49 protein-coding genes and 1 pseudogene (2 of these 50 cut by a window edge) are annotated in these 57671 nt (G+C 71.8%); 31 read left to right on the forward strand and 19 right to left on the reverse strand.

The window, feature by feature from the left end; all coding sequences use genetic code 11:
- Window positions 1-1132 carry the 5' portion of a bifunctional pyridoxamine 5'-phosphate oxidase family protein/GNAT family N-acetyltransferase gene (locus ACPCK6_RS02520; protein ID WP_318332996.1) on the reverse strand. 116 nt of this gene lie to the left of the window's left edge, so the window shows 1132 of its 1248 coding nt (coding positions 1-1132); it begins with the start codon at window positions 1130-1132; the stop codon falls past the left edge of the window.
- A 38-nt stretch (window positions 1133-1170) separates the two neighbouring features.
- Between ACPCK6_RS02520 and ACPCK6_RS02525 the strand changes: the two genes are divergently transcribed.
- Window positions 1171-2508 (forward strand): aminotransferase class I/II-fold pyridoxal phosphate-dependent enzyme, encoded by a 1338-nt coding sequence (locus ACPCK6_RS02525; protein WP_423480218.1) that lies wholly within the window; start codon window positions 1171-1173, stop codon window positions 2506-2508.
- An 80-nt stretch (window positions 2509-2588) separates the two neighbouring features.
- The gene (locus ACPCK6_RS02530) at window positions 2589-3287 is read left to right on the forward strand and encodes a UdgX family uracil-DNA binding protein (protein WP_423480219.1); all 699 of its coding nucleotides are present in this window, start codon (window positions 2589-2591) and stop codon (window positions 3285-3287) included.
- Window position 3288: 1 nt separating this feature from the next.
- On the opposite strand, the gene ACPCK6_RS02535 is transcribed toward ACPCK6_RS02530, so the two are convergent.
- On the reverse strand, window positions 3289-3945 hold the full coding sequence (locus ACPCK6_RS02535) for a 4a-hydroxytetrahydrobiopterin dehydratase (protein WP_423480220.1): 657 nt from the start codon (window positions 3943-3945) through the stop codon (window positions 3289-3291).
- A gap of 83 nt (window positions 3946-4028) precedes the next feature.
- Here ACPCK6_RS02535 and ACPCK6_RS02540 point away from each other — a divergent pair, with 83 nt between their 5' ends.
- The 8 genes and pseudogenes from ACPCK6_RS02540 to rny all read left to right on the forward strand — a co-directional run bounded on the left by ACPCK6_RS02540 (window position 4029) and on the right by rny (window position 12661).
- Window positions 4029-4553, forward strand: a complete 525-nt coding sequence (locus tag ACPCK6_RS02540) for a hypothetical protein (protein WP_423480221.1) — start codon at window positions 4029-4031, stop codon at window positions 4551-4553.
- A gap of 20 nt (window positions 4554-4573) precedes the next feature.
- A complete protein-coding gene (locus ACPCK6_RS02545; RefSeq protein ID WP_396883580.1) occupies window positions 4574-5716 on the forward strand; it encodes an acyl-CoA dehydrogenase family protein in 1143 nt (380 codons plus the stop codon).
- A 69-nt stretch (window positions 5717-5785) separates the two neighbouring features.
- Window positions 5786-7098 (forward strand): annotated as a pseudogene (locus ACPCK6_RS02550) (MFS transporter).
- Complete coding sequence (locus ACPCK6_RS02555) at window positions 7089-7289, forward strand: DUF3046 domain-containing protein (protein ID WP_091190932.1); 201 nt, start codon at window positions 7089-7091, stop codon at window positions 7287-7289. The pseudogene ACPCK6_RS02550 and the gene ACPCK6_RS02555 overlap by 10 nt, the downstream one beginning before the upstream one ends.
- A 185-nt stretch (window positions 7290-7474) precedes the next feature.
- Window positions 7475-8524, forward strand: a complete 1050-nt coding sequence (recA, locus tag ACPCK6_RS02560) for a recombinase RecA (RefSeq protein WP_013284729.1) — start codon at window positions 7475-7477, stop codon at window positions 8522-8524.
- An 11-nt stretch (window positions 8525-8535) separates the two neighbouring features.
- Complete coding sequence (locus tag ACPCK6_RS02565) at window positions 8536-9228, forward strand: regulatory protein RecX (protein WP_423480222.1); 693 nt, start codon at window positions 8536-8538, stop codon at window positions 9226-9228.
- Window positions 9229-9277: 49 nt separating this feature from the next.
- Window positions 9278-9982 (forward strand): 3-keto-5-aminohexanoate cleavage protein, encoded by a 705-nt coding sequence (locus tag ACPCK6_RS02570; protein WP_423480223.1) that lies wholly within the window; start codon window positions 9278-9280, stop codon window positions 9980-9982.
- A 912-nt stretch (window positions 9983-10894) separates the two neighbouring features.
- Window positions 10895-12661, forward strand: a complete 1767-nt coding sequence (gene rny, locus ACPCK6_RS02575) for a ribonuclease Y (protein WP_282313438.1) — start codon at window positions 10895-10897, stop codon at window positions 12659-12661.
- 56 nt (window positions 12662-12717) lie between these two features.
- Here rny and ACPCK6_RS02580 read toward each other — a convergent pair whose 3' ends face one another.
- Genes ACPCK6_RS02580 through ACPCK6_RS02595 form a run of 4 tightly spaced genes read right to left on the reverse strand, consistent with a single transcriptional unit; the run spans window position 12718 to window position 16113 of the window.
- On the reverse strand, window positions 12718-13686 hold the full coding sequence (locus tag ACPCK6_RS02580; protein WP_396883577.1) for an amino acid ABC transporter permease: 969 nt from the start codon (window positions 13684-13686) through the stop codon (window positions 12718-12720).
- Entirely contained in the window at window positions 13683-14390 is a 708-nt protein-coding gene (locus ACPCK6_RS02585) for an amino acid ABC transporter permease (protein WP_396883576.1), read from the reverse strand. The genes ACPCK6_RS02580 and ACPCK6_RS02585 overlap by 4 nt, the downstream gene beginning before the upstream one ends.
- 36 nt (window positions 14391-14426) lie before the next feature.
- Complete coding sequence (locus ACPCK6_RS02590; protein ID WP_423480224.1) at window positions 14427-15305, reverse strand: glutamate ABC transporter substrate-binding protein; 879 nt, start codon at window positions 15303-15305, stop codon at window positions 14427-14429.
- Between the two features lie 52 nt (window positions 15306-15357).
- Complete coding sequence (locus ACPCK6_RS02595; protein WP_030504151.1) at window positions 15358-16113, reverse strand: amino acid ABC transporter ATP-binding protein; 756 nt, start codon at window positions 16111-16113, stop codon at window positions 15358-15360.
- A gap of 199 nt (window positions 16114-16312) precedes the next feature.
- Between ACPCK6_RS02595 and selD the strand changes: the two genes are divergently transcribed.
- Together selD and ACPCK6_RS02605 are read left to right on the forward strand one after the other, a co-directional pair.
- Entirely contained in the window at window positions 16313-17302 is a 990-nt protein-coding gene (gene selD, locus ACPCK6_RS02600) for a selenide, water dikinase SelD (RefSeq protein WP_423480225.1), read from the forward strand.
- 213 nt (window positions 17303-17515) lie between these two features.
- Window positions 17516-17995, forward strand: coding sequence for a hypothetical protein (locus ACPCK6_RS02605; protein WP_135238912.1), 480 nt, complete (start codon window positions 17516-17518; stop codon window positions 17993-17995).
- A 78-nt stretch (window positions 17996-18073) separates the two neighbouring features.
- Here ACPCK6_RS02605 and ACPCK6_RS02610 read toward each other — a convergent pair whose 3' ends face one another.
- Entirely contained in the window at window positions 18074-18301 is a 228-nt protein-coding gene (locus ACPCK6_RS02610; RefSeq protein WP_396883574.1) for a DUF2277 family protein, read from the reverse strand.
- A 52-nt stretch (window positions 18302-18353) separates the two neighbouring features.
- Between ACPCK6_RS02610 and miaB the strand changes: the two genes are divergently transcribed.
- On the forward strand, window positions 18354-19853 hold the full coding sequence (gene miaB / locus ACPCK6_RS02615; protein WP_396883573.1) for a tRNA (N6-isopentenyl adenosine(37)-C2)-methylthiotransferase MiaB: 1500 nt from the start codon (window positions 18354-18356) through the stop codon (window positions 19851-19853).
- A 90-nt stretch (window positions 19854-19943) separates the two neighbouring features.
- On the opposite strand, the gene ACPCK6_RS02620 is transcribed toward miaB, so the two are convergent.
- Entirely contained in the window at window positions 19944-21566 is a 1623-nt protein-coding gene (locus tag ACPCK6_RS02620) for a cellulase family glycosylhydrolase (RefSeq protein ID WP_396883572.1), read from the reverse strand.
- 331 nt (window positions 21567-21897) lie between these two features.
- The gene (locus ACPCK6_RS02625; protein ID WP_318333024.1) at window positions 21898-23106 is read right to left on the reverse strand and encodes a DUF349 domain-containing protein; all 1209 of its coding nucleotides are present in this window, start codon (window positions 23104-23106) and stop codon (window positions 21898-21900) included.
- Window positions 23107-23311: 205 nt separating this feature from the next.
- Here ACPCK6_RS02625 and ACPCK6_RS02630 point away from each other — a divergent pair, with 205 nt between their 5' ends.
- Genes ACPCK6_RS02630 through dapF form a run of 3 tightly spaced genes read left to right on the forward strand, consistent with a single transcriptional unit; the run spans window position 23312 to window position 25786 of the window.
- Window positions 23312-24031 carry a class III extradiol ring-cleavage dioxygenase family protein gene (locus ACPCK6_RS02630; protein ID WP_423480226.1) on the forward strand — a complete coding sequence of 240 codons (720 nt, stop codon included), beginning with the start codon at window positions 23312-23314 and terminating at the stop codon, window positions 24029-24031.
- Complete coding sequence (gene miaA / locus ACPCK6_RS02635) at window positions 23914-24933, forward strand: tRNA (adenosine(37)-N6)-dimethylallyltransferase MiaA (RefSeq protein WP_423480227.1); 1020 nt, start codon at window positions 23914-23916, stop codon at window positions 24931-24933. Before ACPCK6_RS02630 ends, miaA begins: the two co-directional genes overlap by 118 nt.
- 7 nt (window positions 24934-24940) lie before the next feature.
- Window positions 24941-25786, forward strand: coding sequence for a diaminopimelate epimerase (gene dapF, locus ACPCK6_RS02640; RefSeq protein WP_396883569.1), 846 nt, complete (start codon window positions 24941-24943; stop codon window positions 25784-25786).
- Window positions 25787-26221: 435 nt separating this feature from the next.
- Here the strand turns inward: dapF and ACPCK6_RS02645 are convergent, their stop codons facing one another.
- The gene (locus tag ACPCK6_RS02645) at window positions 26222-27694 is read right to left on the reverse strand and encodes an NAD-dependent malic enzyme (protein WP_262013573.1); all 1473 of its coding nucleotides are present in this window, start codon (window positions 27692-27694) and stop codon (window positions 26222-26224) included.
- Window positions 27695-27889: 195 nt separating this feature from the next.
- Here ACPCK6_RS02645 and hflX point away from each other — a divergent pair, with 195 nt between their 5' ends.
- Both hflX and ACPCK6_RS02655 read left to right on the forward strand, forming a co-directional pair.
- Window positions 27890-29353 (forward strand): GTPase HflX, encoded by a 1464-nt coding sequence (gene hflX / locus ACPCK6_RS02650; protein ID WP_402811512.1) that lies wholly within the window; start codon window positions 27890-27892, stop codon window positions 29351-29353.
- Between the two features lie 50 nt (window positions 29354-29403).
- Entirely contained in the window at window positions 29404-31158 is a 1755-nt protein-coding gene (locus tag ACPCK6_RS02655) for a hypothetical protein (protein WP_423480228.1), read from the forward strand.
- A gap of 55 nt (window positions 31159-31213) precedes the next feature.
- On the opposite strand, the gene lexA is transcribed toward ACPCK6_RS02655, so the two are convergent.
- Window positions 31214-31996 (reverse strand): transcriptional repressor LexA, encoded by a 783-nt coding sequence (gene lexA, locus ACPCK6_RS02660; RefSeq protein WP_128137231.1) that lies wholly within the window; start codon window positions 31994-31996, stop codon window positions 31214-31216.
- Between the two features lie 489 nt (window positions 31997-32485).
- On the opposite strand from lexA, the gene nrdR reads away from it, so the two are divergent.
- The 4 genes from nrdR to ACPCK6_RS02680 all read left to right on the forward strand — a co-directional run bounded on the left by nrdR (window position 32486) and on the right by ACPCK6_RS02680 (window position 40869).
- Window positions 32486-32986, forward strand: coding sequence for a transcriptional regulator NrdR (nrdR, locus tag ACPCK6_RS02665; RefSeq protein ID WP_013284751.1), 501 nt, complete (start codon window positions 32486-32488; stop codon window positions 32984-32986).
- 38 nt (window positions 32987-33024) lie between these two features.
- Window positions 33025-35919 carry a vitamin B12-dependent ribonucleotide reductase gene (locus tag ACPCK6_RS02670; protein ID WP_423480229.1) on the forward strand — a complete coding sequence of 965 codons (2895 nt, stop codon included), beginning with the start codon at window positions 33025-33027 and terminating at the stop codon, window positions 35917-35919.
- Window positions 35920-36370: 451 nt separating this feature from the next.
- Window positions 36371-37249, forward strand: a complete 879-nt coding sequence (locus tag ACPCK6_RS02675; protein ID WP_423480230.1) for an S-4TM family putative pore-forming effector — start codon at window positions 36371-36373, stop codon at window positions 37247-37249.
- A complete protein-coding gene (locus ACPCK6_RS02680; protein WP_423480231.1) occupies window positions 37246-40869 on the forward strand; it encodes an ATP-binding protein in 3624 nt (1207 codons plus the stop codon). The genes ACPCK6_RS02675 and ACPCK6_RS02680 overlap by 4 nt, the downstream gene beginning before the upstream one ends.
- 19 nt (window positions 40870-40888) lie before the next feature.
- On the opposite strand, the gene ACPCK6_RS02685 is transcribed toward ACPCK6_RS02680, so the two are convergent.
- Window positions 40889-41512, reverse strand: coding sequence for a DNA-binding response regulator (locus tag ACPCK6_RS02685; protein WP_423480232.1), 624 nt, complete (start codon window positions 41510-41512; stop codon window positions 40889-40891).
- 564 nt (window positions 41513-42076) lie between these two features.
- Here ACPCK6_RS02685 and ACPCK6_RS02690 point away from each other — a divergent pair.
- From ACPCK6_RS02690 to ACPCK6_RS02705, 4 genes are all read left to right on the forward strand, one after another.
- Entirely contained in the window at window positions 42077-43012 is a 936-nt protein-coding gene (locus ACPCK6_RS02690; RefSeq protein ID WP_423480233.1) for a DUF2332 domain-containing protein, read from the forward strand.
- A gap of 197 nt (window positions 43013-43209) precedes the next feature.
- Complete coding sequence (locus tag ACPCK6_RS02695; RefSeq protein WP_423480234.1) at window positions 43210-44652, forward strand: alpha/beta hydrolase; 1443 nt, start codon at window positions 43210-43212, stop codon at window positions 44650-44652.
- A gap of 29 nt (window positions 44653-44681) precedes the next feature.
- On the forward strand, window positions 44682-44915 hold the full coding sequence (locus tag ACPCK6_RS02700; protein WP_269696345.1) for a DUF5522 domain-containing protein: 234 nt from the start codon (window positions 44682-44684) through the stop codon (window positions 44913-44915).
- Window positions 44916-45002: 87 nt separating this feature from the next.
- Window positions 45003-45551: a hypothetical protein gene (locus tag ACPCK6_RS02705; RefSeq protein WP_135238924.1), complete on the forward strand. Its 549-nt coding sequence runs from the start codon at window positions 45003-45005 to the stop codon at window positions 45549-45551.
- A gap of 24 nt (window positions 45552-45575) precedes the next feature.
- On the opposite strand, the gene ACPCK6_RS02710 is transcribed toward ACPCK6_RS02705, so the two are convergent.
- Window positions 45576-46262 (reverse strand): iron-dependent transcriptional repressor DtxR, encoded by a 687-nt coding sequence (locus ACPCK6_RS02710; RefSeq protein ID WP_135238925.1) that lies wholly within the window; start codon window positions 46260-46262, stop codon window positions 45576-45578.
- Between the two features lie 97 nt (window positions 46263-46359).
- Between ACPCK6_RS02710 and ACPCK6_RS02715 the strand changes: the two genes are divergently transcribed.
- From ACPCK6_RS02715 to ACPCK6_RS02725, 3 genes are read left to right on the forward strand one after another with little or no spacing between them, the layout of a single operon-like run.
- Window positions 46360-47217 carry a sulfurtransferase gene (locus tag ACPCK6_RS02715; protein ID WP_423480235.1) on the forward strand — a complete coding sequence of 286 codons (858 nt, stop codon included), beginning with the start codon at window positions 46360-46362 and terminating at the stop codon, window positions 47215-47217.
- A gap of 47 nt (window positions 47218-47264) precedes the next feature.
- Window positions 47265-48446 carry an acetoin utilization protein AcuC gene (locus ACPCK6_RS02720; protein ID WP_423480236.1) on the forward strand — a complete coding sequence of 394 codons (1182 nt, stop codon included), beginning with the start codon at window positions 47265-47267 and terminating at the stop codon, window positions 48444-48446.
- 25 nt (window positions 48447-48471) lie between these two features.
- Window positions 48472-51027 carry a bifunctional acetate--CoA ligase family protein/GNAT family N-acetyltransferase gene (locus ACPCK6_RS02725; protein ID WP_423480237.1) on the forward strand — a complete coding sequence of 852 codons (2556 nt, stop codon included), beginning with the start codon at window positions 48472-48474 and terminating at the stop codon, window positions 51025-51027.
- Between the two features lie 110 nt (window positions 51028-51137).
- On the opposite strand, the gene ACPCK6_RS02730 is transcribed toward ACPCK6_RS02725, so the two are convergent.
- The 4 genes from ACPCK6_RS02730 to sigB form a co-directional block, all read right to left on the reverse strand.
- Window positions 51138-51545 (reverse strand): VOC family protein, encoded by a 408-nt coding sequence (locus ACPCK6_RS02730; protein ID WP_423480238.1) that lies wholly within the window; start codon window positions 51543-51545, stop codon window positions 51138-51140.
- Window positions 51542-52033, reverse strand: a complete 492-nt coding sequence (locus tag ACPCK6_RS02735) for an SRPBCC family protein (protein WP_423480239.1) — start codon at window positions 52031-52033, stop codon at window positions 51542-51544. The genes ACPCK6_RS02730 and ACPCK6_RS02735 overlap by 4 nt, the downstream gene beginning before the upstream one ends.
- The gene (locus ACPCK6_RS02740) at window positions 52030-52365 is read right to left on the reverse strand and encodes an ArsR/SmtB family transcription factor (protein ID WP_396883560.1); all 336 of its coding nucleotides are present in this window, start codon (window positions 52363-52365) and stop codon (window positions 52030-52032) included. Before ACPCK6_RS02740 ends, ACPCK6_RS02735 begins: the two co-directional genes overlap by 4 nt.
- Before the next feature lie 109 nt (window positions 52366-52474).
- Complete coding sequence (gene sigB, locus ACPCK6_RS02745; RefSeq protein ID WP_396883559.1) at window positions 52475-53461, reverse strand: RNA polymerase sigma factor SigB; 987 nt, start codon at window positions 53459-53461, stop codon at window positions 52475-52477.
- A gap of 220 nt (window positions 53462-53681) precedes the next feature.
- Here sigB and ACPCK6_RS02750 point away from each other — a divergent pair, with 220 nt between their 5' ends.
- Window positions 53682-54470: a sporulation protein gene (locus ACPCK6_RS02750; protein WP_318336303.1), complete on the forward strand. Its 789-nt coding sequence runs from the start codon at window positions 53682-53684 to the stop codon at window positions 54468-54470.
- Here the strand turns inward: ACPCK6_RS02750 and dtd are convergent.
- Both dtd and ACPCK6_RS02760 read right to left on the reverse strand, forming a co-directional pair.
- Entirely contained in the window at window positions 54467-54889 is a 423-nt protein-coding gene (gene dtd / locus ACPCK6_RS02755; protein WP_423480240.1) for a D-aminoacyl-tRNA deacylase, read from the reverse strand. The genes ACPCK6_RS02750 and dtd overlap by 4 nt on opposite strands.
- Window positions 54889-56373: a DUF7782 domain-containing protein gene (locus ACPCK6_RS02760; RefSeq protein ID WP_396883558.1), complete on the reverse strand. Its 1485-nt coding sequence runs from the start codon at window positions 56371-56373 to the stop codon at window positions 54889-54891. Before ACPCK6_RS02760 ends, dtd begins: the two co-directional genes overlap by 1 nt.
- 180 nt (window positions 56374-56553) lie before the next feature.
- Between ACPCK6_RS02760 and ACPCK6_RS02765 the strand changes: the two genes are divergently transcribed.
- Window positions 56554-57671: the 5' portion of a S8 family peptidase gene (locus ACPCK6_RS02765; RefSeq protein WP_396883557.1), read on the forward strand. The gene runs 103 nt beyond the window's last position; only the first 1118 of its 1221 coding nucleotides appear in the window; it begins with the start codon at window positions 56554-56556; its stop codon lies beyond the right edge, outside the window.

Here is a 57671-nt window from a genome sequence, read left to right on the forward strand (position 1 = left end):
GTTGCTTGTGCTGTCGCAGCACGCCCTCCCGGCTCGCGCCGAGCCGTTCGATCGCGCGCTGCGAGCGGTCGTTGCGGATGTCGGTGTGCCAGACCACGCGGACCGCGTCGAGGTCGTCGAAGGCCCGGCCCAGCAGGAGCAGCTTCGCCTCGGTGTTCACGCCGGTACGCCACCAGGGGCGGCCCAGCCAGGTGTAGCCGATCGCCAGTGACCGGCGGACCGGGTCGATCTCGTAGAAGGAGGTCGTGCCGATCACCGCGCCGGTGACGGCACAGCGCTGGGTCCAGCACACCTGCTCGCCGCGTTCCTGCGCGTCCAGGTAGGCGGCGACCACCCGGCGCATCTCGGCGGCGTCGGCCGGCTGCGTACCGCCCAGGTGCCGCCACACCTCCGGATCGGCGGTGGCGGCGTACAGCTCGTCGGCGTGGGCGAGGTCGAGCGGCTCCAGCACGACGTGCTCGCCGCGCAGCAGCGCCGGTTCGTGCCACGGCGAGCGGGCCGAGCGCAGGTACGCCGGCACCGGCGCGCTCACGCCGGGTGCGGGTTCGGGGCGGCCCGGCGTGAGCCGCAGCGGCACCACACCGGCCCAGTACGGCAGCGCCTCGTCGGCCGGCTCGTCGTTGACGCCGCCGGTGCGCATCCGTACCGACACCTCGCGCAGGGGCAGCGCCAGCACGGCGGTCTCGGCCAGCTCGCGCCGGTTCGGCGGGCGGCTGTCGGCGGACCGGCCGGCGGCGACCTTCTCCACCAGCGCGGTCAGCACCGCCGCCTTCTCGCCGGCGTCGTCGACCAGGTGGGCGGTGCCGTGCGCCACCACCGACCGGTAGTTGGCGCTGTGGTGGAACTGGGAGCGGGCGTAGATCAGCCCGTCGAGGTGGGTGACGGCGACGCAGACCCTCAGCCCGGCCTCGCCCCGGGCGGCGAGCAGCGGCCGGCTGCCGGTGGACCCGTGCAGGTAGAGCGTGTCGCCGATGCGCACGTGCAGGGTCGGCAGGATGCGCGGCTCGCCGTCCACTGTGAACGACAGCGCGCAGTGGTACGCCTCGTCCAGCAGCGCGTGGGCGGTGGCCCGGTCGTAGTGCATCCGGTCGCGGGTGCGGGTGGCGGTGGTGCGTTCGGTCGGGGCGTACACGTGACATCCCACCTTTGTTCTAGTACAATCTTCGAACTGTGGCAGCACAATATCAGGTCACCGGCTCGACCTCCGCCGCGATTTCGGCAAGCGTCGAATCCGGCATCCGCACCGGCGATCTCGCCCCCGGCGACGCCCTGCCCGCCGTCCGCGCGCTCGCCGCCGAGCTGGACGTCAGCCCGGCCACCGTCGCGAAGGCGTACCAGGAACTGCGGCAACGCGGCCTGGTCGCGACCGCCGGCCGGCACGGCACCCGGGTCCGCCCCCGCCCGCCGGTCGCCGGTCGCCGTGCCGCGCTGCTGCCCCCGCCGCTGCCCGGCGGCCGCGACCTCTCCGCCGGCCAGCCCGACCCCCGGCTGCTGCCCCCGCTCGGCCCGCACCTGGCCGCGCTCGCCGCCGAGATCGGACCTCCCGGCGGCTACGCGACCGACGCCGTGCTGCCCGACCTGGCCGCCCTGGCCCGCGACCGGCTCGCCGCCGACGGCGTGCCGACCGGCGCGCTCACCGTCACCGGCGGTGCGCTCGACGGCATCGAACGGTTGCTCGCCGCCCACCTGCGCCCCGGCGACGCGGTGGCGGTGGAGGATCCGGGCTGGGCCAACCTGCTCGACCTGATCGCCGCGCTCGGGCTGCGTACCGTCGGGGTGCCGGTGGACGACGAGGGCCCCACCGTCGGCGGGGTCCGGGCGGCGCTCACCGCCGGGGTCCGGGCGCTCGTGGTGACCAGCCGGGCGCAGAACCCGACCGGCGCGGCCGTCTCCGCCGACCGGGCCGCCGCGCTGCGGACGCTGCTCGCCGGCCGGGCCGACCTGCTGCTGATCGAGGACGACCACGCCGCCGAGCTGGCCCGCGTACCAGTGCATCCGCTCGCCGGGGCGACAGCGGCGTGGGCCTTCGTCCGGTCGGTGAGCAAGCCCTACGGGCCCGACCTGCGGCTCGCGGTGCTGACCGGCGACGAGGCCACAGTGGCCCGGGTGGCCGGGCGGGCCCGGGTCGGCGCCGGCTGGGTCTCCACGGTGCTGCAACGCCTGGTCGTGTCGCTCTGGCGCGACCCGGCCACCGCCGAGCTGGTCCGGCGCGCGGCGGACAGCTACGACAGGCGGCGCGACGGGCTGGTGGCCGCGCTCGCCGCGCGCGGGGTGGCGGCGCACGGGCGTACCGGGATCAACGTCTGGGTGCCGGTGCCCGACGAGACGGTGGCGATCACGACACTGCGCGACGCCGGGTGGTCGCTCGCCCCCGGCGGCCTGTACCGGATCGCTGCCGCCCCCGCCGTGCGCGTCTCGGTGAGCGCGCTGGACGAGGCCGACGTCCCCGCGCTCGCCGACGCCCTCACCGGTGGAAGGAAGGGCCCCCTCTTAACGCATTCGGTATAGGAAGGGCCCCTTCTTAACACCTCCGGACAGCGCGGCGGGCCGCTCGCGTGCGCGCCGCCCGACGGGGTAGAACGATCGGCATGGCCGAGACCGAGAGCGCACCCGGCGCACAGGAGTTCATCCCGCCGTCGGCGGACACCATCGACGAGCTGCGCGCCGCAGCGGGCGACTGCCGGGGCTGTGAGCTGTACCGGGACGCCACCCAGACCGTCTTCGGCCGCGGCGACGAGCACGCGCGCGTGGTCTTCGTCGGCGAGCAGCCGGGCGACATCGAGGATCAGAAGGGGCTGCCGTTCGTCGGGCCGGCCGGGCGGCTGTTGCGCAAGGCCGTCGACGACGCGGCACTCGACCCCGCCCAGATCTACCTGACGAACGCCGTGAAGCACTTCCGCTTCGAGCTGCGCGGTAAGCGGCGCATCCACCAGACCCCGGACCGCGTGCACGTCACCGCCTGCCGGCCGTGGCTGGTCGCCGAGTTCGCCCGGCTGCGCCCGGAGATCGTGGTGGTGCTCGGCGCCACCGCCGCCAAGGCGCTGCTCGGCCCGAGCTTCCGGGTGACGAAGCAGCGCGGCGAGCTGCTGCCCTGGCCCGCCGCCGCCCAGCACCCGGAGGACTTCGAACGGGTGCCGGTCGACCGGACGGGCGCCATGGCCGACGCCCCGGCGGCCCGGCTGCTCGCCACCATCCACCCGTCGGCGGTGCTGCGTGCCGACAACCAGGACGTCGCGTACGAGGGCCTGGTCGCCGACCTGAAGGTGGCCGCCAAGGCGCTGCGCTGAGTCAGGCGCGCTGCTGCCAGGTGCACAGGCACACGCGGTTGCCGTCCGGGTCGGCGAGCACCCAGAAGCTCGGCGCCTCCGCGTCACTGACGAGCGTCCCACCGGCCGCCAGCGCGGCGGCGATGCGCGCCTCCACCTCGGCCGGGTCGACCCACACGTCCGGATGCCACCGCTGCCGTGGCTCGTCCCGGCCGGAGCGCTGGAACCAGACGGTCGGCAGCACGCCGTCCGGGTCGCGTACCTCGTCGTCGTCCGGGCCGCGGCCGTCCGGCGCCTGCCAGGCCAGGACCGCCCGCCAGAACGGCAGCACCACGGCGTGCTCGGGGGTGTCCAGCGCGAGTTCCAGGCGGGCCAGCCCGGCCGCCGACAGGGTCAGCCCGGCGTCCGCGGCCAGCGCCGCGATCGTCCGGGCCAGCCGCAGGTCACGCCCTGTCACGCCACCCGCGTCGTGCGACCACAGCCGCACGTCCACGTGGGTGTAGCGCAGGTCCAGATCCGGATGATGATCGACCCGCTCGGCCTCCGCGCCGACCGCGGCCACCAGCGCCAGTCCGGCCGCGAAATCGGGGGTACGGATGCGCGTCTGCAACGCCCCCAGCAGGTACGTCCACCCGTCCAGCCCGGCCTCGGCCACCTGTTTCCCCGTGAGTGTGCTCATCCGGCCATCCTGGCGTGCCTCCCGCCGGCCCGCCACCATCCACAGGGGATTGCGGGGCGGTGCGCGCGGGTACGGCCCCCGGCATGGCGAATCCCCGAGGGTCACTGCTCCGGTTGGGTGCTCCGGGCCCCTACGTGGTGCACACACTGATCTTCGGAATCGCCTCGGTGCCGGTCCGGCTCTGGTTGGACCGGGACGGCTCTCTGCCCGCTGTGGTGCTCGAGTCCGGCCTCAACGCGGTGATCTGGGGACTCCTCTTCGTCTTCCTGCTGGGGCGGTTCGGAAAGCCGCGTCGCGTCGAGGCGGAGCGGGTCGCCGCCTGGGCGGTCACCGAGACCGCGCTGCGCCGGGGCGAGCCGCCCGCCGACGAGGCGGGGCGCGCGGCGGTGGCGGACAACCTCGCCGCGGTACGCCGGGGAGCGCTGTTCGGAGCGGTCGGCGGCGTGGTGCTGCTCGGCCCGCTGATCGTGCTCGCGATCCGCGCCGGGTGGGAGTTCGCCGCCGCCGGGTTCGGGATCATCCTGGTCGCGATCCTGGCCGAGGCCGTTCGTACCGGCCGCCGGGAGCGGCGGCTGCGAGCGGCGCTCACCCCTGTCCAGGGCGGGTGAGCGGTGCCAGACTTGCCGGCATGGAGCAGCATCTCTACGAGCCCGTCCACGACGAGTTCCGTGACCTGTGCCGCCGGTTCCTGACCCGGGAGGCGGTGCCGCACCACGAGCGCTGGGAGGCCGACGGGATCGTCGACCGGGAGGTCTGGCGGGCGGCCGGCGCGGCCGGGCTGCTCGGCCCGGACGTGGATCCCGAGTACGGCGGCGGCGGGCAGCGCGACTTCCGGTTCAACGCGGTGCTGGACGAGGAGATCGTCGCTGCCGGGTGCACCGGTCTGGGGTTCGGGCTGCACAACGACGTGGTCGCGCCGTACCTGACCGAGCTGACCACCGGCGACCAGCGCAAGCGGTGGCTGCCGGGCTTCTGCTCCGGCGACCTGGTCACCGCCATCGCGATGAGCGAGCCGGGCGCGGGCAGCGACCTGGCCGGCATCCGCACCACTGCGGTCCGCGACGGCGACAGCCTGGTCCTCAACGGGCAGAAGACGTTCATCACCAACGGTGAGATGGCCGACCTGGTGGTCGTGGTGGCCAAGACCGCACCGGACCAGGGCGCGCACGGGGTGAGCCTGGTCGTGGTGGAGAGCGGCACGCCGGGCTTCAGCCGGGGCCGCCGCCTGGCGAAGGTCGGCCTGAAGGCCAACGACACCGCCGAGTTGTTCTTCGACGACTGCCGGGTGCCGGCGGAGAACCTGATCGGCACCGAGAACCACGGCTTCTACCACCTGATGGCCAACCTGCCCCGGGAGCGGCTGAGCATCGCCGTCGCGGCGGTGGCGGCCTGCGAGAAGCTGCTCGCGCTGACCATCGAGTACGCCCGCTCCCGCGAGGCGTTCGGGCGGCCGATCGGCCGGTTCCAGCACAACCGGTTCCTGCTGGCCGAGCTGGACACCGAGGTCACCATCGCGCGCACGTTCGTCAACCACTGCGTCGCCGAGTTCAACGCGGGCCGCCTCTCGGTGACCGACGCGGCGAAGGCCAAGTGGTGGACCACCGAGTTGCAGACCAAGGTCGCCGACCGGTGCGTCCAGTTGCACGGCGGCTACGGCTTCATGGCGGAGTACCCGGTGGCGAAGGCGTGGCTGGACAGCCGGGTGCAGACCATCTACGGCGGCACCACCGAGATCATGAAGGAGATCATCGGCCGGGGCCTCGGCCTGTAGCGAAACCGGGTGCCGGCCGGACGGGCCGGTGCGGGAGGATGGGGCACCCGTCCCCACCAGGAGCGCCGCATGTCCACCGACCTGACCGCGCCGGCCCCGCCCCGGCCCGACGTCGCCGGCATCCAGCGGCGTACCGTCCGGCTGCTCTTCCTCACCCAGATCATCGGCGGCATCGGCGTCACCATCGGCATCTCGGTCGGCGCGCTGCTCGCCGCCCGGGTCGCCGGCACGGCCCTGGCCGGGCTGGCGCAGAGCGCCGGGGTGGTCGGGGCCGCGCTGCTCGCCATCCCGGTCACCCGGCTGATGACCGCGCGGGGCCGGCGGCCGGGGCTGGTCCTCGCGTACGCGGTCGGCGCGGTCGGCGGCGTGCTGGTGGTGGTCGCCACCGTGACGCGCCTGGTGCCGTTGCTCTTCGTCGGCATGCTGCTGTTCGGCGGCGGCACGGCGGCCAACCTCCAGGCCCGCTACACGGCGGTGGACCTGGCCGAGCCGCAGCGCCGGGGACGGCAGCTCTCGCTGGTGGTCTGGGCCACCACCATCGGCGCGGTGGCCGCGCCGAACTTCGCCGCGCTCGCCGACGAGACCACCCGGGGCTGGGGCCTGCCGGCGCTGGCCGGCCCGTTCGCCTTCAGCGCCGTCGCGTTCACGCTCACCGCCGTCGTACTCCTGGTCCTGCTCCGGCCGGACCCGCTGCTCACCGCGCGCCGGCTGACGGCGGCCGAGCCGGTGCCGGGCGCCGCACCGGCTGTCGCCCGCCGCGGTGGCATGGCCGCCGCGTGGCGCACGGTACGCGGGCGGCCGGCCGCCCGCCTCGGCATCGCCGCTGTCGCGGTGGGGCACCTGGTGATGGTCGCGGTGATGTCGATGACCCCGGTGCACCTCGGCGAGTGGCACTCCGACGCGGACGTGCTACCAGTGGTCGGCCTGGTGCTGAGTCTGCACATCGCCGGCATGTACGCGCTGTCGCCGGTGGTGGGGTGGCTCACCGACCGGTTCGGCCGGCGGCCGGTGATCCTCGGTGGGGTGGCGCTGCTGCTCGCCGCGTGCGCGGTCTCCGGCACCTCGGGGCACAGCACACCGCTGCTGTCGGTGGGGCTGGCGCTGCTCGGGCTGGGCTGGTCGGGCACGATGGTGGCAGGCTCGACGTTGCTGTCGGAGTCGGTGCCCACCGCCGACCGGCCCGGCGTGCAGGGCCTGTCCGACCTGCTCATGGGGCTGGCCGGGGCGGGCGCGGCGGCGGCGAGCGGGTTCGTCATGCGGGCCGCGGGGTACCCGACGCTCACCCTGCTGTCGGCGATCGCCGTGGTGCCGCTGGTGGCGCTGGCACTGCGCCGTCCCGGCACGGCACCACTCGACGAGGAGGACTGAACACGTGCGGCTGACCGACTTCTGGACGCGGCTGGAGGAGGCGTTCGGGCCCGGCTACGCGGCCAGCATCGCCAGCGACCAGGTGCTGTCCCAGCTCGGCGGGCGGACCATCGAGCAGGCCCTCGCCGCCGGTGAGGAGACGCACGTGGTCTGGCGCGCCGTGGTCGCCGCCTACCCGGACCGGGTGCCCGCCCGGCTACGCTGAGCAGCCTTTTCGTCGATCCCGCGTGTCGCTTGCCCAGTCGTACACCTGTTCGGCTATTGTCCACAGCGGGGTGCTCGTCCACAGCTCACGGCCCGTCGGCTGGTTTTCTGTCGGACCCAGCGCCTAGCGTGTCCCGCGTGACGCGAAGCTCAGGAAAGACGCCGGCGAAGGCAGGGGTGGCAACGATGGCAGCAGGGCCTGACCGGGAGAAGGCGCTCGACCTTGCTCTCGCTCAGATCGACAAGCAGTTCGGCAAGGGTTCGGTGATGCGGCTGGGGGAGCGGCCCGTCGTGCAGACGGCTGTCATCCCGACCGGCTCCATCGCGCTCGACGTGGCGCTCGGCGTGGGCGGTCTGCCCCGCGGCCGGGTGGTCGAGATCTACGGTCCGGAGTCCAGCGGTAAGACCACCGTCGCGCTGCACGCGGTGGCGAACGCCCAGCGGGCCGGCGGCATCGCCGCGTTCATCGACGCGGAGCACGCGCTCGACCCGGAGTACGCGCGGGCCCTCGGCGTCGACACCGACGCCCTGCTGGTCTCCCAGCCGGACACCGGCGAGCAGGCGCTGGAGATCGCGGACATGCTGGTCCGCTCCGGCGCGATCGACATCATCGTGATCGACTCGGTGGCGGCCCTGGTGCCGCGCGCCGAGATCGAGGGCGAGATGGGCGACAGTCACGTCGGCCTCCAGGCCCGGCTGATGAGCCAGGCGCTGCGGAAGATCACCGGCGTGCTCAACAACACCGGCACCACCGCGATCTTCATCAACCAGCTCCGCGAGAAGATCGGCGTGATGTTCGGCAGCCCGGAGACCACCACCGGTGGCCGGGCGCTGAAGTTCTACGCCTCGGTCCGGCTCGACGTGCGCCGCATCGAGAGCCTCAAGGACGGCACCGACGTGGTCGGTAACCGCACCCGGGTCAAGGTCGTGAAGAACAAGGTCGCGGCGCCGTTCAAGCAGGCCGAGTTCGACATCATGTACGGCAAGGGCATCTCCCGCGAGGGCTCGCTGATCGACGTCGGCGTGGAGCAGGCGATCATCCGCAAGTCCGGCGCCTGGTACACCTACGACGGTGACCAGCTCGGCCAGGGCAAGGAGAAGGCCCGCGAGTTCCTCCGCGAGAACCCGGACGTGGCGGCCGAGATCGAGAAGAAGATCCTGGAGAAGCTCGGCGTCGGCACCGGTGGTGCGGGCGACGCCGCCGGTGGCCCGGAACTGCCGCCGGTCGACTTCTGATCCGCTGACCCGTGGCAGGACGACGCGCCCGTACGGGCCGGGGCTGGGATGCCGGCCCACCCCGTACGGGCGACGCCACAGGTACGCCCCGGCCTCGCCGGGGGCGCCGTGATCGCGCGGCGGAGCCCGATGCAGGGGAGGCTCCGGCTCCGCCGCGCGACGAGGCCGAGGTGGCCCGGGAGATCTGCCTGCGGCAGCTCGCGGTGCGCCCGCGCACCCGGGCCGAGCTGGCCGGCGCGCTGGCCCGGCGTGGCATCTCCGAGGAGGTCGCCGAGCAGGTCCTCGACCGGTACGACGAGGTCGGCATCGTCGACGACGCCGCCTTCGCCCGCGCCTGGGTGAGCAGCCGGCACAACGGCCGCGGGCTGGCCCGCCGGGCGCTCGCCAACGAGCTGCGCCAGCGCGGCGTCGACGGCGAGGTGGCCGGCGCGGCGCTGGACGGGCTGGACGAGGAGACCGAGGCGCAGACCGCTCGTGCCCTGGTGGACCGCAAGCTGCGCACCGCCAGGGGCGAGCCGGACGCGGTGTTCCGGCGCCTGGTCGGCATGTTGGCGCGCAAGGGCTACCCGGCCGGGGTGGCGATCCGGGCGGTGAAGGACGCGCTCGCCGCGCAGAGCGCCGAGGCGGCCGAGTTCGCCGAGCACATCGACGCCGACGCGATGGCCGACGCCGAGCACGACCTCGACTCCCGCCGGCTCGACTGACCGCCGGCGGCCGGTGTCGCGGCCGCCGTCCCGAGGGGAGGCGCACACCGTGCTGAAGGCGTGTCTCAACGGCACCCGGCGGCGGGACGAGCACCCCGCCGTCCCGCTCACAGCGGCCGAACTGGCCGCCGACGCGGTGCGTTGCGCGGCCGCCGGGGTGGCGGCGGTGCACGTGCACCCGCGCGACGACGCCGGAGCCGAGTCGCTCGACCCGGCGGTGATCGCCGCTGCGGTCACCGCCATCCGCGACGCCCGTCCCGGCCTGCCGGTCGGCGTGAGCACCGGCGCCTGGATCGTCCCCGACCCGGCCGCGCGGGTCGCCGCCGTCCGCGCCTGGACGGTGCTGCCCGACTTCGCCTCGGTCAACGCCCACGAACCCGGGGCCGCCGAGGTGGCCGCCGCCCTGCACGAGCGCGGCGTGCTGGTCGAGGCCGGCCTGTGGACGCCGGCGGCTGTCGACGCCTGGCGCCGCTGGTCCACGCCCACCGGGCGGATCCTCGTCGAGTGCATGGCCGAGCAGGTCGAGACGGCTCTCGCCGACGCGGCGTCGATCCTCGCCGCCCTGCCCGACGGGCGCCCGCCGGTGCTGCTGCACGGGGAGGGCCCGGCCACCTGGCCGGTGTACGCGGAGGCGGTCCGGCGGGGTCTGCACACCCGGATCGGCCTGGAGGACACGCTGCTGCTGCCCGACGGCACTCAGACCCCCGACAACGCCACCCTGGTAACCACAGCCCGCACCACCGCCGCCCGCTGACCCTCCCCGCCCGGCCCTCCGCCCAGGCCCGGTCCAGCCCGGTCCAGCCCGGTCCAGCCCGGTCCAGCCCGGTCCAGCCCGGTCCAGCCCGGTCCAGCCCGGTCCAGCCCGGTCGATCATGAAGTTGACGGCACTTCCCGTCCGTTTTGTCCAGGCCGACTTCATGATCACGCCCGTCAACCTCATGATCGTCCGGGTGGAGTTGGGTCGGGGTGCCCTCATGTGCCTGCGACGGTCCGGGTGGTCCGGCGCGGTGATCAAGGGGTTTGTGTCACCGGAGGGGGCAGTGGAGTGACGCCAACTCCTTGATCGTGGGGGCGAGTGGCGGGCGGCGTCGATGGGGGAGGGCGCCTGAGCAGGTCGGGAGTGCCGGGAAGTGGCGACGGAGGGCGGGGTTTGTCCTGGCCTGTCCGGCATCTGATCACCAGTGAGTGACGCCGTAACTTCTCTCCGTCCGGGTGGTTTGATCATGACTCCTTGACCGAACGGCCCCTCGCGACCTAGCCTCGCCATACAGGCTCACTTTGCCCGACCAGCGCAGGCTAAGCGCACAACATAGATCTCGTAACAGAACAGCATCACTTTGGCCAGCTACACCGGCCCTTGACGGAAGCTCCGGAACCTTTCGGAGCCTCCGACAACTGCAACCGGCCGCCAGCGGTGCCCCACGCGGGACACCGCCGACGGAAAGCTGCCCACAGCCAGCCGCTCCGGTCGGGCGTCCAGAGCCGCAGGCGCGTGTCCTTCGCGCGTGTCCTGCGGCGCCGACGTTCAGGGGGAGGCGGCCATGGCAGGGCGGCACAGGTTCACCGGCGGTCTGCCACACGGCCCCGACCCCGCATCGGCGGGCGACAGCCCGGCCACCGGGTATCGACGAGCCGGCGACGCCGGCCGGGCCGGCGGAGCGGCTCGATGAGCGCCTTCGACGTCGTCCTCCTCCTGGTCGTGCTGCTGCTGGTCGTGGTGGTGGTCGGCGCCGTGCTGTTCGGCGTGCGTACCCTCAAGCGGCTCAGCCTGGCACCCGCGCCGGAGGATCCGGCCTTCATCGCGGAGAAGGACCGGCAGGAACAGTCCCTCGCGGCGTTGCGGACGGCCGCCGACGAGGTGAACAGCACCATCGACGTGGCGAAGTCCGCGGCCGCGGCGGCGCGCGCCGAGGCTGCCGCCGCCAAGGCGGAGGCGAAGGCGGCCCGGGCCGAGGCGCGGCGGGTGCTCGACGACGCCCGCGCCGAGGCCGACACGGTGCTGGAGCGGGCACACAAGCAGGCCGAGGCGGACGCCGAGCAGTTGCGCGCCACCGCACGGCGCAGCGGCGAGCGGGAGGTGGCGGTGCTGGCCGCGACCACCCGGGAACAGGCGGCCGAGGTGGAACGCCGCGCCGCCCGGATGGACGAGCGGGAGCGGCTGCACACCGAGGAGGTGGAGCGGCTGGCCGAGCGGGAACGGCAGCTCACCGCCGCCACCGCGGCGCTCGCCGCCCGGGAGGCCGCCCTGACCGAACGCGAGCGGACGCTGACCGAGGTGGAGGAGCAGCGCCGCCGGGAGCTGGAGCGGGTGGCCGGCCTGACCGCCGACGCGGCCCGCGCCGAGCTTGTCGAGTCGATCGAGGGGCAGGCGAAGCGGGAGGCCGCGCTGCTGGTCCGGGAGATCGAGGCGGACGCGCGGGGCAGCGCCGAGCAGCGCGCCCGCAACATCGTCGTGGACGCCATCCAGCGGGTCGCCAGCGAGCAGACCGCGGAGAGCGTGGTCAGCGTGCTGCACCTGCCCGGCGACGAGATGAAGGGGCGCATCATCGGCCGCGAGGGGCGCAACATCCGCGCCTTCGAGTCGGTGACCGGCGTCAACCTGATCATCGACGACACGCCCGAGGCGGTGCTGCTGTCCTGCTTCGACCCGGTACGCCGCGAGGTCGGCCGGGTCACGCTGGAGAAGCTGGTCCTGGACGGCCGGATCCACCCGCACCGGATCGAGGAGGTCTACGACCTGGCCCGGCAGGAGGTCGAGGAGCTGTGCCTCCGGGCCGCCGAGGACGCGCTGGTCGAGGTCGGCATCACCGAGATCCACCCGGAGCTGGTCACCCTGCTGGGCCGGTTGCGCTACCGGACGTCGTACGGGCAGAACGTGCTCAAGCACCTGGTGGAGACCGCGCACATCGCCGGCGTCATGGCCGCGGAGCTGCGGCTGGACGTGCCGACGATCAAGCGGTGCGCGTTCCTGCACGACATCGGCAAGGCGCTCACCCACGAGGTCGAGGGCAGCCACGCGATCATCGGCGCGGACGTGGCCCGCAAGTACGGCGAGAGCGAGGACGTGGTGCACGCCATCGAGGCGCACCACAACGAGGTGCCGCCGCAGACCATCGAGGCGGTGCTGACCCAGGCGTCGGACGCCTGCTCGGGCGGGCGGCCGGGCGCGCGGCGGGAGAGCCTCGAGGCGTACGTCAAGCGGCTGGAGCGGATCGAGGAGATCGCGGCCGGCAAGCTGGGCGTGGAGAAGGTCTTCGCCATGCAGGCGGGCCGGGAGATCCGGGTGATGGTCAAGCCGGACGACGTGGACGACATCGGCGCGGCGGTGCTGGCCCGGGACGTGGCCAAGCAGATCGAGGAGGAGCTGACCTACCCGGGTCAGATCCGGGTGACCGTGGTGCGCGAGTCCCGGGTCACCGAGATCGCCCGCTAGACCGCAATACGAAAGGGCTGGCCGGTTCGTACCGGCCAGCCCTTTTCGTGTGCCGGTCAGACGCCGCCGGCACCCTCGGCCTGCGAGGTGAGCGCCGCCGGCGGCGTGGCCGGTGCCTGGGTGCCGGCGCTCTTACGGCCCTGGGAGAGCCGGCGCTGGACGTACTGGGCCAGCTTCGACAGCGAGTAGTTGATGGCGATGAACAGCACGGCGATCACCACGTACACCTGGATCGGGTTGCCCAGGACGCCGATGATCTGCTTGCCGATGTTGAGCGTCTCCTCGTAGCTGATGATGAAGCCCAGCGAGGTGTCCTTGAGTACCACCACGAGCTGGCTGATCAGCGCCGGCAGCATGATCCGGAAGGCCTGCGGCAGCAGGATCAGCCCGGTGGTCTGGAACGGGGAGAGCCCGATCGCCGAGGCGGCCTCGGCCTGCCCGCCGGGCAGGCCCTCCATGCCCGAGCGCAGGATCTCGGCGATGACCACGGAGTTGTAGATGGTCAGGCCGATGACGAGGTACCAGAGGTTGTCGAACGAGGCGCCGAACTCGGGGAAGCCGCGCGCCACGAAGAAGATGGTGATGACGACCGGCAGGCCGCGGAAGACCTCGACGCAGACCCGGGTCACGGCGGCCAGCACCCAGCTCAGCCCGCGCAGCAGATACGCCACCGGTGCGGCAGCCCCGGTGAAGCGCCGCCGGGTCAGGCTCTTGAGCTGGACCCGCAGGACGGCGAGCAGCGTGCCGACGACGAGCGACGAGACGATGGCCAGCGCGGCGGCGATCAGGGTGTTCTTGAGGCCGTACCCGATCCGGTCCCAGACGAGCGGGAAGTTCTCGTTCGAGGGGTCGACCAGCGGCCCCCACAGCTCCATCGAGAACTGGCCCTTGTCGGCCAGCGGCCGGTAGATGAACAGGTAGGCGCCGGCCAGCACCACCACGACGGCGATCAGGCTGCTGATGAGCGTGACGCGTCGCTGGCGCGGCCCGGGAACGTCGTAGAGGACGCTGGTCTGCTGGCTCATCGGGCCACCGCCTGTCGCTTCTCGATCCGGTCCAGCAGGGCGCCGAGCGGGACCGTCATGATCAGGTATCCGACGGAGATGCCGATCGCCACCGGGATGAAGGGGTAGCCGCCGGCGGAGGTGAGCTGGTCCGCGGTCTGCGAGAGGTCACCGACCACGCCGAAGAAGCCGACGAGCGCGGAGTTCTTGATCATCGCGATGATGACCGAGCCGAGCGGCACCACCGAGGCCTTCCAGGACTGCGGGAGCACGACGTGCCGCAGGTTCTGGCCGAAGGTGAGGCCCAGCGAGCGCGCCGCCTCGGCCTGCCCCGCCGGTACCGCGTTCACGCCGGAGCGCAGGGCCTCGCAGACGAACGCGGCGGTGTAGAGGACCAGCGCGATCAGGCCGAACCGGAAGTAGGGCAGGTCGGTGCCGAGTCGGCTGAAGATCGACTCCAGGCCCGGGATGCGCAGGAAGTCGGCGTTGGAGCCCAGCGCCGGCAGGCCGAAGGCGGCGAAGAACAGCACGACGGTCAGCGGCAGGTTACGGAAGATGTTCACGTACGTGGTGCCGACCGCGCGCAGCGGTGGCACCGGCGAGATCCTCAGCACCGCCACGACGGCGCCCAGGATCAGGGCGCCGATCGCGGCGAGAAAGCAGATCTGGAGGGTGAGCCAGAACCCGCCCGCGAAGACGTCGAACTTGTCGATGAGCACACTCACGGGTCGGTTTCCTCCCCACCCTCCGGATCCAGCGGATCAGTAGCGGTTGACGGCGGGCGGGTCGCCCAGGGTGGCGCCGAACTTGCCGGCGGTGTCGTCCCACGCCTTCTTCCAGCTGCCGTCCTGGAAGGCCTTGTCCAGGGTGTCGTTGATGAAGTTACGGAAGTCGGTGTCCTCCTTCTTGACACCGATGCCGTACGGCTCCTTGGTGAAGTTGTCGCCGGCCATCTTGAAGGACGCCTCATCCTTGGCGATGTAGCCGAGCAGGATGACGTTGTCGGTGGTGACGGCGTCGACCTGCTTGCCCTTCAGGGCGTCGCGGCACTTGTCGTAGGTGTCGAAGAGCACCAGCTGGGTGGCGACGTCCTTGACGTACTTCTTGATCTCCTCGGCCGGGGTGGAGCCGGTGACCGAGCAGACCTTCTTGGTGCCGTCCTTGAACGCGTCCGGGCCGGTGATGGCGGCCTCGTCCTTGCGGACCATGATGTTCTGGCCGGCCTCGTAGTACGGACCGGCGAAGGCGATGCGCTCCTTGCGCTTGTCGTTGATCGTGTAGGTGGCCGCGACCAGGTCGACGGTGCCGTTCACGATGACGTCCTCGCGGACCTTCGACGGCGTCTCGACGTACTCGATCTTGTCCTCGGGGATGCCGAGTTCCTTCACGATCAGCTTCGCGACCTCGACGTCGAAGCCCTCGGGCTTGCCCGACAGGCCCTTCTGGCCGAAGCCCGGCTGGTCGAACTTGGTGCCGACCTTGATCTTCTGGGCCTTGTTCAGCCGCTCCATCGTGCTGCCGGCCGCGAAGTTCTTGCTGCCGGCACCGGTGCCCTCGTCGTCGCTGTCGCCACCGCAGGCGGACAGGCCGAGCGCCAGAGTCGCCGCCGCGGCGACCGCGGCCACGCGCTTGTAACGCATACTCAATCTCCTTCTTCGACGGAGCCGCCGGGACGACTCCAACTACGGACGCTCAGTGCGTGAGGATCTTGGAGAGGAAGTCCTTGGCCCGCTCGCTGCGCGGGTTCGCGAAGAACTCGGCCGGCGGCGCGTCCTCGACCAGCTGCCCGTCGGCCATGAAGACCACCCGGTTGGCGGCGTGCCGGGCGAAGCCCATCTCGTGGGTCACCACGACCATGGTCATGCCCTCGCTCGCCAGCGACGTCATCACGTCCAGCACCTCGCCGACCATCTCCGGGTCCAGCGCGCTCGTCGGCTCGTCGAACAGCATCGCCTTGGGCTGCATGGCCAGCGCCCGGGCGATCGCCGCCCGCTGCTGCTGACCGCCGGAGAGCTGCGCCGGGTACTTGTCCGCCTGGTTGGCGATGCCGACGCGGTCCAGCAGGGCCAGGCCGCGCTCGCGGGCGGCGGCCGGCTTCTCCTTGCGGACCTTGACCGGCCCCAGCGTCACGTTCTCCAGGATGGTCTTGTGCGCGAAGAGGTTGAACGACTGGAACACCATGCCGACCTCGCTGCGCAGCTTGGCCAGGGGCTTGCCCTCGGCCGGCAGCGGCTGCCCGTCGAACGTGATGGTGCCCTTGTCGATCGGCTCCAGCCGGTTGATGGTGCGGCACAGCGTCGACTTGCCGGAGCCGGACGGGCCGATCACGACGACCACCTCGCCCCGGCCGACGGAGAGGGACACGTCGTCGAGCACGTGCAGCGGCCCGAACCACTTGTTGACCCCGTCGAGCACGATCAGCGGGTCGCCCGTCGTCACGTCGTCCACCGTCCCTGTCGTCCATGGCGGAATTCGGGGGTCGGTCGACCCCCGGTTGGGCAACTGTAGGCGGGGTGATGTGGCAGAACGCAACTCAGATGGTCACGGAGCGGTAACACCGGTCACCGGCGTACCGGCCCGTCCGAATTTCGTCACCCACCGGGTGGGCCGAGTGGCGCCGTCGCCGCAGGCAGGAGATCATGAGGCGATGACCGACGCGATCCGGCTGACCGACTACGCCCGCGGCGGCGGCTGCGCCTGCAAGATCCCACCGGGCGAGCTGGAGGCGATGGTCGCGGGGCTCGGCGCCACCGGCGGCTCGGCCGACCTGCTGGTCGGCCTGGAGAACGGCGACGACGCCGCGGTGGTCCGGCTGGACGAGCGTACGGGCCTGGTCAGCACCGCCGACTTCTTCACCCCGGTGGTCGACGACGCCTACGACTGGGGGCGCATCGCCGCCGCCAACGCGCTCTCCGACGTGTACGCGATGGGCGGCACCCCGCTCGTCGCGCTCAACCTGCTCTGCTGGCCGCGCGGCGTGCTGCCGCCGGAGATGGCCCGCGAGGTGCTGCGCGGCGGTCTGGACGTGGCCCGGGAGGCGAACTGCCACCTGGCCGGCGGGCACAGCGTGGACGACGACGGCCCGAAGTACGGCCTGGCCGTCACCGGCGTGGTCCGGCCGGAGGAGCTGATCACGCTCGACGCGGGGCGGGCCGGTCTGCCGCTGTCGCTGACCAAGCCGCTCGGCGTGGGCGTGCTCAACACCCGGCACAAGCAGACCGGGCAGCGGTTCCCGGAGGCGGTCGAGTCGATGGCCCGGCTCAACCGGGACGCGGCCCGCGCGGCGGTCGCCGCGGGCATCCGCTGCGGCACCGACGTGACCGGCTTCGGCCTGCTCGGGCACGCCTCGAAGCTGGCCCGCGCGAGCTGCCTGACGGTGGCGATCGACGCGGCTGCGGTGCCGTATCTGCCCGGTGCGCGGGAGGCGCTGCGTGACGGGTACGTCAGCGGCGGCACCCGGCGCAACCTGGAGTGGGTCACCCCGTGGACCGACTTCGGCGGCGCGGACGAGGGGGAGCGGCTGCTGCTCGCCGACGCGCAGACCTCTGGCGGCCTGCTGGTGGCCGGTGAGGTGCCGGGGGGCACGGTGATCGGTGAGCTGCTGTCCGCGTCGGAGCACCTGATCCGGGTGCGCTGAGCCGCCGGATCCACGGCGCGGCCAGCCGCCGCCGGGGCACCGTACCCGATAAACTGTCATCTTCCAGCTACTCTGGGCAACGTCGCCCGAGGGAATTTTGCCCGGAATGGTCACAGACCGGTAACTTGCGCCCGGCTGAGGTCAAATGCACCCCACCATCGTCATGAAGGCCCGATCCGGAGGCCGGTGGAACGAGCGCAGCGAGGAGGCGGCATGACCGAGCTGTGGAACTGGAGAATCGACGGCGGCGAGCCGGTGGAGGTCTACCCGGCACTGGCCGAGGCGCTCGGCCGGGTGGTGATGCCCATGGCCGTCGCCGACCCGATGCGGCTCCCCGCGTACGCGGTGGTCTGCGACGTGTGGGAGGCGCCCGGGCTGTACGGCACCGTGGTCGACTGTTACGGCGTACCCGAGAGCCTGACCGAGCTGCCCGCGATCGCGGCGCTGGCCCGGCTGCTGGGCCGCAACTGCCTGATGCGTGACGACACGCTCGACGCCGGCCGGCACCTGCTGGTCGCGCCGGACGGCACCATCCGGCCGGTGCACTTCGACGTGGCCGACACCGACGACGGCGAGGTGCTCAGCCACCACCGGCTCTGCACCGTCGCCGACGCGCGCTGCCGGGGCTGGTCGCAGTGCCACCGCTCCCGCTGGGCGCCGGACACGGTCGCCCCGGCGCTCGCCGCCGCCTGAGCGCGGGCGCCGGCGCGCGCCCGTGAGCGGTGCTCGCCGCCGTGCCCCCACCGGCGGCGAGCGGTGGCGGCCCCGGGCTCAGCCCCGGGTCGCCGGCTGCTGCCCCCGCACCACGAGCTGGTCGAGCAGCGTCGCCGTGGCGGCGGCCACGGCGTCCACCGCGGCGTCGAACGCGGCCGCGTTGTGCGCCGCAGGGGTACGGAATCCGGAGATCTTCCGGACGTACTGCAACGCGGCGGCGCGGATGTCCTCCTCGGTCACCACCGGGACGTACGGCTCACGCAGGGTCTTGATGCTCCGGCACACGGCTCCTCCTCGTTCGATCCGATCGGCTCCACCCGGATACGCTGTCCGGGTCATGACTACCGCAGCCGCGGGCAGCCCGCGCACCTACCAGGTGCGTACGTACGGCTGCCAGATGAACGTGCACGACTCCGAGCGCATCTCCGGCCTCCTCGAGGACGCCGGGTACGTGCGTGCCGCGGAGGCCGACGAGCAGCCCGACGTGGTGGTGTTCAACACCTGCGCGGTCCGGGAGAACGCCGACAACCGGCTCTACGGCAACCTGGGTCATCTGCGCCCCGTGAAGGCGAAGCATCCCGGGATGCAGATCGCTGTCGGCGGCTGCCTGGCCCAGAAGGACCGCGGCGACATCGTCCGCAAGGCGCCCTGGGTGGACGTCGTCTTCGGTACGCACAACATCGGCTCGCTCCCGGCGCTGCTGGACCGGGCGCGGCACAACGCCGCGGCCGAGGTCGAGATCCTGGAGTCGCTGGAGGTCTTCCCCTCCACGCTGCCGACCCGGCGCGAGTCGACGTACGCCGGGTGGGTCTCGATCTCCGTCGGCTGCAACAACACGTGCACGTTCTGCATCGTGCCCTCCCTGCGCGGCAAGGAGAAGGACCGCCGCCCCGGCGACATCCTCTCCGAGGTCCGCGCGCTGGCCGACTCCGGCGTGCTGGAGGTGACGCTGCTCGGGCAGAACGTCAACTCGTACGGCGTCGAGTTCGGCGACCGGTACGCGTTCGGCAAGCTGCTGCGGGCCTGCGGCGACATCGACGGGCTGGAGCGGGTGCGGTTCACCAGCCCGCACCCGAAGGACTTCACCGACGACGTGATCGCCGCGATGGCCGAGACGCCCAACGTCTGCCACTCGCTGCACATGCCGTTGCAGTCCGGCTCGGACGACGTGCTGCGCGCGATGCGCCGCTCGTACCGGTCGGAGCGTTACCTGGGGATCATCGAGAAGGTCCGGGCGGCCATGCCGGACGCGGCGATCACCACCGACATCATCGTCGGCTTCCCGGGCGAGACCGAGGCCGACTTCGCCCGCACGCTCGACGTGGTGCGGGAGGCGCGGTTCTCCTCGGCGTTCACGTTCCAGTACTCCAAGCGCCCCGGCACCCCGGCCGCCACGATGGACGGGCAGCTGCCCAAGCAGGTCGTGCAGGAGCGCTACGAGCGGCTGATCGCCTGCGTCGAGGAGATCACCTGGGCGGAGAACAAGAAGCTCGTCGGCGAGACCGTCGAGGTGCTGGTGGCGGTCGGCGAGGGCCGCAAGGACGAGCGCACCGGCCGGATGTCCGGCCGGGCCCGCGACGGCCGGCTCGTGCACTTCGCCACCGGTGATCTGGCCGGGCGGATCCGCCCCGGCGACATCGTGCACACGGTCGTCACGTACGCCGCCCCGCACCACCTCAACGCCGACGGTGCGCCGCTGGCGCACCGGCGCACCCGGGCCGGGGACGCGGCCGAGGCGGGACAGGTTCCGCGTACCCCAGGGGTGCTGCTCGGCCTGCCGACGATCGGCGCACCGGCCGTCCCGCCCGCCCCGGTAGGCGGCTGCGCCGCCCACTGACCCGATGTAAGGAAGGGCCCCCTTTTAACACTTGGTGTTAAAAGGGGGCCCTTCCTCTACCGCAGGCGTTAATAAGGGGCCCTTCCTTCGTCAGCAGGCGGTGCCGTTGAGCTTGACCGTGGCGGGGGTCGCGGCGGTGCCGTTGGCGGTGAAGCCGACGGTGACCGACGCGCCCGGCGCCAGCGACGACGCCCAGGCCGGCGCGGCCGCCGTCACAGTGGTCCCGGACTGCGTGACAGTGGCGTTCCAGCCGCTGGCCAGCGTCACCCCGGACGGCCACGTCCAGGTGGCCGACCACGGGTTCACCGCGGCGGTGCCGGTGTTCTTGACGGTCAGCTCACCCTGGAAGCCACCCGACCAGGAGTTGATCTGCTTGTACGTGGCGGTGCAGCCGCCGGTCACCGGAGGCGGCGGGGTGGTCGGCGCCGGCGACGTGTTCGGCGTGCCGGTCGGGGACGGGCTGGTGGTGCCGCCGCCACCGGTCGGCGGGATCAGGTACGGCGCGAGGATGTCCTGCTTCGCCTGGTTGATCGTGGTCCAGTCGTCGTTGGCGATGCCGCCCGTGTCACCGGAGTTCGGGTTCCACGACCAGTACGTGAACGACATGCCGTTCACGCCGGTGCCGGTGTACGCCATCAGGTTCTGCAGCCAGATCTTGTCCTTGGGGTCCTGGAGCGTGGTGCCGAACTCGCCCATCATGATCGGCGCGATGTTCTGCTTGTAGAGGTAACCCCAGTACTTGTCCCAGATGGCCGGCATGTTCGCCGGGTATGACGGGTCGTCGAACCAGGCCTGGCGGTAGACCGAGGTGGCGTACTCGTGCGGCGAGTAGACCAGCCGGTTCGCCACGTTCAGCCGCACCGGGAACTGCCCGGCCTTGGACAGGTTGCCGCCCCACCAGCCGCAGTCCTCGTCGTTGCTGGGGTCGTTGTCCCAGACGTTCGACAGGCCGCCGCTCGGGCAGCTCACCCCCTCCACGAAGATCAGCCAGTTGGGCTGCACGCCGAGGATCGCGTTGCCGGCCCGCTCGGCGGCCAGCCGCCAGTCCCGGGCGGTGTCGCCGCAGCCCCAGCAGGCACCGGTGGCGGCCGGGTTGGTGCCCTCGGCGTGCGGCTCGTTGTGCAGGTCCGCGCCGATCACCGTGGTGTTGCCGGCGTACCGCTGGGCCAGCATCTTCCAGTCGTTGATCCAGGTCGTCTCGGAGACAGTCGAGGTGTACCAGAGCGGCGACTGCCCGGCCGACGTCGGCCGGTGCCGGTCCAGGATGACCCGCATCCCCTTGCTGCCCGCGTAGTCGATGACCTTGTCGAGGATCTGCAGCGGGGAGAGCCCGATCAGGTCCGGGTTGACGAAGTCGTTGATGCCGGTGGCGGTCGCGCCCGCCTTGAGGGCGTCGTTCGAGTACGGGATGCGCAGCGTGTTGTAGCCCAGCCGGGCCATGGTGTCGAGCTGGGAGCGCCACGGGTTGCTCGACCACAGGCCGTGGAACGTCTTGTTGTCGGTCTCCATCCCGAACCAGTTGATGCCGGTCAGCCGGACCGTCGCGCCCGTACTGTCGACGATCTTGCTGCCGCTGGTGTGCAGGTAACCGGTGCCGGTGCCACCGGCCGCCGCGGCGGCCGGTGCGGTGGAGACGGCGGCGGCGACGAGAACGCCTGCTGCCGCGGTGGCGAGCGCCGTCAGGGCGCCGCCGAGGGCGGTGCGTCGGTGCATGGAAGCTCCACTTCGGATGCCCGCGCCGCGCAGGCGCCGCGGGCGGCAGGACCAGGAGGCACGTCCCGCTCGTCATCGAGTACGCGCGCAGCGCGCGCCGGGCCGTGTCGTGTGGACGGCCACCCGCGAGATGTCGCACCGGCGACCGTCGACGGCGAGATCAGCCGTCGGTGCCCTCGTGCCGGTGCCTGAACCTGGCTCCGCCGCTCATTCTGATCAGCCCACCTCGATGCGTCAACCCGCCCCCGGACGCGGGTGAGCCCCCGGCCGACCCGGCCGGGGGCTCACCCGATGTGTCCGTCCGCCGGCCTGCCCGGCCGGGGTGCTCGCGTCAGCCGGCCTGCTCGGCGAGCTGGAGGAACTGCCGCTTCGAGGCGAGCGCCTGCTCGGCCTCCTTGATCCGGCGGGTGTCACCGGCGGCCTGGGCCCGGGCCAGCCGGTCCTCGGCCTCGGCGACCTGGGCACGCATCTGCGCCAGCAGCGGGTTGTCCTCCTTGGTGGTGCGTCGCCACGCCGAGTCCATCACCTCGCGGACCTTGTCGTCCACGGCCCGCAGCCGGCGCTCCAGCCCGGCGGCGGCCTCGCGCGGCACCCGGCCGGCCTCGTGCCACTGCGCCTGGATCTCCCGCAGCTTCGCCTGCGCGCCCTTCGGGTCGCCGTCGACGTCCAGCGCCTCGGCCTCGGCCAGCAGCGCCTGCTTGCGCTCGAGGTTGGCGCGCTGCTCGTTGTCCCGGGCGGAGAAGACCTCGCTGCGGCGGGTGAAGAACTCGTCCTGCGCGGCGCGGAACCGTTCCCAGAGCTTCTGCTCGGCCTCCTTGGCGGCGCGCGGCGCGGCCTTCCACTGGGCCATCAGATCCTTGAGCTGACCGGCGGTGACACCCCAGTCGCTGGAGTCCTTGAGCTTCTCCGCCTCGGCGACCAGCTCCTCCTTGACCGTCTGCGCCTGCTTGCGCTGCTGGTCGAGGGAGGCGAAGTGGGCGCCCCGGCGGCGGGTGAAGCCGTCCCGCGCGGCGGCGAACCGCTTCCACAGCTCACCGTCGGTCTTCTTGTCGACGCCGCGGATGGTCTTCCACTCGTCGAGGATCTCCTTGAGCCGGTCACCGGCGGTCTTCCAGCCGGTCGACTCGGCGGCCAGCTTCTCGGCCTCCTCGACCAGGGCGGTCTTGCGCGCCAGCGCCTCGCCCCGGGCGGCCTCGCGGGCCGCCTTGGCCTCGCCGGCCTTCTCCTCGGCGACGGTGGCCAGCTTGTCCAGGCGGGCGGCGAGGGCGTCGATGTCACCGACGACGTGCGCCTCGGCCAGCGACCCACGGATCCGGCGGATCGTGGTCAGGGAGTGGCCGGCGTCAGCCGCGCCCGAGTTGAGCCGGGCCTCGGTCAGATCGACCTCGGTCACCAGGTCGGCGTAGCGCCGGGCGAAGTGGGCGAGCCCTTCCTCCGGTGCCCCTGCCTGCCAGGATCCGACCACCCGCTCGCCTTCGGCGGTCTTGACGTAGACGGTGCCGTCCTCGTCGACCCGTCCGAAGGCAGTCCAGTCGCTCATGTGCCCATCCTCGTTCTCCCGGCGCCGAGGGGACAGCCCCCTCGTTCGCCGCCACGGCGCAGCAAACTTTCTCCCGGCATTGTCACAGGTCCGCCCCCGTCCGTGTCGAGCGCCTGTCGCCGACCGTGACCATACGGTGTTGTACGCCCTCGATGACCGGATCGGCGCGGGGACGCACCGGGGGATCGGCGATAGGTTTGGGGGCGTGCCACTGGTCGCCGCCGCCGTCTGCCCCCACCCGCCGCTGATCGTGCCCGAGCTGGCCGGCGCCGCCGCGCCCGAGCTGGACGACCTGCGCGCTGCCACCGACGCCGCCGTCGCGCGGCTGCTCGCCGCCGAGCCGGAGGCGATCCTGCTCGTCGGCGGCGGACCGGAGACGGTCCGGTTCAACGCCGCCGACTCCGGCACCCTGCGCGGCTTCGGGCTGAACCGGCCGGTGCGGCTGTGGAAGATCTCCTGCTCCGGCGGCGAGGTCCTGCCGCTGAGCCTGACCATCGGCGCGTGGCTGCTGAACCGCTCCGGCACCGAGCTGCCCCGCCTGGCCCGGTCGGTGGCCCACGACGCCACACCGGCGGAGTGCGCGGCGTTCGGCGCGAGCCTGATCCTCGACGACGATCCGCGGGTCGCGCTGCTCGTGCTCGGTGACGGGTCCGCCTGCCGGGGCGTCAAGGCGCCGGGGTACGACGACCCGCGCGCCGAGGCGTACGACGAGGGGGTCGCCCTGGCCCTGGCCGGCGCGGACGCCGACGCCCTGCTCGGCCTGGACCCGGTGCTGTCGGCGGAGCTGCGGGTCGCCGGGCGGGCGCCGTGGCAGGTGCTGGCCGGCGCGGCCCGGGCGGCGGGCGGCGACTGGCGCGGCGACGTCAGCTACCAGGGCGCGCCCTACGGCGTTTCCTACTTCGTGGCGAACTGGGAGCGGGCGTGAGCGTCGTCGCCGTGGTCGGGCCGACAGCGGCCGGGAAGTCGGCGCTGAGCATCGCGCTGGCGCACGCGCTCGGCGGCGAGGTGGTGAACGCCGACTCGATGCAGCTCTACCGGGGCATGGACGTCGGCACCGCGAAGCTGACCCCGGCCGAGCGCGAGGGCGTGCCGCATCACCTGCTGGACATCTGGCCGGTGACCGAGCCCGCCAGCGTCGCCGAATACCAGACGCTGGCCCGCGCGGCGGTCGACGACATCCTGGCCCGGGGACGGGTGCCGCTGCTGGTCGGCGGCTCCGGGCTGTACGTGCGGGCGGTGCTGGAACGGTTCGAGTTCCCCGGCACCGACCCGGCGCTGCGGGAGCGGCTGGAGGCGGAACTCGCGGCGGTGGGCCCCCTGCCGCTGCACGCGCGGCTGAGCGCGGCCGACCCGGGCGCGGCGGCGAGCATCCTGCCTACGAACGGCCGGCGGATCGTGCGGGCGCTGGAGGTGATCGAGCTGACCGGCGCGCCGTTCACCGCGTCGCTGCCGTCGCCGACGCCGTACTACCCGTCCGTGCAGCTCGGCGTCGACCTGGACACCGCGCGCCTCGACGAGCGGATCGCGCTGCGGGTGGACCGGATGTGGGCCGACGGCCTGGTCGACGAGGTGCGGGCGCTGGTCGGCGAAGGGCTGCCCGAGGGGCGGACGGCGAGCCGGGCGCTCGGCTACCAGCAGGTGCTGCGGTTCCTGGCCGGGGAGCTGACCGAGGCGCAGGCGCACGAGGAGACGATCCGCGCGACCCGCCGGTTCGTCCGGCGGCAGCGCTCCTGGTTCCGGCGTGACCCGCGCGTCCACTGGCTGGACGCGGCGTCGCCCGCGTTTCTCGACACTGCCCTGCGGGTGGTCGCCGAGCATCGGCCATGATGGGGGCGTGGAGTTCACAAAGGGTCACGGCACCGGCAACGACTTCGTCATCCTGCCCGACCCGGACGGCACCCTCGACCTGACACCCGGCCTGGTCGCGGCGCTCTGCGACAGGCGGCGCGGGCTGGGCGGCGACGGCGTGCTGCGTGTCGTACGCGCCGCCAAGCACCCCGAGGGCGTCGCGCTCGCGGGCGAGGCCGAGTGGTTCATGGACTACTGGAACTCCGACGGCTCGTTCGCCGAGATGTGCGGCAACGGGGCCCGCGTGTTCGTCCGCTACCTGCTGGACCGTTCGCTCGCAGCCCCGTCGGGCGGGACGCTGCCGATCGCGACCCGCGCCGGCCTGGTGCGGGCCCGGGTCGAGGGTGCCGACGTGGCGGTCGAGATGCGCCGTCCCCGGTTCTACGACACGGCGACCGCCACGCTCGGCGGGCTGACGCTGCCCGGCACCGCCGTGGACGTCGGCAACCCGCACCTGGTGTGCGCGCTGCCCGCCGCGCTGGAACTGACGGCGCTCGACCTCACCCGCGCGCCCGAGGTCGACGCCTCGACGTTCCCGTCCGGGGTGAACGTCGAGTTCACCACGCCCGGTGAGCCGGTCGACGGCACCGACGGGCACGTACTGATGCGGGTGTACGAGCGCGGCTCGGCCGAGACGCTGTCCTGCGGCACCGGCGCGTGCGCGGTGGCGGCGGTGGCGTTGCGCGACGCCGGCCTGGACACCGGCACGATGGCAGTCGACGTGCCAGGCGGGCGTCTGACGGTCACCGTGACAGCCGACTCGTGCTGGCTCTCCGGCCCCGCGGTCCTGGTGGCCACAGGCACCCTGACCCCCGCAGCCCTGCACCCGTAGCCCGCCCGCGTTGCCTCTGCCAGTTGATCAAGGAGTTTGTGGCGGAATCCCGGTGCCGCGAACTCCTTGGTCAACGAGGGGCTGAGTGGTGGCTGCGGCCCGGCTGCCCGGCATGATCAACACCAGTTCGGCGAAGTGGTGCTGTCGCGGGGCCTCTGATGCCACCACCTCGCCGAAGTGGTGTTGATCAAGGGTGCTGATGCCGCTACTTCGGGGAAGCGGAGTCGATCAACGTGCGACGATGGGGTGTTCTGTCTGACTTGTCCGCCTCGGCTGAAGCCTGCTGGGATCTTGGAAGATTTGGGCCCCTCTGAGGGCCGTTTCCTTCCAAGATCTCGTGTGGACGCGCCGGGGGACGCCTGACTGTGCCGGGTTGCGGGTGTGAGAGGCGCTGGCCTGTGCGAAGGCGCCGCGAGAGGCAGGGGCGTGCCTGGCTCAGGGGGTGGCGCTGGCGTTGGCGGCGATCTCGGGCAGGTCGGCCGGGCCCGGGTCGGCCGCCGGAGCCGGCGTCGCGGCCGGGTTCTGGGCGGCGGCCCGTACCGCGGCGGCCACCGCCGGGGCGACCCGGGAGTCGAAGACGCTCGGCACGATCACCGTCGGGTTGATCTTGTCCTCGCCGACCACGTCCGCGATGGCCCGGGCGGCGGCGAGCGCCATCTCCTCGGTGAACTCCTCGGCGTGCGCGTCGAGCATGCCGCGGAACACGCCGGGGAAGGCGAGCACGTTGTTGATCTGGTTCGGCTGGTCCGAGCGGCCGGTGGCGACCACGGCGGCGTACTTGCGCGCCTCGCGCGGGTCCACCTCCGGGTCGGGGTTGGCGAGCGCGAAGACGATCGAGTCCTTCGCCATCTGGGCGACGTCCTCGCCGGTGAGCAGGTTCGGCGCGCTCACGCCGATGAACACGTCCGCGCCGCGTACCGCCCCGGCCAGGTCACCGGAGTAGTTCTCCTTGTTGGTGTTCTCGGCCAGCCACTGCCAGGCCGGGTTGAGGTCCGGCAGCCCGCGGTGCAGGGCGCCCTGGCGGTCGTACGCGATGATGTCGCCCACGCCCTGGCGCAGCAGCAGCTTCATGATCGCGGTGCCGGCCGCGCCGGCGCCGGAGACCACGACCCGGACGTCCGCGAGCTGCTTGCCCACGACGCGCAGCGCGTTCGTCAGCGCGGCCAGCACGCAGATCGCGGTGCCGTGCTGGTCGTCGTGGAAGACCGGGATGTCCAGGGCCTCGCGCAGCCGGGCCTCGATCTCGAAGCAGCGCGGCGCGGCGATGTCCTCCAGGTTGATGCCGCCGTACGCGGGCGCGATCGCCTTGACGATCGCCACGATCTCGTCGGTGTCCTGGGTGTCCAGCACCACCGGCCAGGCGTCCACCCCGCCGAAGCGCTTGAACAGGGCCGCCTTGCCCTCCATCACCGGCAGCGACGCGGCCGGCCCGAGGTTGCCCAGGCCGAGCACCGCGGTGCCGTCGCTGACCACGGCGACGGTGTTGCGCTTGATGGTGAGCCGGCGGGCGTCGGCCGGGTTCTCCGCGATCGCCATGCAGACCCGGGCCACCCCCGGGGTGTACGCGCGGGACAGCTCGTCACGGGTGCGCAGCGCGACCTTCGGGGTGACCTCGATCTTGCCGCCGAGGTGGAGCAGGAACGTGCGGTCGGAGACCTTGCGGACGTCCACCCCGTCGAGCGCGGTGAGCGCGTCGACGACCTGGTCGGCGTGGCCGGCGTCGGCGGTGTCGCAGGTGAGGTCGACGATCACGTGCGCGGGGTCGGAGTCGACCACGTCCAGCGCGGTGACGATGGCCCCGGCCTCGCCGGCGGCGGTGGTGAGGCGACCGATGGAGGAGGCGTCGGCGGGTACCGCGATCCGGATGGTGATGGAGAATCCGGCACTCGGCAGTCGGGTGTTGGCCACGAGAAACTCCTCCGTCGGCGCTGAGCGGCTCGACTGGCATTTGTACTCGCCCGCCCAGGTCGCCCGGCATCCGCCCCCGCTACCCGTCGGTAGCGTCACGGGCATAACACAGGTGCGTCCGGCGTTGTCACATGTCAGGATTGCTGTCACGCGCCGAAAATTCTCGGCGTTGCCCAAAACGGACAGGAGACGCATTTGCGCGAGCAGGAGACCTTCCATCCCTACACCGACGACGAGTTCGACGCCACCACCGGCGAGTACGAGCTGTCGGAGCGGCAGGCGCTGCGGCGGGTCCCCGGCCTCTCCACCGAACTCACAGACATCACCGAGGTCGAATACCGTCAGCTCCGGCTGGAGCGGGTCGTCCTGGTGGGGGTCTGGACCGAGGGCACCCAGACCGACGCCGACAACAGCCTCACCGAGCTGGCGGCGCTGGCCGAGACGGCCGGCTCGCAGGTGCTCGAGGGACTGATCCAGCGTCGCCAGCGGCCCGACCCGGCCACGTACATCGGCCGCGGCAAGGTCGACGACCTAGGCGCGGTGGCGCTGTCCACCGGCGCCGACACGATCATCTGCGACGGTGAGCTGTCGCCGTCGCAGCTGCGCAACCTGGAGCAGCGCACCAAGGTCAAGGTGGTCGACCGGACCGCCCTGATCCTCGACATCTTCGCCCAGCACGCCAAGAGCAAGGAGGGCAAGGCGCAGGTCGAGCTGGCCCAGCTCGAATACCTGCTGCCGCGCCTGCGCGGCTGGGGCGAGACGCTGTCCCGGCAGACCGGTGGTAGCGGCCGCGGCGGTGGCGCCGGCGGCGGCGTGGGTCTGCGTGGTCCCGGTGAGACCAAGCTGGAGACCGACCGGCGGCGTATCCGCCACCGAATCGCGCGGCTGCGCCGCGAGATCAAGAGCATGGCGACGGTACGCCAGACCAAGCGCGCCCGGCGTACCCGTAACGCGGTACCCGCGGTGGCCATCGCCGGCTACACCAACGCCGGCAAGTCCAGCCTGCTCAACCGCCTGACCGGTGCCGGCGTGCTGGTGGAGAACGCCCTGTTCGCCACGCTGGACCCGACCACCCGCCGGGCCACCACGTCCGACGGCCGGCTCTACACGCTGTCCGACACCGTCGGGTTCGTCCGGCACCTGCCGCACCAGATCGTCGAGGCGTTCCGCTCGACGCTGGAGGAGGTCGCCGACGCCGACCTGGTGGTGCACGTGGTCGACGGCACCCACCCGGACCCGGAGGAGCAGGTCCGGGCGGTACGCGAGGTGCTCGCCGAGGTGGGCGCGGACCGGCTGCCGGAACTCCTGGTGGTGAACAAGACCGACGCCACCGACGAGGAGACGATGCTGCGCCTCAAGCGGCTCTGGCCGGAAGCGGTCTTCGTCTCCGCCCACAGCGGGCGCGGGGTCGACGAACTGCGCGAGGCGGTCGAGCGCCGGCTGCCCCGGCCTGCCGTCGAGGTGCGCGCGGTGCTCCCGTACGACCGGGGTGACCTGGTCTCCCGGGTGCACCGGCAGGGTGAGGTGCTCAGCACCGCGCACCTGCCCGAGGGCACGCTTGTGCACGTGCGGGTCAGCGAGGGTCTGGCTGCGGAACTCGCGCCGTACCGGGCGGGTGACCGGCTGACCAGTGACGAGCGGGTGGGCGCCGGGCGGTGAGCCGTCCGGCGTCACCCGCCGGAAACCCGCGCCGTGCGACACTGAGCGTCATGCGGCACGTTGTCTCCTCGGTCACGCTCGCGCTCGGCCTGGTCGGCGCGGTCGTGGCGCCGGCCGGGCCGGCCCCGGCGGCTCCCGCCGCGGCCCCCGTGCTGGCCGCGGCTCCCAAGAAGAAGTGCACCGTGGAGGACAGCCGCCTCCGCGAGCTGTCCGGTCTGGTGGCCACCAGCAACGGGTACGTCGTGATCAACGACGGCTCGGACGACCCCAGCCGCAAGCGGGTCTTCTACCTGGACACCAAGTGCAAGCTCGACAAGGAGGTCCGTTACTCCGGTGACGGGCCGCTCGACACCGAGGACCTCGCGCTCAGCCCGGACCGCAAGACCCTCTGGATCGCCGACACCGGCGACAACGTGGAGAAGAAGACGCGCCGGGAGCGGGTGGCGGTCTGGACGATGCCGCTGAGCGGCGCGAAGCAGCCGGTGCTGCACCGGCTCAGCTACCCGGGCAAGGAGCCGCACGACGCGGAGGCCCTGCTCGTCGGCGACGACAACATGCCGCTGGTGATCACCAAGGATCTCTCCGGCAAGTCGGAGATCTTCACCCCGACGGTGAAGCTGAAGGCGAGCGGTGACTCCGAGCCGATCCCGATGAAGAAGGTCGGCGAGGTCACGCTCCCGAAGACGAACACCGAGAACAAGCTCGGCTCGCCCGGGCGGGCGCTGATCACCGGCGCCGCCCGCTCGCCCGACGGCAGCAAGGTCGTACTGCGCACGTACGCCGACGCGTTCGAGTTCGACGTGGCCGGCGGCGACATCGTCAAGGCGATCGCCACCGGCAAGCCCCGGGTCACCCCGCTCGCCGACCCGTTCGGCGAGGCGATCTCCTACACGCCGGACGGCAAGCTGTTCGTCACCGTCTCCGACGGCGGCACGCTCGACGAGTCGGATCCGATCGACATCCTCAGCTACACCCCGTCGACCACCGGCGCGGAGGCGCTGCCGAACGGCGGCAAGGCCGAGACCAAGGCGGCGGCCGAGAAGTCCTGGCTCGAAGGGCTCTCGCTCGACGAGATCACGTACCTGATCGCGGCGGTCGGGGTGCTCGGCGCGCTCCTGGTCGGCGCGGGCGTGTTCGGCATCCTGCGGGCGCGGCGCAAGCCGGCGCCCCGGGCGCCGGCCGACGAGCCCGAGCACAGCGGCGAGTTCCCGGTGAACAACGGCTTCCCGTCCGCGGAACGGCCGGAGGCCCCGCGCGGCGGGGTCTACGGCGGTGGTCAGGGCGGCGTCTACGGCGGTGCGCCGAACGGTGACCGCCCGGCGTCCGGCGGTGTCTACGGTGGTGGCCGGCCGGGCGGCGGCGTGTACGGCGGCGGCCCCCAGGACGGCGGTCGCGGCCAGGGTGGTGGCCGTCCTCCGGGCGCGGGCCGTCCGCAGGGCGGCGGCGTCTACGGCGGCGGCGGTGCCCCGGCCAGCGGCGGTGGGCGTGGAGGCGGCGTCTACGGCGGCGGAGGCCAGGGCGGACCGGGCGCGGGCCAGGGCGGTCCCGGTCGGGGCGGCCCGGGTGGCGGCGGCCAGGGCAGTCCGGGCCGTGGTGGCCCGGGTGGCGGCTACGGCGGCGGACCGGGCGGGGCCGGATATCGCGGGCAGCCGAACGGCGGCGGCCCGCGGGCAGAGGGCGGCCGGGCCGAGCCGCCGCGCCGAGGCCAGGAGCCGCGTGGCGGGCGCCGCGACGGCTACGACGACCAGGGCCGGTACGGCCCGGTGTCCGGCGGCGGCCGGGAGTACCGCGGCGACCGCTACTGAGCCGACACGACGAAGGGGTGACCGGTCCCGGTCACCCCTTCGTCGTGTGCCGTGGTCAGATGCGGCGCAGGACCGCCACCACGCGGCCCATGATGGTGGCGTCGTCGCCGGGGATCGGGTCGAAGGCCGGGTTCTGCGGCATCAGCCAGACGTGCCCGTCGCGCCGCCGGTAGGTCTTCACCGTCGCCTCACCGTCGAGCATGGCGGCCACGATGTCACCGACCTCGGCGTTCGGCTGCTGCCGGACGACCACCCAGTCGCCGTCGCAGATCGCCGCGTCGAGCATCGAGTCGCCCTTGACCTGGAGCATGAAGACCTCGCCCTCACCGACCAGCTCGCGGGGGAGGGGGAAGATGTCCTCCACCGCCTGCTCGGCCAGGATCGGCCCACCGGCGGCGATGCGGCCCAGCATCGGCACGTACGCCGGGGCGGGCCGCTGCGCGCGGGCCGCCTCGTCGTCCGCCTCGCCCGGCGCGCGGACGTCGACGGCGCGCGGACGGTTCGGGTCGCGGCGCAGGAAGCCCTTCTTCTCCAGCTCCTTGAGCTGGTAGGCGACGCTGGACGGGGACACCAGTCCGACCGCCTCGCCGATCTCGCGCACGCTCGGCGGGTAGCCGTGGCGCTCGACCCAGGTGCGGATGAACTCCAGGATCCGCCGCTGCCGCGCGGTCAGGTCGACGGTCGCCGGGTCGGGGAAGCTGCTCACCACCGGGGTGACCGGACGCACCGCCGCGGGGGCGGTGCGGCTGCGGGCGGTGCGGGGGCGACGGGTCGCCGGAGGACCCGCCCCGTCGTTCGGCTGCGGGTTCTTCTGCCGGCTGGCCCGGTCCTCGGTCACGTCCGTCCCTCCCTGGTCGGCGCTGGGGTGCCTCGTCGGCTCGTGGTGCGTGTGGTCTGACCGTATAGGTGAGATCGGCCATTTTCAAACATCTGTACGACCTGCTGTCGGCGTGTCGCGCCGAATTCCTGGATTTCCGAACTGGTGTTCTGATAGAAGGGTACGCCGCTCGAACGGATGTTCTATCCCGGCCGCCCGTGACTAGCACGGGAGGCCGTCCGTTGGGCTCCTCGGCGGCGTCGCGCCGGGCGTGATCCTGACGACTCGCCGGACACGCCCGTCAACTTGACCTCGCTTGGGGTTCGGCATACGGTCGACCCCTAGATGTAGTAGTCACACGGGCGTAAGTTGCCTACAGGTTGGGTTCAACTACCGAACGCACTCCCGCACCGCGCACTCGGCGACGGTCATCGGACGATGGCCCCGCCGTGCCGACGCGTGCCCGGGAGCCGGTCGGTGTGCCCGCGATCGACGGAGGAGGTCGGGCGAATGCGGTGTCCGTACTGCCGGCACGCCGACTCCCGGGTGGTCGACTCGCGGGAGGCCGACGACGGCCAGCTCATCCGGCGGCGACGGTCGTGCCCGGAGTGCGGCAAGCGGTTCACCACCGTCGAGGAGGCGGTGCTCGCGGTGGTCAAGCGCAGCGGGGTGACCGAGCCGTTCAGCCGTACGAAGATCATCGGTGGGGTGCGCAAGGCGTGCCAGGGGCGCCCGGTCGACGACGACTCGATCGCGCTGCTGGCACAGAAGGTCGAGGAGACCGTGCGGGCCAAGGGGGCGGCCGAGATCCCCAGCCACGAGGTGGGCCTGGCCATCCTCGGCCCGTTGCGTGACCTCGACGAGGTGGCCTACATGCGGTTCGCCAGCGTCTACCGGTCCTTCGACTCGCTCGCCGACTTCGAGCGCGAGATCGAGACGCTGCGGGCCGCCGCGCGCGCCCGGGAGGGCGCCGGTGCCGGTGCGGCCGACGCCGCCGGCGCGATCAGCTGACATTTTCGGGTTTCTGACAGGTACACGAGGCGCGGTGGGTGACCGTTGCCGACGAGGGGGGCGAGGGCGTGACGACCAGCAAGTCACGGAACAAGGCCGGGGCGGGGCTGAAGATCGAGCGCGTCTGGACGACCGAGGGGGTGCATCCCTACGACGAGGTCGCCTGGGAGCGCCGCGACGTCGTCATGACGAACTGGCGGGACGGCTCGATCAACTTCGAGCAGCGCGGGGTGGAGTTCCCCGAGTCCTGGTCGGTGAACGCGGCGAACATCGTGACCACCAAGTACTTCCGGGGCGCGGTGGGGACCCCGGAGCGGGAGTGGTCGCTGCGGCAGCTGATCGACCGGGTGGTCGAGACCTACCGCACCGCCGGTGAGGAGTACGGCTACTTCGCCACCCCGGCCGACGCCGAGGTGTTCGCGCACGAGCTGACCTGGATGCTGCTGCACCAGGTGTTCAGCTTCAACTCGCCGGTGTGGTTCAACGTCGGCACGCCGTCGCCGCAGCAGGTCAGCGCCTGCTTCATCCTCTCCGTCGACGACTCGATGGACTCCATCCTCGACTGGTACAAGGAGGAGGGGCGGATCTTCCAGGGCGGCTCCGGCGCCGGGGTCAACCTCTCCCGGATCCGTTCCTCGAAGGAACTGCTCTCCTCCGGCGGCACCGCCTCCGGCCCGGTCAGCTTCATGCGCGGCGCGGACGCCTCCGCCGGCACCATCAAGTCCGGCGGCGCCACCCGGCGCGCGGCGAAGATGGTCATCCTCGACGTGGACCACCCGGACATCGAGGAGTTCGTGGCGACCAAGGCGCGCGAGGAGGACAAGATCCGCGCGCTGCGGGACGCCGGGTTCGACATGGACCTGGGCGGCGCCGACATCGTCAGCGTGCAGTACCAGAACGCCAACAACTCGGTCCGCGTCTCCGACGAGTTCATGACCGCGGTGGAGAACGGCGGCGGCTTCGACCTGCGCGGCCGGCTCGACGGGCAGACCATCGAGACGATCGACGCCAAGAAGCTGTTCCACACCATCTCCCAGGCGGCCTGGGAGTGCGCCGACCCGGGCCTGCAGTACGACGACACCATCAACGACTGGCACACCTGCCCGGAGACCGGGCGGATCACCGCGTCGAACCCGTGCTCGGAGTACCTGCACCTGGACAACTCCTCGTGCAACCTGGCCTCGCTGAACCTGATGAAGTTCCTCCGCGCCGACGGCGGCTTCGAGGTGGAGAAGTTCGTCAAGTCGGTCGAGTTCGTCATCACCGCGATGGACATCTCGATCTGCTTCGCCGACTTCCCGACCGAGAAGATCGGTGAGACCACCCGCGCCTACCGGCAGCTCGGCATCGGGTACGCCAACCTGGGCGCGCTGCTGATGGCCTCCGGCCTGCCGTACGACTCGGAGCAGGGCCGGGAGGTGTCCGCCGCGATCACCTCGCTGATGACCGGCACCGCCTACCGCCGTTCCGCCGAGCTGGCCGGCATCGTCGGCCCGTACGACGGCTACGCCCGCAACGCCGAGCCGCACAAGCGGGTCATGCGCAAGCACGCCGCCGCCAACGACGCGATCAAGGCGACCGGCACCGTGGCCACCGCCGTGCAGCGCGAGGCCACCAAGCAGTGGACGCTCGGCAACAAGCTCGGTGACAAGTTCGGCTGGCGCAACTCGCAGGCCAGCGTGCTCGCCCCGACCGGCACCATCGGCCTGATGATGGACTGCGACACCACGGGTGTCGAGCCGGACCTGGCACTGGTGAAGTTCAAGAAGCTGGTCGGCGGCGGCTCGATGCAGATCGTCAACCAGACCGTGCCGCGCGCCCTGCGCAGCCTCGGCTACCCCGAGGAGCAGGTCGAGGCGATCGTCGAGCACATCGCCGACCACGGTCACGTGGTGGACGCCCCGGGCCTCAAGCCGGAGCACTACCCGGTCTTCGACTGCGCCATGGGCGAGCGCTCGATCGCGCCGATGGGTCACGTGCGGATGATGGCGGCCGTCCAGCCGTTCATCTCCGGCGCCATCTCCAAGACGGTGAACATGCCGGAGCAGGCCACCGTCGAGGACGTCGAGAAGATCTACTTCGAGGGCTGGAAGCTCGGCCTGAAGGCGCTGGCGATCTACCGGGACAACTGCAAGGTCGGCCAGCCGCTGTCGGCGGCGAAGAAGAGCAAGGGCGCTGTCGAGGCCCAGGCCCCGGCCGCCACGCCGGAGAAGGTCGTGGAGAAGGTCGTCGAGTACCGCCCGGTGCGCAAGCGGCTGCCGAAGAAGCGCCCGTCGGAGACCATCTCGTTCTCGGTCGGCGGCGCGGAGGGCTACCTCACCGCCTCGTCCTACCCGGACGACGGCCTCGGCGAGGTCTTCCTCAAGATGTCGAAGCAGGGCTCGACCCTGGCCGGCGTGATGGACGCCTTCTCGGTGGCCATCTCCATCGGTCTCCAGTACGGCGTCCCGCTGGAGACGTACGTCAGCAAGTTCACCAACATGCGCTTCGAGCCGGCCGGCATGACCGACGACCCGGACGTGCGCATGGCCGCCTCGGTGATGGACTACATCTTCCGTCGCCTGGCGCTGGACTTCCTGCCGTACGACCGCCGCGCTGAGCTGGGCATCTTCACCGCCAAGGAGCGGGCCGCCCAGCTCGCGGCCGAGGCGGAGGCGGAGGCGAGCGGTGCGGACCTCACCGCGATGGCCGCCTCCGCCCCGGTCGAGGCGCCGGAGCCGAAGACCGGCCCGATCGCGCAGCCGGCGCAGGAGATGGCCGACGCCGCGGCCGTGAAGCCCGCGCCGTCTGTGGGTTCCAGCACCGAACTGCTGGAGGCCGTGATCGGCAAGGCCGCCGACGCGCCGCTCTGCTTCACCTGCGGCACGAAGATGCGGCCCGCCGGTAGTTGCTACGTCTGCGAGGGCTGCGGCTCCACCAGCGGCTGCAGCTGACTTCGGAAATAACGGGCCTCTTCCAAGAATTTCCAAGGAGGAATCGCTGGCTGACCCTTGCGGTGAAGCCTTGCTGCAGATGCCTCCCATCCAGCTCTGGATGGGAGGCATCTGCAGTTGTGTATACATGTAGTAGGTAGGCATCGCCGCGCCGTATTGCGCCAACGCCCTAACCGCTGCAGGTGAAACGAGGCATAGCCGTCTCTTCATCGCCGGCGATCGCTGCTCACGTGACCTGGCAGTGGACTCGCCTAGTGCACATGTGTCTGAAATGGTGGGATAATCCTAATTCTCATGGCGATCATGCCGGGGATGGAGGCGAGATTGCGGACTAGACATCTAGCCCGTCGTGCCAGGACGATGAACTGACGTATTGCTGCGGATACCGAGCGTGCAGCACTCGGTCGTTCGGCCTACATGAGCGGGAGGCCATTTGACTAGCGCTCGCCACATGATCGATCAGCAGAACAGCGACGCCGCTGTGCGGCTGCTCAAAGCGATCGCCGTGGCTCACCTCTACAACCAGCGCGCGCAGGCCGTGAGTCTCGGTGTCTCGATTGCCTTAGCTGTCGGCGGCTTGTTGGCCGTTCCTGGGACACGGCACGGCGCTTCTGCCGCCCTCGCCGGCGCGGCCTGGGCTGCGGTATACCAGGGTGTGATGGCGCCATGGGCGGAGAGGCGCCTGCGCGTCGCGGCAACGCTGCAGGAGATGTTCGACGCCGACCTGCTGGGGTTGCCGTGGAATCGCGTCGTCGTGGGGGAGCGGATCGGCGACGAGGAGGTGAGCCGGCTCAGCAGGCAGTACCACGGTGACGGCGACCGACTGAAAAGCTACTACCTCGTGGCGAAGGCGGCGCCGCCGTACGAGGTGTTGTTCTGCCTCGAACAGAACCTGGCCTGGGGATCCCGGATCAGACTGCGATTCGCTCAGATGATGCTCGGCATCCTTCTGCTGTGGTCCGCGGTCGGTGTCGTGTTCAGCTTCATGACCGACGCCACTGTAAGCAGGTTGCTCACCGGATGGTTCGTGCCGTCTTTAGGGCTGCTTCTGCTGTGCTTGGAGATGTATCGCACACAGATGGCCAGCACGCGCGGCCGGATGCGTGTCCTCGGGCTGGTCCGCCAGGTCATCGACGAGCCGTCATCACCGCTGATTGCGTCGGATGCCGCGCTGACAGTGTTCGCCCGGCAAGTACAGGACACGCTTTACTACATGCGCTGCCTTCAACCACGTCTGCCGAACTGGTACTTCCGCCGTTATCACGACCAGGACAAGGCTGACTTCGAGATCAAGATGCGGGAGTTGGAAAGACGGTTCCCTCCGTCATGACCGCTTTCGAGGAGTTGACCCGCGAGTTCGACGATGCATCGATAGCATCGGAAATTATCGAATCGCTGCTGGATAACGGGTATGAGATCCGTGAGGGAAGCGTTGAGGCTCTGGGGCGCGGCTACACCGGCGCCAGGCTTGCCAAAGCGCTGCTGGACGAGGGATCCTATCCCAGTTGGTGCGTTATCAAGTACTGTCCTCCAGGCCCGACGAACCATCGGCGCGAGCCGCGACAGCACCTGCAGGCTTGGGAAGATGCACCTAAGAGCTTTCGTAAAAAGCATTTGACTGAGATCGCCTTCCCGCCCGTGCGGCTTCGAAATGGGGCGGTTGTTATTGGCCAGTCGAAGGCCGATGGTGTACCGCTGGGCTCGGTCGAGCCCGGCCAACTCGCCACCGTCTGCCGAGTGGTTTGGAGCGAAATACTCGGGCGGTGGGCTGGCAAAGATTATGACAGCGAGCACTCGACGGTCGCTGACCTGCTACTGCTAGAACTCGGCGACAGCTTCCGCCCAGGCGGGTGGCTGTACGAATGGGCGCGAGGGCGGGGTTTGCTCGCCCCTGCCTTTCTTGAGTTGCCAGATGAAGTCGCGCCGCTGCCTAACCCGTGGCGCCTGTTCGCCGACAAGACGCCTGCCATGCACGGTCAGATCCACTATGTGGTCGGTCGGTCCCACGGTGACCTTCATGGTGGCAACATCCTGCTGCCAACGCGTAACGGGGTCCTTCGACCGGCTAAATTCCGGCTGATCGATCTGGCCACGTACAACCGGCGAGCACCACTGAGCCGAGACCTCGCCGCCCTGCTCGTCTCACTGAGTTGGCAACAGGTTGGGGCGTCCTCCGCGCGTATTCGCGAGGCGCTCCTGACTTATCTCGAACGGGACCACGGCGACCCTGATTTGCGCGGGATCGTACCGAGTGAAGTCCGGAAGATCATCGACGCGTTGCGTGATCCGACGCTTCAGTTCCTCCTCGATAAAGGTTGGGACGAATGCCATTGGCACCGGCAGTTGAAGGTATCGCTGCTCGCGCAGGCGATGTTGCACAGCGCATACGAGTCGGGCACAGCGGACGCCCGCCGATGGTGTGCCCGGCTAGCGAGCAGACTCGCGAGGCTCCTTAATCCGGCGGAGCCGCCGGTCGGGCCGTCAGTGCCCTTCGACGCCGGGAAGGTCAACAGCAGTGCGACGGCACCGGTGAAGAGGCCCGCTGGCCATGTTGCACGCAGCACGCCAACATTTGTGGATCGAATCGACCAGCGGAGTCGGCTACGGGCGGCCCTTGAAGATCAGGTCAGCTCCGTCATCGTCGTCTACGGCCCGGTTGGAATCGGTAAAACGGCATTGGTGCGAGAAGTGCTGGCGGACCTTGGCATGGCAGACCCTGACGACGAGAGCGCGGCGGTACGCTGGTACGAGGTTACGCCGTATGGCGACGTTGGCGTACCGACCCTCATTGAGGCTATCGAGCCTCCCGGCTCCGATCGGGTGGCCGGCCCATCCGCGCGGGCGCGGCTCGAAATTGCGATGGATCGTATCGACGCCGCCGCTGCCGAGGTCAATGGCCTCCGACCCGTTGTAGTGTTTGACTTGGCGGAGAACTTACTCGACGACGATCACGTCCTGCGCGACTCCGAGTTGGATCTTGCACTGGAAGCTGTCCAGAGCAGACTGCGCCCTGTTGTCAAAGTCGTCCTCATCACACAGGTAGTGCCCCAGGCGACGGCGGGTGTGGCGTGGACCAGGACCGGATCCCGGATCACCGTTGACGGGCTGGACCCCGAGTCGCTGCGTGAGCATTTCACCGAGCTCGACCCTGGGAACAGGTACGGCCTGGCGGGCCTCCCGGACAGTGATCTGCGGCAGGTCCACGGTCATCTGGCCGGTAATCCGCGCCTCGCTGAACTGCTCCATGCGGTTCTCAGCAGCGATCCCCCAGGACTGCAAACTGAAGAAGTCGCACCTTGGCTCCTGGCGCGGCAGGCCAATGAAGTGCACGCGGGCCTAGTGCAGCTGCTACTCGGCAAACTTCCCATCGACCAACTACGGGTAGCGCAGGCGTTGGCAGCGCTCGGCGTACCGGCTCACACCGACTCCGTCATCAGTGTCCTTGAACCGTATCTGGCGAGAGATCGCGTCCAGACGGCTTTGGAAGCTCTTGTGAAGGCGCGGCTTGTCCTCGAGCGCAGCGATGGTCGCAGATACCTCCGCAAGCCCGAGAGCGGTGCAGTACTCGAATCTTTGGCCGACAGCGACAGGGACAGCGCATGGGACGAGGACGAGCGCCCGTCGCTGACCCGCCGCCGCCTTCTGCTGAGAGCAGCCAGCGTGCTTCAAGCCTGGCAGAAGGGCGACGAAGACGTGCAGGGCATCGCCGATATGGAGATGCACTTCGCGCGCATCGATGTCTGGCTCCGCGCCGGGTTGTACGAGCAAGCGCACAGCCTCATCGAATCCATGAACGAACTCGTACATGTCTGGGGGAGCGGTGCCGAGCTGCGCGCCCAGCGGGAGGCCGTCCGTGACCGGCTCGGCGACGACCACGAAGGCGAGATGATGAATCTCGCCGCGCTGGGGGACATATACTCCTACAGCGGTGAATTTCTCCGAGCGCAGGCGTCATACAGGGCCGCTCTCGCCATCGCCACCCAAGGGATGTACAGAGAGGCGGAACGCCGAATTCTCATTGGCATGGGCTCCATGTTCTGGGAGCATGCCCACGTCTTCGAGGCCGAACAGCACTACCGGCGAGCGCTAGATCTGGAAGGCGAGTACGGCGATGACCCGGGCGACCGTGCCGCTGCTTTGATCGGCATCGCCGATTGTCAACAGCGGCACGGCCTCTATGGAGAGGCGGTGACGAACGCCCTCTCAGCCTTCGAAGGCGTCCACGACATCGACCCCGGACAGGCAATTGACGCCGCATTGCGGCTGACGCGCTGGTACGCCGAGGTAGGCCAGATTATGGACGCCCTCACCATGCTGTCGAGATGTGAGGACCTCGTCTCGACCTACCCCGATCCATCCGCGAGGGCAGACCTCCTCAATGCGACAGCCAATCTGGAGCTGTACCGCCGCTCTTATGACACCGGACAGGCGATGGCAGCCCGGGCAGTCGCTCATGCGCGCGATCACCGAGACGCGATCAACCTGGGTCGATCGCTAACCACCTTGGCGCTCGCCTACGTGCACCTAGATGAGCTCGCCGCCGCTCGGGATGCAATCGAAGAATCGGCCCGCTACCGAGTGGCAGGACAGGACACCATCGAGCTCGCGCTCCGCGGCATTATCGCCCACCGCTGTCAGCTGCCGGCCACGGCCCGTGACCTCTTCCGTCAACTGCACGGCGAAACGAGCAGACGCACTGGGGTCGACCGCAACGATCTCGCTGCCTGGGACTTTACCGGTATAGCCCGTAGTTACGAGGTCTTGCTCGGGCGGGCGACTCCAGTCTCAGCACTTGAGGCGTTTCGCCAAGCACGGCCACAATCAGCAGCGTCGACTCCAGGGCTGGATGACCGGTTGAGATTCATGGTGGAGACATTAGCGGGCGAGGAGACTGCACTCGACGCCGTGTTGACCGGGCTAGCGCATATCCGGCCGGGCTGCGGCGACTAGTTCACATCTGGGTTGTCAGCTAGATGCTGTCCTCGATCCAGCCTTCCTCTCGCGCCACGATGATCGCCTCGAGGCGGGTACGGACGCCGAGCTGCTGATACAGGGTCTGCAGCAACCGGTACATCGCCCGCTCGGAGTACCCAATCTCGGCTGCCAGACGCACCACCGTCCAGCCGCTGGAGAGGCGTCTCAGCCAGGTGATCTGTTGTACCGATGGGGCTGAGCGGCGCTGCGGTCGGCCGCCCCGGCCGTCGACCAGCAAGTCGGCTACGGCGGCTGGCATGATCGCCTCGCCCTCGAGTGTCGCGGACACCGCGCGCTGTAGCGCTGGCACTGACGCGGCGCGTGCGACTACGGAGCGCGCGCCGGCGCGTACCGCCTGCACGCCTGTCGAGGAAACCTCTCCGGACGGAAGTGCAATGACCAGCGGTCGCGGCCGTATTCGGCAGAGTGCGGTCAGCAGCTCCAGGTCCTCATCCGAGTGCAGCGTGAGTAGGACCACCCCGTCCGGACGGGCATTCACCCATTCGATCGCGTTAGAAGGCTGCTCAACCGTCAGGCCGATACCCGACAACATTGCTGTCACGCCATGCCGGTACGCCGGTAGGGGGTCCAAGACAGCGACATGAACGACCACTGTCACCTCCACCTCCGTGCGAACCACTGTGAGTCGATCAGGCGCAGCCGACAGCGTAGGGCGAGACACGAACCTGCCAATCGACGGTCACGAACGCGCGCTATCAGTCATGGACCCGCAACGCTGAGTATCTCTAACGTCTATTCATCGACGGAGGTGGGAGGTCTCGCGTGGTCTACTCCGACAGATCCGGACGACGCATTCGACGGCCAGTGCGGCGCCGCCCTCAACAGGATCCGGGCACCGACGAAGACCCGAAGGTCCGCTACATTCGCCAAGTCGCCGCTGATTTTCCGCGGTACACGCCAGAAGAGGTCTACGCCGAGATTTACCACGGCCGAAACCGCCACGACATCCCCAAAGCGCTTGTCCTGCAGGTACTGCGTAAGGACCGTCAACGTTCGATGTGGCCGTTCCGGCGTTGAACGACGCAAGCCGTGAAGTCCGCAACAGTCCCATCCCGCACACCGACGAAGGAGAACTGCGGCCCCAAGGGATCCGGGCGCCCGCACCGGGGCGAGGTGCCGGCGGCCACAGACCATCGTGTACGCGAGCTGGAATGCTCGGGGGATGAGCACGACCGACATCTATCGGGCGTTCGCCGAGCGTGAGACGCGCGGCGTGTCAGCGGCGTACGAGCGGTTGTCGCGGGCGGTCGCCGGTGACGCGGAGCTGCTCGCCCTGCTCGACACGCTGCCGCCGGCCAAGCGTCAGCCGAACCTGCTGTTCGGGGTGGTGCGGCTGCGCGGCGGGCCGGTGGACGACCCGGCGGCGTTCCGCGCGTACGTGATGTCGCACTGGCCGGACGTCGCGGCGCAGATGCGGGTGCGGGCGACGCAGACGAACGAGGCGGGACGCTGCGCGGTGCTGTTGCCGGTGCTCGCCGCGTTGCCGCAGCCGCTGGCGTTGCTGGAGGTGGGCGCGTCCGCCGGGCTGTGCCTCTACCCGGACCGGTACGCCTACCGCTACGGCGACCAGCGGGTCGGCGAGGGCGAGCCGGTTCTCGACTGTGACCTGACCGGCGCCGAGCCACCGGAGCGGTTGCCGGAGGTGGTGTGGCGGGCCGGGCTCGACGTGAACCCGCTCGACGTCACCGACCCGGCCGACGTGGCTTGGCTGGACGCGCTGATCTGGCCGGAACACCGGCACCGCCGGGAACGGCTGCGCGCCGCGGCGGCTGTCGCGGCGGCTGATCCGCCCCTGCTGGTACGCGGGGACCTGGTCGACGACCTGCCCGCGCTGGCGGCGCAGGCCCCGCCCGGGGCGACGCTCGTGGTGTTCCACAGTTCGGTGCTCTACCAGGTGCCGCCGCCACGCCGGGACGCGTTCACCGCGCTGGTCCGGACCCTGCCCGGCCACTGGATAGCCAACGAGGACCCGTCGGTCCTGCCTCACGCCGACCTGCCCGAGCCGCCCGCCCAAGGCTTCCACAACGTCCTGGCCCTCGACGGCCGTCCCGTGGCCTGGACGACAGGCCACGGCCAGTCCCTCACCTGGTTCCGCTGACCGACCCACCCCGCCCTGTCCTCGTCGATCATGAAGTTGACGGCGCGACACGCCGACGTGACTGCCGCCAACTTCATGATCGACCCTGCCGCAGCACTCGCCCACAGCGGACACCCGACCTGTACCGCACGTGAGGGCGGGACAGCGAAGAGTGGCCGCTCTGGCTAGGGTTGACGATCTCGGCGGAGGGAGACGTCATGCGTACCCGGATGCTCCTCGCGTCGACGCCGCCCCTGGTCTGGGGTGCTGTCGTCGGCTGGTGGACCCCGCGCGGGCCCGGCACCGTGGGCGCGGCTCTCGCATCCGTCGCGGTGAGCCTCGCCGTCGGGCTGGCCGCCGGGTGGCTGAGCCGGTCCCGCTGGTTCATGATCGTCGCGCCGGTGATCTTCGCGGTGGCCGTAGAGCTGATCCGACTGCGGCTGCGCGGGCCCACAGTCGACCGTCCGCACCTGTCCGGCTTCGGCGTCGTGGCGCTGCTCGCCGGCCGGGGCGTACACGGACTCCTGAGCTTGTTGCCGCTACTGGTCGGTGCCGCCTACGGCGCCGGACTGGCTCGCCGCCTCGATGCGGTGCCGCCGCGCCGGCCGGTGCCGCGCTGGGTGGGCCGGGTCGGCGTCGGTCTGCTGGCCGCGTTGCTCGCGCTGGTCACGGTCGGCGCGGCCGTGCCGGGCCGCACCGGCCCGATCCCCGGCGGCATCGCCCGCCTCGACACCGTCGATTCCTCCGGGCGCGAGCTGGGCCTGCTGATCAGGGGTACGGACCGCAGCGCTCCGGTGCTGCTCGTGGTGCCCGGGCCGCCCGCCGGCTCGGAGATCGGCGGGGTTCGCCGCCACCTGCCCGAACTGGAGCGCCGCTTCGTGGTGGCCGTGTGGGACCGTGCCGGCGGACCACGCTCCTGGTCGGGGTTCCGCTCCCCGTCGGACTGGCGCCTGGACGACGAGGTGGACGACCTCGTGGCGGTGGCCCGGCACCTGCGGGAACGGCTCGGCCGGGAGCGGATCCATCTGGTCGCGCACTCCGGTGGCACCATCGCCGGCCTGCTCGCCGTGCGACAGCACCCGGAACTGTTCGCCGCGTACGTGGGCGTCGGGCAGGTGGTGAGTCTGCGGGAGGCCGACCGCAGCCAGTACGCCGACACCGTGGCCTGGGCCCGCCGCACCGGCCGGACGGCGCTCGCGGACCGGATGACCGCGCAGGGGCCGCCGCCCTACCGCGACGTCTGGGCGTACGAGCCGTTGCTGACGAACGAGGCCGGGGCCTTCCCGGTCGACCGGGAAGGCGCGAGCGAGGACGAGACCGGGACCGTCGGCAACCTGGGCGTCTCCGAGTACAGCCCGCTGGAGAAGGTGCACCTGTTCGGTTTCCTGGACGGCTGGGACGTGCTCTACCCCCGGTTGCAGGAGATCGACTTCCGGCGGGACGTGCGGCAGCTCGCGGTGCCGGCGTACTTCGTGGACGGCGCGCAGGAGGTGCCGGGCCGGCTGCGCCTGTTCGACGAGTGGTACGCGCAGCTCCAGGCGCCGCGCAAGGACCGTCTGGTGATCCCGCGTGCCGGGCACCGTTCGATGTTCGAGCGGCCCGAGGCGTTCGTGCCGTACCTGGAACGCCTCGGGACCGACGACAGCCCGGGCGGAGACTAGGGCGGCCGGGGCGTCCGTAGACTTCAGCGGTGCGTGACGAGCTGGCGGACCGGCCCCTGACTGAACCGCACCCGTCGCGGCTGTCGCCGGACCACCCGGGGCGGGAACGCATCCTCGCCGCGCACGCCGCCGCGCTCGCCGCCGGGGAGGCCGGCTACCTGGACCCGGAGACCGGACTGTTCGTGCTCAGCGCCGGGTTCCTGGCCCGGCGCGGCACGTGCTGCGGGCGAGGCTGCCGGCACTGTCCGTACGTGGCCGATTAGAGGGCTTCCGTCCCCGCTGGGGCACCCCGTACGGTGTCCGACGGAACTCCGGCGGGTCGGACCCGCCGCCGACCGCGGAGGTCTCCCGTGCGTGCCCGATTCTGGCTGGCCGTTCCGGCCGTCCTGCTCGCCGCCGGCTGCGCCGACGAGGCGCCCACAGCGGCCGGGCCGCCGCCCCCGCCTCCGCCGGTCCCGGTCGCGGCGGCGTCCTCGGGCGGGGCGTGCCGGCTGCTCGACTTCGCGGTGATCGCCGAGCACACCGGCGGCACGTTCGACGTGGCGGCGGCCACCGAGCGGGGCGACACCCACACCTGCGTGGTCCGCGCCGCCGGGGCGGTGCTGCCGGAGCTGACGCTGTCGGTGACCGAGACGTCGATCGACGCGGCCACGTTCGCCCTGGACGTGCAGCCCAGCGGTGCGGCGAAGATCAGCAAGCTGGGCAAGGCCGCCTACCGGCGCACGCTGCCCAAGACCGCGAAGTCCGGGCCGGCCGCCGAGGTCGGCTGGCTGGCCACCGAGGGGCGGCTCGCCACGCTGCGCTGGACCGCCCCCACCGGCACCGCCAAGGCGGAGGCGGACAAGACGGCCGGCAAGCTGGTCACGCTGGCCAAGGTGATCGACACGAGGCAGCTCTGACGGGACGTCAGGGCCGCCGGAGAGTCAGCGGGCCGCGACGAACACCCGGGACGCCACCTCGCGGGGCAGCCGGACCCGGTCACCGGAGCGGTCGATGGAGACGGCGTCGCGTTCCTGCGCCACAGTCACCGTCGCGCCCGGGTCGACGCCGGCGGCGTGCAACTGCCGGAGCACGTCCGAGTCGGTCTGCACGCTCTCGCAGATCCGCCGCACCACGACCGTGCCGGACAGGCCGGGGAACGCCAGGTTGCGCTCACCCTCGACCGCGTCCGCGGGCACCTGGCCCGGGTCGCCCAGCTCCTCCAGGCCCGGGATCGGGTTGCCGTACGGCGAGCGGGTCGGGCGGTTGAGCAGGTCGAAGACCCGCTTCTCCACCGCGTCGCTCATCACGTGCTCCCACCGGCAGGCCTCCTCGTGGGCCTCCTCGTAGGGCATCCCGATCACGTTGACCAGCAGCAGCTCGGCCAGCCGGTGCTTGCGCATCACGGACACGGCGGTGTTGCGGCCCTGCGGCGTGAGGGTCAGGTGCCTGTCGCCCTCGACGGTGAGCAGGCCGTCGCGCTCCATGCGGGCGACGGTCTGGCTGACGGTCGGGCCACTCTGCTTCAGCCGCTCGGCGATGCGGGCACGAAGCGGCGGCACCCCCTCCTCCTCGAGTTCGAGGATGGTGCGCAGGTACATCTCGGTGGTGTCAACAAGGTCGTGCTTCACGTCTGCGGCCTCCTGGGCTCCGATGGTACCCGTTACCACCGACCATCGACGGAGGCGAAGCCGGAGGTGGCGCGCCGAATGGTGTTGACTGGACCGTATGTCCGCCACCGCAGACCTGCTGGTCGAGCCCGACCGGCTCGCCGCCGAACTCGATCACGCCGACCCGCCGACCCTGCTCGACGTCCGCTGGCGGCTGACCGGCCCGCCCGGGCGCGACGACTACGCCGCAGGCCACCTGCCCGGCGCCGTCTTCGTCGACCTGGACACCGAGCTGTGCGGACCGCCCGGCGCCGCCGGGCGGCACCCGCTTCCGGACCCGGCGGCGTTGCAGGCCGCGCTGCGGGCCGCGGGCGTCCGCGCCGGTCATCCGGTGGTCGTGTACGACGGCGGCGACGGCATGTCCGCCGCCCGCGCCTGGTGGACGCTGCGCTGGGCCGGGCACCGGCAGGTGCGGGTGCTGCACGGCGGCTACCCGGCCTGGACGGCCGCCGGGCTGCCTGTCGACACGAGCGTGCCGGCTCCGGCGCCGGGCGACGTGACGGTGGCGCCCGGCGCGCTGCCGGTACTCGACGCCGGGCAGGCCGCCCGGCTCGCCGCCGCCGAACCCGGCGTGCTGATCGACGTCCGGGCCGCGCCGCGCTACCGGGGCGAGCACGAGCCGGTCGACCCGGTCGCCGGGCACGTGCCGGGCGCGGTGAACGTGCCCGCACCGGAGTACGTCACGCAGGGCCGGTTCCCCGACGCCGGGGCGCTGCGGGAGCGGTTCGCCGCCGCCGGGGTGGACGCGGACGCGCCGGTCGGTGCGTACTGCGGCTCCGGGGTGACCGCCGCGCAGGCCGTGCTCGCGTTGCACCTGGCCGGTCGCCCGGACGCCGCGTTGTACGTCGGCTCGTGGAGCGAGTGGGTGGCCGACAGGGACCGTCCGGTCGCGACCGGTGGCACGTCCGGCCGGTGAGCGTACGACTGGTGGGCGCGCCCCGGACCACGTGCGACGATGGCCGCATGGCCGACGACACGGTGGTGGTGTGGGACGAGGCTCTCCTCGCCTACGACATGGGCGACCATCCCCTCGACCCGGTCCGGGTCGAGCTGACCATGGCGCTCGCCCGTGAGCTGGGTGTGCTGGACCGGCCCGGCGTACGGCTGGTCAAGCCCGAGCCGGCCGACGACGCGCTGCTCACCCGCGTACACGATCCGGCCTACCTGGACGCGGTCCGGTCCGCGCCGCGTGACCCGCTGTTCGCCGGCTTCGGTCTGGGCACCTCGGACAATCCGGTCTTCGACGGGATGCACGAGGCGAGCGCGCTGATCGCCGGCGCCACCACGGCCGCGGCCGAGGCGGTGTGGCGTGGCGAGGCCCGGCGCGCGGTGAGCGTCGCCGGCGGCCTGCACCACGCGATGCCCGCCCGGGCCGCCGGGTTCTGCGTCTACAACGACCCGGCCGTGGCCATCGCGCGGCTGCTCGACCTCGGCGCGCAGCGCATCGCGTACGTGGACGTGGACGTGCACCACGGCGACGGCGTGCAGGAGATCTTCTACCGCGACCCGCGGGTGCTCACGATCAGCCTGCACGAGACGCCGCTCGCGCTGTTCCCCGGCACCGGCTTCCCGGACGAGACCGGCGGCCCGGGCGCGGAGGGCACCGCTGTGAACGTGCCGCTGCCGCCCGGGGTCGGCGACGCCGGCTGGCAGCGGGCGTTCCACGCGATCGTGCCGTCGGTGCTGCGCGCGTTCCGGCCGCAGGTGCTCGTCACCCAGTGCGGCGCCGACGGGCACCGCAAGGATCCGCTGGCCGACCTGCACCTGTCGGTGGACGGGCAGCGGGCCACGTACCTTGCGCTGCGGGCGCTCACCGACGAGCTGTGCGACGGCCGCTGGGTCGCCACCGGCGGTGGCGGGTACGCGCTGGTCGAGGTGGTGCCCCGGGCGTGGACGCACCTGCTCGCGATCGCCACCGGCGAGCCGGTCGACCCGGCCACGCTGACCCCGCCGGGCTGGCGGGAGCTGGCCGCGCGGCGGCGCCCCGGGCACGACGTGCCGCTGCGGATGACCGACGACGTGGACCCGTCGTACCAGCCGTGGCAGCCCAGCGGCGAGCCGAACGCGGTGGACCGGGCCGTCGCGGCCACCCGCAAGGCCGTCTTCCCGCTGCTCGGGCTCGACCCGCACGACCCGCGCGACTGAGCCGGCGGCAGGGGAGGACCGACCGGTGACCACCGTCGAGCAACCGCTGGACGTGCTGCTCAGCGACGGCACGACCGTCCAGTTGCGACAGATCCGACCGGAGGACGCGCCCGAGATCGTGGCCATGCACGGCCGCTTCTCGGAGCGCACCCGATACCTGCGGTACTTCTCGCCGTACCCGCGTATCCCGGAACGCGACCTGAAGCGCTTCGTCAACGTCGACCACCGCGACCGGGAGGCGTTCGTGGTGCTGGCCGGCGAGCGGATCGTCGCCGTCGGCCGCTACGAGCGGCTCGGCCCCGCCTCGCCCGAGGCCGAGGTGGCGTTCGTGGTCGAGGACGCCTACCAGGGCCGGGGCATCGGCTCGGTGCTGCTGGAGCACCTGGCCGACGCGGCCGGGCGCCACGGCATCGTGCACTTCGTCGCCGAGGTGCTCCCCGCGAACGGGACGATGCTGCGGGTCTTCGCCGACTTCGGCTACCAGGTCCAGCGCCAGTACGCCGACGGCGTGGTGCACCTGAGCTTCCCGATCGCGCCCACCGAGGCGACGCTGGAGGTGCAGCGCGGCCGGGAGCACCGCACCGAGGCCCGGTCGATCGCCCGGCTGCTCGCCCCCCGGGGCATCGCCGTCTACGGTGCCAGCACCACCGGCCAGGGCGTCGGCGCGGCGCTGCTCGGGCACCTGCGCGACGGCGGCTTCGCCGGGGCGATCGTGCCCGTGCACCCCAGCGCGGCGACCGTGGCGGGACTGCCCGCGTACCCGTCGGCGGCCGACGCCGGCCAGGACATCGACCTCGCCGTGGTGGCGGTGCCGCCGGACGCGGTGACCGACGTGGTGCACGACGCCGCACGCGCCGGCGCGCACGGCCTGGTGGTGATCTCGGCCGGGTTCGCCGAGTCCGGCCCGGCCGGCGCGGCGGCGCAGCGCGCGCTGGTCCGCGCCGCGCACCTGGCCGGCATGCGGGTGGTCGGCCCGAACTGCCTCGGCGTCGCCAACACCGACCCGGCGGTACGCCTCAACGCCACGCTCGCCCCGGTGCTGCCCGCGGCGGGCCGGGTCGGCGTGTTCAGCCAGTCCGGCGCGTTCGGGGTGGCGCTGCTGGCCGAGGCGTCCCGGCGCGGGCTCGGCCTCTCCAGCTTCGTGTCGGCCGGCAACCGGGCCGACGTGTCCGGCAACGACCTGCTCCAGTACTGGCAGGACGACCCGGCCACCGACGTCATCACGCTCTACCTGGAGACGTTCGGCAACCCGCGCAAGTTCGCCCGGCTGGCCCGGCGCATCGGCCGCCGCAAGCCGGTGGTGGCGCTCGCCTCGCTGGCCCGGCCGCCGGGCGTGGGGGAGGCGCCCGCGCTGGACGCGGCGGCGGTGAGCGCGTTGTTCGCCCAGTCCGGCGTGATCCGGGTGGACACCGTGTCCGAACTGCTCGACGTCGGTGTGCTGCTGGCCCACCAGCCGCTGCCGGCCGGGCGGCGGGTCGCCGTGGTGGGCAACTCGTCGGCGCTGACCGGGCTGGCCGCCACCGCCTGCGCCGCCCAGGGACTGAGCGTCGCCGACGGCTACCCGCAGGACGTGGGGCCGAACGCCGGGGCCGCCGCGTACGCCACCGCGCTCGGTGACGCGGTCGCCGACGAGCGGGTGGACGCCGTGGTGGCGGTGTTCGCGCCGCCGCTGCCGGGCCAGCTCGCCGACCCGGTGGCCGACTTCGCGGCGGCGCTGCCCGACGCGCGGGTCACCGGCAAGCCGGTGGTGGCGACGTTCCTCGCCGGGCTGGTGCCGGCCGGGGTGCCGGCGTACCCGAGCGTGGAGGAGGCGGTACGCGCGCTGGGCCGGGTGACCGCGTACGCGGACTGGCTGCGCCGGCCACCGGGCGTGCTGCCGGACCTGGCCGACGTGGACAGGGCGGCCGGGCACGCCGCGCTGCGCCCCGACGGGGCCGACGCGGCGGCGTTGCTGCGCGCGTACGGGATCGACGTGGTGGAGTCCGTGCCGGCCGGCAGCGCCGACGAGGTGCTGGCGGCAGCCGACCGGCTCGGCCGGCCGGTGGCGCTCAAGGCCGCCGCGCCCGGGCTGCGGCACCGCCTCGACCTCGGCGCGGTACGCCTCGACCTGGCCGACGCCGCCGCGCTGCGCCGCGCGTACGCCGAGATGGCAGCGGTGTTCGGCGCGGAGGTTCTGGTGCAGCCGATGGTCGCGCCCGGTGTGGCGTGCGTGGTGGAGCTGGTGGAGGATCCGGCGTTCGGGCCGGTGGTCGGCTTCGGGCTCGGTGGCGTGGCGACCGAGCTGCTGGGCGACCGGGCCTGGCGCGCGGTCCCGCTCACCGACCGGGACGCCGCCGAACTGGTCGACGAGCCCCGCGCGGCGCCGCTGCTGCGCGGGCACCGGGGTGCCGCGCCGGTGGACCGGGCGGCCCTTGTCGACCTGCTGGTACGGGTCGGGCGGCTCGCCGACGAGCAGCCCCGGGTTCGGTCGCTCACGCTGAACCCGGTGCTGGCCCGGCCGGACGGCATCTCGGTGCTGCACGCCACTGTGCGCACCGGCGCCGAGTCCCCGCGCCCCGACACCGGCCCCCGCCGCTTGTAAGGAAGGGCCCCTTCTTAACGCCTCCGGTAGAGGAAGGGCCCCTTCTTAACAGCCGCGCGCCACAGCGCCCGGCCGCGCGCCACAGCGCGCCACCGCGCGCTCCACAAGGCTCAGCCGCGCGCGGAGATCTGCTGCACCGACCACTCGTTGCCGTCCGGGTCGCGGAAGAACAGGAAGCCGACGTTGTCCAGCGGGTGCGGCACCGGGTACGGGTTCTGGCCCATCACCTGGATCTCGCTCACCTCGACGCCCCGCTCGACCAGTTCGGTGCGCGCCCGCTCCAGGTCCGGTACGACCAGTTGCACGCCCTTGAGCGAGCCCGGCGCCATCTCCGGTACGACGCCCCGGCCGAGGACGATCGAGCAGCCGGAGCCCGGGGGAGTGAGCTGGACGATCCGCCCCGCGCCGCCCAGGTCGGTGTCGTGGTCGACGACGAAGCCGAGCCGTTGCGCGTAGAACTCCTTGGCCCGGTCCACGTCGGAGACCGGTACGACCACCACTTCCAGCGTCCAGTTCATGTCGTCGCTCCTGTCGTCGAATCGGTGTGCAGCGCTGCCGCGAGCCGGTCGAACGCCTCGCTCAGGCCGCGGGTCATCGGATAGCGCAGGACGGTGTCGCGGCCCTGCGCGGTGGCGTACCGCAGGTGGGTGACGACTGTCGTCCGGTCCGCCGAGCCGGTGAAGTCGTGGCGGACGAGCGTCTCGCCCGGATAGGACTGGTCGTCGAAGAGTTCGGTGCAGACCAGCCGCGCGGGCGGGTCGACCTCCCGGTACGTGCCGCCCTGGCCCATCAGGTCGCCGTCCGGCCCTCGGGAGACGAACCGCCACCGCCCGCCCACCCGCAGGTCCACCTCGCACTCGACGAGATGCCAGCCCCGGGCGCCCCACCAGCGGACCAGCAGCTCGGGGCGGGTGAAGGCGGCGAACACGAGGTGGCGCGGAGCGGCGAAGTCGCGGCTGAGCCGGATCTCCCGGTCGCCGGGCAGGCTCACGGTCAGGCCGGTCACCGCTGCTCCCCGGCGGTCAGTTCGGCGAGCACGTCGTCCAGTCGCGCGTAGCTCTCGGCCCAGTAGTCCCGGTAGTCCGCCAGCCATGCGACCGCCTCCCGCAGCGGCCGGGCGTCGAGCCGGCAGGGACGGCGTTGCGCGTCCCGGCCCCGGGTGACCAGGCCGGCGCGTTCGAGCACCTTGAGGTGCTTGGAGACGGCCGGCTGGCTCATCGCGAACGGCTCGGCCAGCTCGGTGACAGTCGCCTCCCCGGCGGCCAGCCGGGTGAGGATGGCGCGCCGGGTGGGGTCGGCGAGCGCGGCGAAGGTGGCGTCGAGCAGGTCCGCGGACACGTTGATAACCTCCTGGTTGTGTAACCATTCGGTTGTATACGGTGGGAGCGCCCGGGTCAAGCACGACAGGCCCCGGCGAACCGCCGGGGCCTGTCGGGGCAGGGGTGGATCAGCAGGCGTACGCCTCCAGCCGGTTCGCCCGCTCCGGGTCGCGCAGCTTGAGCAGCGTGACCTTCTCGATCTGCCGGATCCGCTCCCGGGACAGACCGAACTCGCGGCCGACCTCGTCCAGCGTGCGCTGCCGGCCGTCGTCCAGGCCGAAGCGCAGCCGGATCACCGCCTGCTCCCGCTGGGACAGCGTGGCCAGCACGATGCGGACCTCGTTGCGCAGCTCGCCGTTGGTGGCGGCGTCACCCGGTTCGGTACGCGGGTCGACGGCGGCGACGAAGTCGCCGAGCGCGCTCTCGCCGTCCTCGCCGACGGCCTGGTCGAGGCTGACCGGCTCCCGGTCGTAGGAGATCAGCTCGATCACCTGGAACTCCGGGATCTCCAGCGCCGTGGCGACCTCGCTGACGGTGGGCTCGCGGCCCAGCGTCACCGACAGCTCGCGGCGTACCCGGACCATCCGGTTGACCTGCTCGACCATGTGCACCGGGATGCGGATGGTGCGGGCCTGGTCGGCCATGGCGCGGGTGATGGCCTGGCGGATCCACCAGGTGGCGTAGGTGGAGAACTTGTAGCCCTTGGTGTAGTCGAACTTCTCGACGGCGCGGATGAGGCCGAGGTTGCCTTCCTGGATGAGGTCGAGGAAGGCCATGCCGCGACCGGTGTAGCGCTTGGCGATGCTCACCACCAGCCGCAGGTTCGCCTCCAGCAGGTGGTCCTTGGCGGCACGGCCCTCGGCCGCGATCAGCGCCAGGTCCGCGCGCAGCTCGGCGGAGACGGGGGTGCAGGTGGCCAGCTTCTCCTCGGCGAAGAGGCCGGCCTCGATCCGCCTGCTCAGCTCGACCTCCTGCGCCGCGGTGAGCAGCTTGGTGCGGCCGATGCCGTTCAGGTACGCCCGGACCAGGTCGGTGGAGACGCCGCGCTCGTCGGTGGCGTCGAGGTCCGTGAGGGTGACGTCCATGTCCTGGTGCTCGATCATCTGCTGGGTCATCTCTGTTCTCCCCGTGTCCGACGTGCCTACCGGTCCCGTGCCGCCCACGCGGTGGTGGCCGATGACAAACAGCTTGGCGGTCGGGGCGTGAGACGGGAGTGAGGCGATCGGGGACCCGACAGGAATCCACGCGGGAATCCGGCATTCCCTTGCCCGGCGCGGTTACGGTGCCACCGACCGGCCGTCGGGGCCGGCCCGGCACTGATGATCGGAGAACGTGGTGGTCTTCAAGCGGCTCATGCAGGCGATGGGTGTGGGCGGACCGTCGGTGGAGACGGTGCTGGCCAACCCGAACTGCCGTCCGGGCGGCGTTCTGGAGGGCCGGATCCAGGTGGTCGGCGGCGACCACCCGGTGGACGTGAGCTACGTCGCACTCGGCCTGGTCACGCGGGTCGAGGTGGAGAGCTCCGACAGCGAGTACGACGTCAACCAGGAGTTCGGCCGGGCCCAGATGACCGGCCCGTTCCGGCTGGAGCCGGGGCAGCGTCACGACGTGCCGTTCCGCTTCCAGGTGCCCTGGGAGACCCCGCTGACCGACCTGTACGGCCAGCACCTGCACGGCATGACGATGGGTCTGCGTACCGAGCTGGAGGTGGCGCGGGCGATGGACAAGGGTGACCTGGACCCGGTGGCGGTGCACCCGCTGCCCGCCCACGAGCGGCTGCTGGAGGCGCTGCTACGGCTGGGCTTCCGCTTCGCGCGCGCCGACGTCGAGCGTGGACACATCTACGGCGTACACCAGCAGTTGCCCTTCTACCAGGAGATCGAGTTCTACCCGGCGCCGCAGTACGCGGGCGCGATGAACCAGCTGGAGGTCACCTTCGTGACCGATCCGCGCCAGGTCCACGTGGTGCTGGAGCTGGACAAGCGGGGCGGCCTGTTCACCGAGGGCCGGGACGCGTTCGGCCGGTTCACAGTGGACCACGCGACCGCGGACCGCACGGACTGGGCCGCCCAGCTCGACGGCTGGCTGCGGCAGTCGCTGTCCCGCCGGGGCCTGTTCTTCTAGAGGTCGAGCACGAGGGTCCGGGGACCGACGTTGACGCTCTCCACCAGCATGTGGGCGCGGAAACGGCCGGTCTCCACCTTCGCGCCCCGGGACCGCAGCTGCTCGACCACCGCGTCCACAAGGGGTTCGGCCACCTCGGCGGGAGCGGCGGCGGTCCAGCTCGGCCGCCGGCCCTTGCGGGCGTCGCCGTAGAGCGTGAACTGGCTGACCACGAGCAGCGGCGCCCCGACGTCCGCGGCGCTGCGCTCGTCGTCGAGGATGCGCAGCTCGTGCAGCTTGCGGGCCATCGTGGCGGCCACCTGCGGGGTGTCGGTGTGGGTGACGCCGAGCAGCACCAGCAGCCCGTCGGCGATCTCGCCGGTGACCTCGTCGCCGACAGTCACCCGGGCCCGGCCGACGGTCTGCACCACCGCCCGCATCAGTCGGTCACCGGCTCGACGATGCCGCGCTCGACCAGGTGCGCCACGATCGGTCCGGCCGCCTCGGCCAGCTCGTCCGGTGCCACGTCGTGCGCGGCGGCCAGCAGGGCGAGCTGGTCGCGCAGCGGCAGCCGGCCGTCGGCGCCGCCGACCAGGGCGAGCACCAGCGGGTCGATCTCCTCCGACCAGCGCAGGCCGCGCGGCATGGCCAGGACCTGCCGGTCCACCGCCCAGCCGTCGTCGCCCATGGTGGCCTCCTGCCGGAGCTGGAGTCCTTCGGCGGCACGGTAGCGGGCGGCGAGCAGACCCTCGGTGTCCCGGGTGCGCAGCCAGTCCTGCCGGCCGAACCACTCGCCGATCCGGTCGCCCAGCGGCGGCTCGACCCGCTGACGCAGGTCCTCCACCCGGACGACCGGCCGGTCGTGGCCGGAGCGGCGCAGCGAGACGATGCCGAAGCCGATCGCCTCGACCTTGTGCGCGTCGAACCAGTCCAGCCAGGCCGCCATTCGCTGCGGGTCGGCGCTCTCGCCGACGTCGGTGAGCCAGAGGTTCACGTACGCCATCGGGTCGGCCACCTCGCGCTGGATCACCCAGGCGTCCAGGCCGGTGCCGGCGAACCAGCCGGTGACCCGCTCGGCCCAGTCCTCGCCGGTGACGTGCACCCAGTTCGCCAGGTACTGCATGGTGCCGCCCTCGGTGAGCAGGTCCGGCGCGGCAGCGGCCAGCTCCGCGCCGATCGCGTCGCCCACCCGCCCGGAGTCCCGGTAGACGTGCGTGGTGGTGCCCGGGCCGACCACGAACGGCGGGTTGCTGACCACCAGGTCGAAGCGGCGCCCGGCCACCGGGGCGACCATGTCGCCGCGCAGCAGCTCCCAGTCCTGGCCGTTGAGCGCGGCGGTGGTGGCGGCGAACCGCAGCGCCCGCTCGGAGACGTCGGTGGCGGTGACCCGGCGGGCGTGGGTGCTCAGGTGCAGCGCCTGGACGCCGGAGCCGGTGCCCAGGTCGAGCGCGGTGTCCACGACGGGGCGCACGGCGGCCGAGATCAGCGTCTGGGTGGCACCGCCGATGCCCAGCACGTGCTCGGCGTGCAGCGGGCGCCCGGGCCGCGCGCTGGCGGGCACGTCGGCGAGCACCCACCAGTCGTCGCCGTACGGCTCCAGGTCGACCCCGGCGCGCAGGCCGTCGCCGTGCCGCTCGACGATGCCCCCGGCCAGCGCCTCGTCCAGCGCCAGCGGGGCCAGCGCGTCGGCGACCGCCGCCTCCGGCTCGGTCTGGTCGCAGATGAAGACGCGGATCAGCGTGGCCAGCCGGTCCCGGTCCTCGGTGGCGCGCAGCGCGGCCCGGTAGTCGTTACGGGCCACCGCCCCGGTGCCCTGCGGGCCCAGGCGGTCGGCGATCCCGTTGGCGGTGAAGCGGGCGAGCGTCAGCGCGGTGCGCAGCGCGTCGACCCCGGCGGGGGAGAGCAGCATCTCGTGACGGTCCACGTGCCCATCCTGCCTCGGGCGCACTCCGGCGTGGCGCACACCCGCCGATCCATAACGTGAACCGCATCTATCGGCAACTATCTCTTTCATGTCTATCGATCTCTGGTTAGCATTCCTGCCAACATCCGTCGATGGGGTGATCCGGCCACAAACCGGGCCGCCCCGGTAGGGAGCCAGACGATGCCCGACGTGTCCCTTCCCCGGCGCCGCGCGCTGCGTGCGCTCGCCGTCACGGCCGCCGCCGCGGCCTTCGCCGCCGCCGCCTCCACGCCCGCTCTCGCCGCACCCACCGGGGAGATCCGGTACGCCGGTGCCGCCGACGCCGTCAGCGGCAGCTACGTGGTCGTGCTCAAGGGCGACGCGGTCGGCACCGCGAACACCCTCGCCGCCCGTACCGCCGTGCCGGACCGGGCCGCCGGCCTGGCCAAGCGCTACGGCGGCAACGTCGGCACGGTGTGGAGCTCCGCTCTCACCGGCTACAGCGCGAAGATGACCCCCGCCCAGGCGCGCCGGCTCGCCGCCGACCCGTCCGTCGCGTACGTCGAGCAGGACCGCGTCATGACCACCCAGGGCACCCAGACCGGCGCCACCTGGGGCCTGGACCGGATCGACCAGCGCAACCTGCCGCTGAACAGCACCTTCACCTACCCGAACACCGCCAGCAACGTACGCGCCTACATCATCGACACGGGCATCCGCACCACGCACAGCGACTTCGGCGGCCGGGCCACCTGGGGCACCAACACGGTGGACACCAACAACACCGACTGCAACGGCCACGGCACCCACGTCGCCGGCACGGTCGGCGGCACCAAGTACGGCGTGGCCAAGGGCGTGCGCCTGGTGGCCGTCAAGGTGCTCAACTGCTCCGGCAGCGGCACCACCGCCGGCGTGATCAGCGGCGTCAACTGGGTCACCTCGAACGCGGTGAAGCCGGCCGTGGCGAACATGAGCCTCGGCGGCGGCGCCAGCACCACGCTGGACAACGCGGTGGCCAACTCGATCAACTCCGGCATCACGTACGCGCTCGCGGCCGGCAACTCCAGCGCCAACGCGTGCAACTCCTCGCCGGCCCGTGTCGCCTCGGCGATCACCGTCGGCTCGACCACCAGCACCGACGCGCGGTCGTCCTTCTCCAACTACGGCTCCTGCGTGGACATCTTCGCCCCGGGTTCGTCGATCACCTCGGCGTGGCGCACCAGCGACACCGCCACCAACACGATCAGCGGCACCTCGATGGCGTCCCCGCACGTGGCCGGCGCGGCCGCGCTCGTCCTGTCCGCCAACACCTCCTACAC

Source organism: Micromonospora sp. AB353 (genome assembly GCF_049538395.1).
GTDB lineage: Bacteria > Actinomycetota > Actinomycetes > Mycobacteriales > Micromonosporaceae > Micromonospora > Micromonospora aurantiaca.

Excerpts from the sequence above, each read along its gene's own strand:
- ACPCK6_RS02530 (WP_423480219.1), top strand. The coding sequence starts at position 2,589 with ATGGCCGAGACCGAGAGCGCACCCGGCGCACAGGAGTTCATCCCGCCG.
- ACPCK6_RS02535 (WP_423480220.1), bottom strand. The coding sequence starts at position 3,945 with ATGAGCACACTCACGGGGAAACAGGTGGCCGAGGCCGGGCTGGACGGG.
- ACPCK6_RS02540 (WP_423480221.1), top strand. The coding sequence starts at position 4,029 with ATGGCGAATCCCCGAGGGTCACTGCTCCGGTTGGGTGCTCCGGGCCCC.
- ACPCK6_RS02545 (WP_396883580.1), top strand. The coding sequence starts at position 4,574 with ATGGAGCAGCATCTCTACGAGCCCGTCCACGACGAGTTCCGTGACCTG.
- recA (WP_013284729.1), top strand. The coding sequence starts at position 7,475 with ATGGCAGCAGGGCCTGACCGGGAGAAGGCGCTCGACCTTGCTCTCGCT.
- rny (WP_282313438.1), top strand. The coding sequence starts at position 10,895 with ATGAGCGCCTTCGACGTCGTCCTCCTCCTGGTCGTGCTGCTGCTGGTC.
- ACPCK6_RS02580 (WP_396883577.1), bottom strand. The coding sequence starts at position 13,686 with ATGAGCCAGCAGACCAGCGTCCTCTACGACGTTCCCGGGCCGCGCCAG.
- ACPCK6_RS02590 (WP_423480224.1), bottom strand. The coding sequence starts at position 15,305 with ATGCGTTACAAGCGCGTGGCCGCGGTCGCCGCGGCGGCGACTCTGGCG.
- selD (WP_423480225.1), top strand. The coding sequence starts at position 16,313 with ATGACCGACGCGATCCGGCTGACCGACTACGCCCGCGGCGGCGGCTGC.
- ACPCK6_RS02605 (WP_135238912.1), top strand. The coding sequence starts at position 17,516 with ATGACCGAGCTGTGGAACTGGAGAATCGACGGCGGCGAGCCGGTGGAG.
- miaB (WP_396883573.1), top strand. The coding sequence starts at position 18,354 with ATGACTACCGCAGCCGCGGGCAGCCCGCGCACCTACCAGGTGCGTACG.
- ACPCK6_RS02620 (WP_396883572.1), bottom strand. The coding sequence starts at position 21,566 with ATGCACCGACGCACCGCCCTCGGCGGCGCCCTGACGGCGCTCGCCACC.
- ACPCK6_RS02625 (WP_318333024.1), bottom strand. The coding sequence starts at position 23,106 with ATGAGCGACTGGACTGCCTTCGGACGGGTCGACGAGGACGGCACCGTC.
- ACPCK6_RS02655 (WP_423480228.1), top strand. The coding sequence starts at position 29,404 with ATGCGGCACGTTGTCTCCTCGGTCACGCTCGCGCTCGGCCTGGTCGGC.
- nrdR (WP_013284751.1), top strand. The coding sequence starts at position 32,486 with ATGCGGTGTCCGTACTGCCGGCACGCCGACTCCCGGGTGGTCGACTCG.
- ACPCK6_RS02675 (WP_423480230.1), top strand. The coding sequence starts at position 36,371 with ATGATCGATCAGCAGAACAGCGACGCCGCTGTGCGGCTGCTCAAAGCG.
- ACPCK6_RS02680 (WP_423480231.1), top strand. The coding sequence starts at position 37,246 with ATGACCGCTTTCGAGGAGTTGACCCGCGAGTTCGACGATGCATCGATA.
- ACPCK6_RS02690 (WP_423480233.1), top strand. The coding sequence starts at position 42,077 with ATGAGCACGACCGACATCTATCGGGCGTTCGCCGAGCGTGAGACGCGC.
- ACPCK6_RS02695 (WP_423480234.1), top strand. The coding sequence starts at position 43,210 with ATGCGTACCCGGATGCTCCTCGCGTCGACGCCGCCCCTGGTCTGGGGT.
- ACPCK6_RS02715 (WP_423480235.1), top strand. The coding sequence starts at position 46,360 with ATGTCCGCCACCGCAGACCTGCTGGTCGAGCCCGACCGGCTCGCCGCC.
- ACPCK6_RS02720 (WP_423480236.1), top strand. The coding sequence starts at position 47,265 with ATGGCCGACGACACGGTGGTGGTGTGGGACGAGGCTCTCCTCGCCTAC.
- ACPCK6_RS02730 (WP_423480238.1), bottom strand. The coding sequence starts at position 51,545 with ATGAACTGGACGCTGGAAGTGGTGGTCGTACCGGTCTCCGACGTGGAC.
- sigB (WP_396883559.1), bottom strand. The coding sequence starts at position 53,461 with ATGACCCAGCAGATGATCGAGCACCAGGACATGGACGTCACCCTCACG.
- dtd (WP_423480240.1), bottom strand. The coding sequence starts at position 54,889 with ATGCGGGCGGTGGTGCAGACCGTCGGCCGGGCCCGGGTGACTGTCGGC.